This is a genomic window from Paenarthrobacter ureafaciens (assembly GCF_004028095.1).
GTDB lineage: Bacteria > Actinomycetota > Actinomycetes > Actinomycetales > Micrococcaceae > Arthrobacter > Arthrobacter ureafaciens.
The window spans coordinates 1,759,526-1,817,070 of the sequence record NZ_SBHM01000007.1 but is presented as its reverse complement, the minus strand read 5'-3'; the positions used below and the strand labels follow the sequence as shown (position 1 = coordinate 1,817,070).

Sequence of the window (57,545 nt, the reverse complement as noted above, 5' to 3'; positions counted from 1 at the left end):
ACGCGCTCCCTGGGCGTTGTGCTGGGCGAGGAAGCCGTTGTCATCATCCCGCGGGCCATTGACTCGGCTGACCTTGCCGCACTACTGGCAGAGACCGGAGCCGAAACCGTCATTGCCGCGGCCGGCGGCCCCGTGGCTTCGCTGGAGGAAGTCCGCCGATCCCACCGGCAGGCCCGGATCGCGCTCAGCGGAGTGCTGCGGGACCCCGCGAACTATGGCGACTGCGCTTCCTGGCAGGACCTCGGCGACGACCGGCTTCTTCTCCAGCTGCCCTTCGAGGAGATGGGTCCCGAGGACCTGCCCGACGCCCTGCGCCGGCTCCTGGCCACCCGCAACGCCCCGATGCTGATCGAAGCCCTCCGGGCGTACTTGGCCACGGGCGGCAACGCCGTGGAAGCATCCCGGCGCCTCCATCTGCACCGGAGCACCCTGTATTACAGACTTGAGCGCGTCGCGACATGCACAGGGCTGGACCTGGCGGACGGCAGCGTGCGGCAGGAGCTGCATGTTGCCCTGCGCGTGGCCACGCTCATGGGCGTCGGGAAGCAGGTGCAAGGTACTGCCGTGACGGAAGATTTCGCCCTCAGCGCGGTCCGGGCCTGAGTCCGTGTATGATCTTGGCACCTAGCGCATAAATGCGTTATCGCATGCAGAACCACAACGTCGCAGACTACGGCCAATCGCAAAGGGGCATACCGTGTCCAGCCAGGAACCAGTAGCACCACAGGGTCCGCCTCCCGGGCTTACGTGGGGAATCAAGCAAAGCTTCATGCGGTACCTCGGCGCCCTCGAGGACACGCAAGTAGAGCTCGATGGTGGAGCATCCATGCTGGACGTGGGCGCTTTCAACTTCCCCTTGGCGGTTGACGCCCTCGACTCCCCCGGCAGCTATGCGTTCCGGGGAACCGTGCAGTTGACGGCCCACGGCGGCCTGTTGGCGGTAACCCTGCGTGACCCGCAACTGGACATTCAAGAAGACACCGCCACGCTCAGCGTAGACAGCGGCACCGGACACCCGCTAGTGCTGTGCACTTTGGAGGGCGGCGCGTATGAAGCCCTCGGAGAAGACCTGGTCTGGTCCGCGGACAAGGTTTGCCTCACAGAAGCAGGCGTGCCGACGTTCGGCGGGCAGTACCAGCCCGGCCAAGCGCTGGACCCCGTCCTGCTGCGGATCCCCTTGAGCTGACCCCGTCCAAGCGGGGTACAGCAACCGCTCCTCCTTCAGTAGAACGCTTTCTGTCCCCCTGTTGGGATTAATCAGCTTGGGACTAAGCAGTCACCAACGCGGTGCCGTGGATCGGCCCCTGGACCATGCTCAGGGATGCGCCGCTGCGGCCGGGACCGAAAGCAATAATCTCCGCCATGATCGAGACGGCGGTCTCTTCCGGCGTCACGGCCCCCAGGTCAAGTCCCAGGGGGCTGTGCAAGCGTGCGATCTCTGAGGAACCCAGCCCCTCGGCCCGCAAGCGTTCGATCCTGTCGTGATGTGTACGGCGCGAGCCCATTGCGCCCACATAATTCCCCCACGGCAGGCGCAACGCCACGGACAGCACGGGAACGTCGAATTTCACGTCGTGGGTCAGCACGCACAGGGCAGACCGCCCGTCCAAGCGACCCGCTGCCGCCTCTGCGGCCAAGTACTCGTGCGGCTGGCCATGGACCAGTTCGTGAGCGTCCGGAAACCTTTCCGCAGTAAGGAACACCGGCCGCGCGTCGCACACCGTCACCCGGTACCCCACGAAGGCCCCCGCCCTGGCGAGGGCTGCCGCGAAGTCCACGGCTCCGAAAATAATGAGCCTCGGCTTGCCCGAGAACACCTGGACGAAGGCGCGGACTTCAGCTCCGGCCACACTGCCGGTCAGCAGGGCATGCCGGCGTTCACCGATCGCCCTCCGCGCTTCTTCAACTGCCCACGCATCCACGGACGGGGTGCCAAACGACCCCGCCACAGAGCCTCCCCGGACAAACACTTTGGCGCCGGGCAGGACGCGTGGCGCGTCCGAAGCGACCACGGTCACCACTGCTGCCGGCGGACCCCCGACGGCGGCCTCCGCCAGTTCTTCCAGCCACGGAAGGCTTTCCCTGTCCAGCAGTTCCGTGAATGTTTCCAGCGTGCCGCCGCACGTCAGCCCGATCTCCCACGCGTCATGGTCGCTGAAGCCAAACTCCTGCGTCAGCGGCCCTGCACCTTGAAGGCAAGCCATGTTGGCCTCGTAGACAGCCGATTCCACGCAGCCGCCGGACACCGAACCGAAAACCCGGCCGTCCGCCGTCGTCATCTGTGACGACCCCACAGGCAGCGGCGCGGAGTCCCGCGTACCGATGACCGTTGTCATCGCTACCGGTTCACCCGCACGCCACCTGGGCAGGAGGACGTCGAGGTTGTTCAGCATCCGTCACCCAGCTCATCGGTGATGGCCGCCCCGCTGTTGCGGACGTGTTCGTGCATCAGCCGGGATGCCAGCTCGGCGTCGCGGTCCAGGACGGCGTCGATGATGTGCACATGTTCGGTGTGCGAGGCCGCCACGGCCTTCTGCGACTTGAGGACGGAAAAACGACGCCGGTCGCTGACGTCCCAGAGCTGCTCCAGGATGTCCACCAGCCGGTTGTTGCCGCAGGCGCTGTAAATGGCCCGGTGCAGGTGGCGGCTGAAGTGGAAACGCTCCAGGCCGGTTGAGCGCGCCGGCGGGCCCGGCCTGAAGGAGGCGATATTCGCCAGCTGCTCATCGGTGGCCAGCGTTGTGGCAAGCCCCGCGGCGAGCGGATCGAGCGCGAGGCGGATTTGGTAGATCTCGTCCACGAACGCCTGGGTCACCGGCGCCACGACCGTTTCGCGGTGGGCCCGGCTGACCACGAGGTGTTCGGCCTCCAGCCTCCGCAGGGCCTCGCGGACGGGAGTGGTGGACACCCCGAGCTCCTTGGCCAGGGGTTCCTGGTCCAGGACGGTACCGGCGGTCAGTTCATTTTCGAGGATGCTGCGGCGCAGGCGTGCGTAGGCATACTCGGACTTCGTCAGCGCCTGCGGTGCGGAGCCTGCCCAGCTTCCGGCCAAGCGCTCGCCGAGCGACTCGGGAACATTCATCGCGCCTCCTACGCCCCGGTTTCCAATAGGGCACCAAATGTCTTATAAGACTGCAGACTATCAAACTTATGCGCTTCTAGGTAAGCTGGCTCACATTATTGACCCAGAGCGAAGGATCAACGGTTGTGATTGACCAACAACGGAGTACCGGGACCGCTGCCGGAAACGGCCAAATCCCGGGTCGGTTCGCCCCGATTTCCGACGGCGACACCGCCTGGGTGTGCGACACGGGAATCGCAGCGGAACAGCAAGGGACAGTGGTGTTTCTGCACTCGGCGGTAGGGAACCTCGGCACGTTCAAGCACCAACTAGACTGGTTCGCCCGGCGCGGATTCCGCGCGGTGGCCTATGACCGCCGGGGCCACGGCCGCACCCCCTCCGGACGGCACGGCTTGAAGTTCGCCACCCCGGACGGCGACCTCGCGGTGCTTTTGGACGGACTGGGAATCGGGGAACCGGTGCACCTGGTGGGGGCAGCAGCGGGAGGCCGCTTGGCGGTCGACTTTGCCCTTGCACGCCCGGATTGGGTGGCCTCCCTGACACTCGTGTGCTCCATGGCCGGCATCGCGGCGGACATCTACCCCGAGGGGACATCGGCGCTGTTGCCGCCCGAATTCCTGGCACTCCCGCCCTACCTGCGTGAACTGGGGCCCGCCTACCGGGGCGATAACCCGGCCGGAACCATGGAATGGCGTGCCCTGGTGGAGGACAACGTTCCGAAGGACATCGTTTCCGACCCCGCCAAATGGGTGGCAAAACCGACGTCGACGGCGGCAAGCAACCACCAGCCTGCCTCGCCCCGCCCGCGGGGCCTGCGCGGTTTGGAATGGTTGCTGGAGCCCGGCGGCGCAACAGACCGCGGGATCCCCCTCCACCTGATCACCGGTGACGCTGACCCCTACACCACGCCGTCGGCCTACGCCCGCTTGGCACAGGCACTCCCGGGTGCTGCCTTCGACGTCGTTACGGGTTCCGGCCACTCGCCCTACTGGGAGCGGCCCGATGTCTTCAACGCCATGGTGCTGCACAACATCTCTACCGCCGTGATCCAAGGGGCACCAGCATGAGTGTCATACCGGAAAGTCCGGCGAAAACCGGCGCGGAGGTCAAGGTGGACATCCGCGGGCTGAACGTTGAGTTCAAGCTGAGCGGCAGCACGTTCAAGGCTCTGGACGGCATCGACCTGAGCATTCGGCGCGGGGAGTTCCTGGTGATCGTGGGCCCGTCCGGATGTGGAAAGACGACGCTTCTCCGCGTTCTGGCCGGTCTGGAGGAAGCCTCCGGGGGTGACGTCCGGATTTTCGACGATGAGGGCGGACAGCGCCCCGAGAGCGCCATGGTGTTCCAGGAACACGGTGTCTTTCCCTGGATGACCGTCCGGGAAAACGTCGGCTTCGGCCTCAAGGCCAGCGGGCTGGGCAGGCAGGAGCGCCGGGGCATTGCCGATGAGTACATTGAACGCGTTGGGCTGGCACCCTTCGCCAAGGCCTATCCCCATCAGTTGTCCGGCGGCATGCGGCAACGGGTTTCGGTGGCCCGGGCTTTCGCAACCGACGCCCAGATGCTGCTGATGGACGAACCCTTTGCAGCACTCGATGAGCAAACAAAGCTGGTGCTCCAGGAACTGCTGCTCCGTATCTGGCAGGAAACGTCCAAGACTGTCCTCTACGTCACGCACTCCCTCGACGAGGCTTTGGTGCTCGGTGACCGCATTGTGGTGATGAGCGGACGACCGGGTGCTGTGAAGGACGTGATAGACGTAGCGTCCGTCTTCCAACGGCCGCGCAAGGTGGCCGACGTCAGGTCGGACCAAAGGTATGGATCCATGTTCGGCCGCATCTGGGGCCAACTGCGGCAGGAAGACGAGGCAACCGAATGAGCACGGCGCTGGAAAGCAACGGAACCCGGACCATCGAGGCGGGCCACGCACCCACCCTCAAGGTGCGCAGGCGTCCCCTGGGCAGGCGGGTCACCCTTGCCCTGAGCATCGCCTCGCCCGTCGTCCTTCTCCTGCTCTGGGAACTGGCCTCGCGCAGCGGGGCTGTGGATGACCGCTTCTTCCCGGCGCCCAGCGGGGTCTTCCTCGCTTTGGCCAAGGGGCTGCTGGGCACGGAGCTGTGGGGGCACATCGGCATCAGCCTTTCCAGGATCGTGATCGGGTTCCTCATTGGTGCGGTTCCGGCCGTGATCCTGGGCCTTGCCATGGGCCTGTCGGCCGTCATCCGCGCGATCGTGCAGCCCTTGGTGGATGCGACGTTCCCAGTGCCGAAGCTGGCCATCCTGCCGTTGTTCATCCTGATCTTCGGCCTGGGTGAAGGCTCCAAGTACATGGTGCTGGCCGTCGCGGTCTTCTTCATCGTCCTGGTGAATACGGCAGCGGGCGTCAAAGCGATCGACAACACCCAGCTGGAGGTTGGCGCCAGCTTCGGGGCCAGCCGGACCATGATGTTCTTTGACATCGCCCTTCCCGGAGCGCTCCCCTTCATCCTGTCCGGGCTCAAACTCGGCATGAACGTCGCCCTGCTGGTCATTGTCGCCGTGGAGTTCACGGGAGCCACCAGCGGCATCGGCTATCTCATTTGGAACAGCTGGCAAGTGTTCAAGGTGGAGCAAATGTATGTGGGCCTGGTGGTTACGGCCCTGTTCGGTTTCGGTTTCGCGGGGTTGTTCGCGGTACTGGAACGGATCACCATGCCGTGGAAGCGGCGCTGACGCCCCGGGCTCACAACGCGAAACCCGGCCCCCGCCACGCAGACGTGCGGGTAGGGCCGGGTTTCGTCGTTACTTGGCCGGTTGGCCGGTCGGGTACTACGAACGCTCGGGGAACGTGCCCTCTTCCGCGATCCGCTTGTTCAGTTCCTGCAGGAATTCGTCCTCATCGAAGTCGAGGGAAACTTCCTTGCCGGTCCAGCTGGAGAGGTGGATGGCGTTGGCCAGGCGGACGCCGTTGATGCCGTCGGAGCCGGGGGCAAGCAGCGGGGTCCCATCCAGTATGTTGGCTGCGAAATTCTCCAGGACGCCGGCGTGCTGGCCGCCCCAGACGGACTCGAACTCTATGACTTCCGTGGAGTAGAGCTCCTCCCGGTTCAACTGGCCCATGAAAAGCTTGCGGACATCGTCCATGCCCATGGAATCGCTGATCTCGCGCTCGGGCTTGACCAGTCGCGTCACCGTGGCCACCTTGCTGTCCTCCACCACGATCTTGCCTTGGTCGCCCAGGATTTCGAACCTGTCGGTTCCCACGATGTCGTGGGTGGCGGTCACGAAAACGCCCGTGGCGCCGTCGCCATAGTCAACGACGGCGGTGACCTCGTCTTCGACGGCGATGTCACGGCGGAAGCCGTACGCCACCTTCGAGTAGACGGACTTGGGGACGCCGCAGATCCACTGCCACAGGTCCAGCTGGTGCGGTGCCTGGTTGACGAGGACGCCGCCGCCTTCGCCGCCCCAGGTGGCGCGCCACTCGCTGGAGTTGTAGTAGCCCTGCGGACGCCACCAGTTGGTGATGATCCAGTTGGTGCGCCGGATGGTGCCTATTTCGCCGCCGTCGACGATTTCCTTGAGCTTCTTGTACAGCGGGTTGTTGCGCTGGTTGAACATGATGCCGAAGGTGAGCCCGGGTTTGGTGGCCGCGAAATCGTTCAGTTCCTTGACCTGCTTGGTGTAGACGCCCGCGGGCTTCTCCACCAGCGCGTGGATGTCACGTTTGAGGGTCTGGATGCCAATTTCGGGGTGCAGGTAGTGCGGAACACACGTCACCACAGCATCCACGGACCCGCTTTCCAGCATGGCGATGTAGTCGTCAAAGAACGGTGCCTCCGGGTACTGGGAAGCTGCGAGTTCCTTCTTGGCGGGGTCGACGTCGCAGATAGCGCCGATTTCCATGTTCGGCACCATGCCGTCCTTGATGAATTTGGCGTAGGCGCCGCCCTGCTGCCCAAGGCCGATGATGCCGAGGCGTACTTTCTTGCTCATGAAATCAATCTCCGTCAGTTGAAGAATCTAGAAAAGGTCGCTGTGGCCCATGGCCACGAGGTTGTCGTAGGAAGTCTGGAGGGCGTCCCACACCGTGCGGCCGTAAAGTTCGTCCTGCTCCACCAGGAGGTAGCGGGCACCGGCGTCGACGGCGGCCGGAACGATTGACGGGAAGTCCAGGTTGCCTTCGCCCACCTCCGCGAACTGCACGACGTTCTTGAACTCCGCCATGAAGCCGGCGAAATCACCGGATTCCAGGAAGCCGAAGGACGACTCCGGCATCTGGCCGATCCGGTAGTCCTTCAGGTGGACCATGGCCGTCTTGCCTGCGTACCTGGCAAGGGTCCGGACCGGGTCCAGGCCGCCGCGCTGAACCCAATGGACGTCGATTTCCATGCCCATGGCCGGAGAGTTTTCCGCAATGATGTCCAGCATGTACTTGCCGTCGAACTTCGCGAACTCCACGTGGTGGTTGTGGTAGTAGAGGCTGATGCCGTGTTCCTGCAACCGCTCCGCGTATCCGTTGGCCTGCTTGGCGAAGTCCACTACCGCCTCCAACGACTTCATGGCCGGGAACGGCAGCATTCCGATGCGGAGAAGGCTGCTGTCCAGGCGTTTGGCATCATCGACGATCTTGTCGAAGTTGTCGGCCAGCGACTCCACCGGCATGCCTTTGCGGCCCTCGACATTGACGGACAACGCGGCGATGTCCATGCCCAGTTCAGTGCGTGCACGGTCCAGTTCACCCACGTTCTCCGGGGTCATGGGGATCTGCGAGATCTCCACTGCGTTGTAGCCGATCGCGCTGACTTTCCGCAGGGTCTCGAATGCTCCAATGTCGGCGAAGCTCTCCTTGAGCATCATCGCCTGTACGCCTATCTTGGCCACTTTTTCCTCCGTGGTTTCCGGCCCGTGAAGGCCACTTGGTGCAGCTGGTCCGGGCTGCTAGGCCGCGGCGCCAGCCTGTTCGGTCTGTTGGCGCTGCTGTTCCAGCAGCCGGTGGCGGTCCGCACGGCGCTGTTCCTGGCGGTCCGGATCGGGTACCGGGGACGCCAGCAAGAGCCGCTGCGTATAGGGGTGCCCGGGTTCCCGCGTGACGATGTCGGCCGGCCCCTGCTCCACGATCCCGCCGCGGTACATGACCGCCACGCGGTGGCTGATGTGCCGGACGACGTCGAGGTCGTGCGAGACAAAGAGGTAGGAAACCCCGGTATCGCGTTGGATCTGCAGGAACAGGTCCAGCACGCGGGCTTGCGTTGAGAGGTCCAGCGCGCTGACGGGTTCGTCGCAGACGATCAGTTTGGGAGACAGTGCCAGCGCGCGGGCGATCGCCACGCGTTGCCGCTGGCCGCCGCTGAACTCGCGGGGCAACCGGTGGATGGCATCCGATGGCAGGCCCACTTGGTCCAGCAGTTCCTTGACCCGCTTCTTTGCGGCCCCCTTCGCCATGCCCTGGACGCCCAGGGGCTCGGCGAGGATGTCACCGATTTCCAAGGCAGGGTTGAGGGATGTGTAGGGATCCTGGAAAACCACCTGCAGGTCCCGGCTGAGGGTCCTGCGCTCCTTGCGGGAGGCGTTGCTGATGTCGTTTCCTTCGAAGACCACCTTGCCCTGGGTGACAGGAGCCAAGCCCAGGACGGCCCTGCCGAGGGTGGTTTTTCCGGAGCCGGACTCCCCCACCAGGCCCAGGGTCTCGCCCTGTCCAATGGTGATGTTGATGTCCGCCAGCGCCCGGAACGGCTTGGCCCGGAACCTTTTGCTCGGGTATTCAACCACCAGGTTTTCAACGGAAAGCAGGGGTGCGTCCGGACGAGTAACGGTGCTCATGCCACAGGCTCCTTTTCTGCTACGCGGCCCGAACCGGAATCAGTGTGGGAAACGGGACCTTCAGGCGGGGAAACGAGCATGGTCATGGGCTCCTTACCTTCAAGCATGGACCCCAGGAGGGTCTGCGTGTACTGCTCTTTGGGGTTGCGGAGGATCTCGCGCACGGTGCCTTCCTCCACCAGCCGGCCGTTCTGCATGACGGCTACGCGGTCGCAGAGGTCGGCCACCACGCCGAAGTTGTGCGTCACGAGGATCACGCCGATGTTCAAGCGCTGCTGCAGTTCGCGGAGCAGGTCCAGTACGTCGGCCTGGACGGTGACGTCCAATGCGGTGGTGGGTTCGTCTGCGATCACCAGGTCCGGTTCGCAGCTGATGGCACCGGCAATCAGCACGCGTTGCGCCATGCCGCCGGAGACTTCATGCGGGTAGGCGTTGAAGGTACGTTCCGGATTGACGATCCCGACGTCGGTCAGCAGTTTGAGTGCCCGGGTGCGGGCTTCTGCCTTGCTGATGCCGAGGACGCGGACCATGGGCGTGACCAGCTGGTAGCCGATGGTGAATGCGGGGTCCAGGTTGCTCATGGGTTCCTGCGGGATGTAGGAGATCCGCTTGCCGCGCAGTTTGGACAACCGTTCCTGGTTGACCCGGTCCTCACCCGGCGCCACCGTGTAGTTGCCGTCGAACTGGATGGAACCTGCAACGATCCGTGCGTTGTCCGGCAGCAATCCCAGGATGGAGAACGCGGTCTGGGACTTGCCCGAGCCCGACTCCCCCACGATTCCCAGGATCTCGCCGCGGTCCACGTGGAAGGAGACGTCGTCCACTACCTTCTTGATGGAACCGTCCGCCTGCGGGTAGCCGACTCCAAGGTTGGTCACCTTGACCAAGTGGTGTTCGGTTCCACGCTCGACGGCGGCAACAGCCTTCCGTGACTGGCGCGCCTTGGCGGGTTCCGCCGTCGTGCGTTCTGCCCCGGTGGCTGTTGCCATGGCAGCGGCCTTTGCTGAAGCGGGGGTGCGCTTCTTGCGGTGCTTGATCTTTTCGCCGTCTTCCAAGGCATCGCGGATCGCGTTGCCCAGCAGGACCAGTCCGCCGATTGTCAGCGCCATGGCCAGTGCCGGCCAGAGGAGCAGGGTTGGCGTCATGTAGACGTTCTTGAAGCCTTCGGAGAGCATGACGCCCCACGTGGCCTTGGTGGGATCGCCGAGGCCCAGGAATTCGAGTCCGGACTGGATGGCGATTGCCACGCCGGCAATGGCCGCGGTCTGGATGATGATGGGTGCGCGGACCACGGAGAAGATGTGCCGGGCCACGATGCTGAGGTCCGAGAGTCCGGAGACACGGGCGGCGTCCACGTACAGTTCGTTGCGGACGGACTGTACCGCGGCCCGAGTGAGCCTGAAGTAGGACGGGCTGATGAGGATGCCGAAAGCGATCATGCTGATCCACACCGAGGGGCCGAAGGCCGCGCGGATGGTGAGCAGGACGATCAGGCCCGGAAGGCTCATGAGGATGCTGACCACCCAGTTGGATACGGCCTCGAACTTGCCCGCGTAGTATCCGGCGATGAGGCCGGCAGGGAGGCCGATGGCGATCGCGACGCCGGCACACAGCAGTGCCGACAGGAGCGTCAGCTGGGCACCGAAGAGCAGGCGGCTCCAGTTGTCACGGCCCGCACTGTCAGTGCCCAGGATGTTCGTGGAGTCGGGCGCCGCGAGGGTCTTGGAGATGTTCGCGAAGTTCTCCTCGAAAGGAGCAATCACGGGCGCAAAGATGGCCAACAGGGCTATGGTTCCCAGGATGACGATCGAGGCGATGCCCAGGGGGTTCTTGAAGAGCCGCCGCATGACGGTGGAACGGACCACAGTGCCGCTTTGGCCTTCGCCGGCCACGTCGGCGGCTGCTGTTGCTGTTGCTGAATTCATGGAGTCGCTCATGACACACGTACCTTCGGGTTGAGCCAACCATTGACGATGTCCACCAGGAGGTTCACCACGATGACCACCACCACGGTGTACATCACGACGCCCATGACCACCGGGAGGTCGGTCTGGCTGGTGGCTGCGACAGCGAGCGGACCCATGCCGGGAAGGGCGAAGATCTGCTCGATAATCACGACGCCGCCCAGCATGCCGATCAACTGGAGGCTCAAGACGGTGAGGCCTGCCGGTGCTGCGCTGCGGAGAACGTGCTTGAAGAGAATCTCCCGTTCTCCAATACCGCGGCTGCGGAGAGTGCGGACGTAGTCGCGTTCGAGTTGCTTGATCACGGCGCTGCGGATCTGTTGGGCTCCGCCGGTAACGCCGTTGATCAGCAGTGCGATGACGGGGAGCGTCATCGAGATGACCCAGGCCTCGGGTCCCACCTCGGGCGAGATGGTGCTGGTGGCCGGGAAGAGGCCCAGCTGGATGGCCAGGAAGGTCACAAGGAAGACACCGATCACGTACCCCGGGATGGAGTCACCGATGATGGCGCCAATCTGGACCACCCTGTCCACCCAGCCGCGCTTGACGGCTGCCGCAACACCGATCAGTGCTGCGCAGATGGCGATCAGGATCATTGCGGCGAAAACCATGGTCATGGTCACGGGAATCCGGGTGGCCAGGGAGTTGGCCACCGGCTCGGAAGTGAACCATGAGGCTCCAAGGTTTCCGGCCAGGGCATCGCCCAGCCAGGCGAAGTAGCGGACGAACAAGGGCTGGTCGAGCCCAAGCTCCTGCTCTTTCAAGGCAACTTGTTCAGGGGTGGCCTGGTCACCCAGGATGTTCCGGGCAATGCTCCCGCTTGAGGTGTACAGCAGGGTGAAGGTGAGTACCGAGACGACGAACAGCACCACCACCCCGCTGCCCAGCCTCTTGGCAATGAACTTGATCATGGCGTCCTACTTGGCAGGCGAGTAGTTGTAGATGGAAGGAACGGCCTGCTGTGCTTGCGGGACTACGTTCACTTTGTCGTTGTGGTAGTACATCTGGTTCACGCGGAACAGTGGTGCGAACCAAGCCTGCTCAACCACGTACTTGTTCACTTCCTGTGCCTTGGTTCCTGCGTCTTCACCGGCGGTCCGCACTGCCTGGATCTTTTCCTCGAGCTCAGGCGTGGTGGTCTTGAACGGGTTGTACAGGGCCTTGGTGGAGACAATCTGGTCGATGGCCACCGTGGGCTCACCCTGGAACAGGTTGAAGAAGAGTGCGTGGTACTTCTGGGCTGCCACGTCCGCTGTAAAGGTGTTGGTGATCGCCGCACCCGGGTTCAGGGTAATTCCGACGTCGGCAAGCTGCTGCTTGAGCACCGAGATCAGGGTTTCCGCACCGGGAAGGGTGGGAACGTCGATGCTGACCTTGCCTTCAAAGCCGGATTCCTTCAGGAGTTGCCGGGCCTTGTTCGGATCGTAGGTGTAGTAGTTCTCCAGCTCTTCAGTCCACGCACCGCTGTCCTTGCCGAACGGCTGCGAGGTGGGGGTTCCCTGACCAAGCATCACCTGGTCCAGGATGGTCTTCCGGTCGAAGGCGTAGTTGATGGCCTGACGGACCTTGACGTTGGCCAGGGCCGGGTTCTTGGTTCCTTCCCGGTCCAGCAGGAGCAGTCCAGACCAGTCAACCTGGTTGGCCTCGAGCTTCATCTTGGCGCCCTCAGCCTGCTTGCCGTTCTTCGGGTCCAGAAGAGTGGCGTCGATCTGGCCGGAAACCAAGGCGTTGGTGCGGGCCGTCGGATCCAGGAGGACCTTCAGGGTGATCTTCTTGTACTTCTGGAGGTCCTTGTTCCAGTAGCCTTCGCGGGCGTTGAAGACGCTCTGCGAGTCCTTGACCGAAGCGGCCTTGTCCATGACGTACGGGCCCGAGCCGACCGGTTCGGTCTTGATGGCGTCCGTACCCAGGGCCTTGGGGCTTCCCATCAGGCCGGCAGCCTGGCTGAGGAAGTACTCCAGTGCGGGTTCGGGGGCCGTCAGGTTGATGTCGATGGTGTCCGCGTCCACCACGGCAATGTCGGACACGGAGCTGAGCTGGGCCATCTGCGGTCCGTTTGCCTTCTTGAAGTGGTCCATGTTGGCCTTGGCAGCTTCAGCGTCGAACTTCGCACCGTCGCTGAACGTCACATCCGTGCGCAGGTCCATGGTCAGCTTGGTGCGGGCTTCGTTGTACTTCCACTCCGTGGCCAGCATGGGGCTCAGCTTGCCGTCCGGCTCGCGGAGAATCAGGGAGTCGTAGGCCACCTGGTAAGGCTGGAGGGCGTGGCCGACGTGGGCCTGGGCGGGATCCCACGAGGTAAGGTCGCGGAGGGTTCCCAACGTGAGCGCCGTGACGGTCTTTCCACCGCCTGCGTTCGAGCCGGCTCCTGCGCCTGCGCCTCCGCCGCAGGCCGTAAGTGCCAGTGAGGCGCTCAGGACGATGGCAGCTGCTGCCGCCTTGGGACCTAACTTCATTGTCGGCTCCTAATGAGTCTTTGCCTGATGCGAACAGGATCCGGATCAGAACTGAGGAGTGTGGCATAGGCCACATGTTTCTGGGTGTGGGATTCACAGTACGGACTTTGTCGCTTCTTGGCAACCGATTGTCAAAAGTTTCTGGAATTGTTGCCAGAGCGTTTTCCAGCCCCTGCCCACGCACCCAACTGGGTCGCATTAGTGCACGTTTAGAACGCTCAAAACGCGCACAAATGCGACCTACTTGGGGCAGGGCGGGGCGGGCGCTTCCAGGGTGGGGAGGAAACGGGTCAGGCGACGAGGTCCGCGAGGTCCGGGTAGCTCTGCGCGTAGATGTCCTTAACGATCCGCAACGACTTCGACGCTTCGGCGGGGTTGATCCAGAACGGCCCGGGGGCCTCCAGCTTTGCGTAGAAATCCTTGATCAGGAGTTCATGGGACGCCCCCCAATACGAACGCCCCCCGGTTTCCTGCAGCTGCTCCTTGATGACCTCCACGGAGCCGTCCGCGTATGTCACGGTGAGGTCGCCGCGGAGGCTGAGGGTGGCGTTCTCCGTGACGACGTCCAGCGTTACCGGCGCGTTGACGGCATTGGCCAGCGTCGCATAGAAAACACTCCGGGCACCGTTCTCATGCTCCGCCACGAACTCCGCGGTGTCTTCCACCTCGATGACCCCTGCTAAAGCACGGGTGGCGGCACGGCCTTCCACCTTCGCCACATCCCCCACCAGCCACTGCAGGAGATCCACGGTATGGATGGCCTGGTTCATCATCAAGCCGCCGCCACCCTCGGCCCACGTTCCACGCCACGGCCGGTCGCGGTAGTAGTCACCCGAACGGTGCCACATCACGGTTGCGGAGGCGCCCAGCACCTGCCCCAGCGAACCGCCGTCCAGCAGTTCGCGCATGGCTTGCGATGTCGCGTTGTAGCGGTTCTGGAAACAGACACCGATCTTCGCCGGGCTCCGTTCGGCCACGTCCACCAGGCGGCGGCCTTCTTCGAGCGTGTGCGCGAGCGGCTTCTCCACGATCACGTTCACGCCCGCCTCAAGGAAGTCCGCTGCCAGCGACGCGTGGAGGTGGTGCGGCGTGCAGATATGTACGACGTCGGGCCTCGCCTTCGCCAGTAAGTCCAGATGGCTCGCGTACCCCGGTACCCCGTGGGCGGCTACGGCCGCAGCCAGCCTGTCCGGATCGGCGTCGCAGACCGCCACCAATTCGACGTCGGGGGTTCCGGCCAGTGCCGCGAAGTGGACGCTGGAGACGTCTCCGCAACCGATGATTGCTGCTGTGGGCATGTTCCTGCTCCTTTGAAGGATCCCTTGCTTGGTGTAGTGCTCTTGGCTGTGCCGTGCCTGGTCAGGCCAGGCGGACGCCGTTCTTTGCGGCCAAGCCTGCGAAGGCCCGGGCAGCCACGCCAAAAGCGACCGGCCCGGAAAAGCCGCCCAGCTCGTGCGCCGCGGCCAGGTGCGGCTCAAGCGAAGCGAAGCCTGCGTAGCCGTCTGCGGCAAGCGCGGCGATGGTTTCATCCAGCTCGCCGTCTCCTTCACCGGAGGGGACAACCTCTCCCGTGGTGGCCAGCGCATCCTTGACTTGGAAGTACTCAAGGTAGGGGCGCAGGAGCGTGTAGCCCTGTGTATATGGCTTGACGCCCACCTGCACGAAGTTTGCGTTGTCCCACGCGACGCGAAGAGCCGGCGAACCAACCGCCTCCATGATGTCCAGGACGCGCTCCGGGGTATCTCCGTAGATGCCCTTTTCGTTCTCATGGAGCAGGATGATCCCGTTCGCCTCGGCTTCGGCAGCCAGGGCGCCCATCCGCTCGATCACTGCGTCGCGGATGTCTTCCTGGCTCTGCCCCTCGGCCCTGTAGAAGGAGAAGATCCGCACATACTTGGTATCCAAGGCCTTGGCCACGGAAATGATCTGCCGGAGGCGTCCGAGTTCGTGCTCCACCGGAAGGCTGACATCCACTTTGCCGATGGGGCTCGCGACAGCGGAGACTTTGAGACCCTTGTCGTCGAGGATCGCCTTGAGGCGTTCGACGTCGGCCGGTTCCAGTTCCGAGACGTTGGTCCCCCAGGCGCTGCGGACTTCAATGTGGCTGGCGCCCAACGCCAGGAGGACGGCTGCCTGGATAGCGGGGTCGGGGTCTACTTCGTCGCCGAAACCGGACAGGCTCCACACGGCGCTGGGTTGAGTCACGTATATCTCCTTGGTGGTACCGGTGAATCTGTTGGCGTTGCCGGCGGTTGAGTCGGCTCAGCCAGCACCGGAGGCGGTTGCGGTTGCTCGCCCGTGCGGAACCGCGGGGCCGCGGCCCAGCAGGAGTGATGGGGTTCACAGGGCTTGCTTCCCGACTGAGTCTAGCGAGTCTGGCACACCGTTGACAACCGATTGCCATTTGCTGCCAACTATGGCAATCTTGACCAACGGTGTGGCAGTGGTCACAACCGTTTCGACGTTCAGAGAGGAACGCCCATGGCGACGCAACCCGTGGCAGCAGAGCGCCCTGCCACCATCCATGACATTGCCGCCTTGTGCGGCGTTGCGGCGTCAACAGTCTCACGTGCCCTGACCAATCCCGAGCGCGTGAATATCCGCACCCGCGAGCGGATCCGGGCTGCCGCCGTCGAACTTAACTACACGCCCAACTCCCAAGCAAAAGCCCTGAGCTCCGGCAAAACGGGCGCTGTTGGCGTCCTTGTCCCGGATATCACCAACCCCTTCTACTTCGACCTGATCCGTGGCACCCAACTGCAACTGAAGGCCGCCGGCTACACCCAGCTCCTGGTGGATACCGAGGAGTCTGATGAGGTGGAGGCCAGCACGCTGGATCAGCTGCGCAAGAGCGCGGACGGGGTAATTGTGGCAGCCTCCCGCCTGAACGACGCCGCCCTCGCGGAAGCTGCGACGCGGATGCCCATGGTCACCGTCAACCGCGATGTAGTGGGTGTACCGGCTGTCATCATTGACACCCCCTCGGCCATGACGCAGGCACTTGACCACCTCATCTCCCTGGGACATACCTCGGTGGCCTACGTTTCCGGGCCTGTCGTGTCCCAATCGGGTTCCCGACGCTGGGCGGTACTGTCAGCCGCTGCCGAGGACCGTGGGATCGAGGTCCGGCTGCTGGGTCCGTTTGTTCCGAAGACCCAGTCAGGCGCTGCCGCAGCCGATGCCGCCGTACACAGCGGGGTGAGCGCATGCATCGTGTTCAATGACCTCATAGCGATCGGCATGCTGCAAAGGCTGCGGGAACGGGGCATCCGCGTCCCTGAGGACATGAGCATCGTAGGCTGCGACGACATTTTCGGGGCGGACTTTTGCAACCCTCCCCTCACCACGCTGAGCTCTCCCATTGAACAGGCCGGGCGGATGGCCGTGTCCATGCTGCTGGCCCAGCTGAACCCCCTGGCCGGCGGCGGAAGCCGGAGCCGCTCCGTCATGCCCACGCACCTCACGGTCCGCGGCTCCACCGGCCCGGCACCCAAGTAGGTAGCAGCAGAGCGCGTTTAGCGGGCTCAGAACGCGCACAACTGCGACTTACTTGGGCACGCCGCTTCATGATGGTTGAGGCTTTGCGATCCCGCTGACTAGTGTTGAACCCATGCGCGAACTCCAGGCCACAATCATTGAGGAAATGGGCGTACAGCCCCGGATCGATCCCGCGGGGGAGGTCCGCAAACGGGTTGAATTCCTGAAGGAGTATGTGAAGGCGACCGGTACCAAGGGGTTCGTCCTGGGCATCTCCGGCGGGCTCGACTCCACTCTGGCGGGCAGGCTCGCCCAGTTGGCGGTGGAAGAACTCCAGTCAGAAGGCGTGGACGCGAACTTTGTGGCCGTGCGGCTCCCCTACGGCGTGCAGCACGACGAAGATGATGCCCAGGCAGCCATGGACTTCATCAACGCCAAGACCGAGTGGACCTTTAACATCGCCGCCGCCGTGGACGGCTTCGAGGACGAGTTCCAAAAGACCACGGGCGCGGAGATCTCAGACTTCCACAAGGGCAACACCAAGGCCCGCGCACGCATGATCGCGCAGTACGCCCTTGCGGGCGAACACAACTATCTGGTGATCGGCACCGACCATGGCGCCGAATCCGTCACGGGCTTCTTCACGAAATACGGCGACGGCGGTGCGGACATCCTGCCGCTGTTTGGACTGAACAAACGCCAGAACCGTGCAGTGCTGGCCGAACTCGGCGCACCCGCGCGCCTGTGGCAGAAGGTTCCCACGGCAGACCTGCTGGATGACAAGCCGGGCCGGACCGACGAGGACGAACTGGGCATCACCTACGACCAGATCGATGACTACCTCGAAGGCCGCGACGTACCCGAGGGCGTCGCCGAAATCATTGAGCAGAAGTACTTGCGGACCCGCCACAAGCGGACTGTCCCGGTCACCATTTTCGACACGTGGTGGAAATAGCCCACCGGGCCTGACCAGCGTCACCGCACCCTAGGCAGACAGCCTCTAGTACGACGGCGGGTGCCGGCTTCCATACGGAAGTCGGCACCCGCCGTCGTTCTTTAACCCTCTATCACGCCCCACCCCCGACAGCCGATCGCTCTATCACATCCCACCCCCGACAGCCGATCGCTCTATCACCTCCCGTTGACGACTCGATCTTTTACCGATATATCGTTAAGTATCGCCGATAATCCTTCGGCGACCTTTACAACCGAAAGGAAGATGCTGCGATGAAAGGCATCCACGAACACGACAACAACGCATTTCCAGAGCACGGCAATGGGCACCCTGAGCACGGGGGCGGCCGCGGCCGCTTCAACCGCGGCAGGGGACGCCGTGGCCCTGGTGGTCATGGCGGTGGATTCGGTCCAGGCTTTGGTCCGGGTTTCGGCCCGGGCGGTTTTGGGCCCCGAGGCTTCGGACCGGGCGGCCCGCGCCGCAACCGCGGCGACGTCCGGGCAGCCATCCTCTCGCTGCTGGCCGAAACTCCTTCCAACGGATACGGCCTGATCAAGACCATCGCGGAGAAGACCTCCGGCGCATGGCGGCCAAGCCCGGGATCCGTTTACCCGACCCTGCAGCAACTGGTGGACGAAGGCCTCATTGCTGCTGTGGGCGAAGGCAAGCGCACGGAATTCACGCTCACCGATGAAGGCCGTGCCTACGTCGCCGAGCACGAAGAGGAATTGGCCAACGCCTGGAACACCGAAGCCGACGCCAGCGGCGCCGCCTTCCACCAGAGCGTGGGCAAGCTGATGGGAGTCATCCACCAGTTCCGCTCGGGAGTCTCCGATGAACAGCGGCAGGCAGCCATCGCGAAGCTCGACGAAACCCGTCGGGCGCTTTACCTGATCCTCGCTGACTAACAGTGATCCATCCCTTGACCTTGAGATGTTGACCTTGACGTAACGTCAACGCCTACTGTCGAAGAACAGGCACAGGATGGAGGACGGATGGACTGGTCGATCCAGGAAATCGCCAAGATGGCCGGAACCACCAGCAGGACGCTGCGGCACTACGACGATATCGGGCTGCTCAAACCAAGCCGGACCGGACATAACGGTTACCGCTACTACGACGGTCCGGCCTTGGTTCAGCTCCAGCGCATCCTGTTGCTCCGGGAGCTCGGGCTTGGCCTTCCCGCAATCGCGGAAGTGCTGGCTCGGGAGACAGACACCGTCAAGGCCCTCAGCAGCCATATGGAGTGGCTCGGCCAAGAGCGGGATCGACTGGCCCGGCAGATGGCCTCCGTTCAGCAAACCATCAAGACATTGAAAGGGGATGGAAACTACATGGCACAGGACATGTTTGACGGCTTCGACCACACTCAATACAAAGACGAGGTGGAGGAGCGATGGGGCAAGGACGCCTACGCCAAGAGCGACTCTTGGTGGCGTGGCATGAGCCCCGAGGAAAAGCAGGACTGGAAGGGCCGGGCCGGGAAACTGGGGAGCGACTGGATAGCGGCGGCCTCCGCCGGCATATCGCCGGAGAGCCCGGAAGCGCAGGACCTCGCGCAGCGGCATGTTGAATGGCTTCGCGGCATTCCGGGAACACCATCCGCCACCCCGGGCGGAGATGTGAAGGGCTACGTTATCGGCCTCGGCGAGATGTATGTGGCAGACCCCCGGTTCGCCGCGAACTACGGCGGAGAAGCAGGGGCGGCGTTTGTCCGCGACTCACTGCGGATATACGCGGAGGCCAATCTCTGAGCAGCGCCCGTTCGGGACGGCAAGCGCCCCAATCCCAGGTTATGGCGGGCCATGACGGCCCGCCTGCACTTCGGCCGGCGTCATAATCCGGCCGGAATCACAAACCTGTAATTCGAATACTAGAATCCCCGAGGGCGTTCAGCCACAAGCGCTCTCATCATCGGCCGATGACTCACGGTTCGATATCGAAATGGGGATTTCTTCGTGTCCAATCACATCCCGCCCGGGACGGGTTCATTCCGGCTGCCCACGTCAACAATTTGCATGGGCATCATCGCTGTTCTCTTGCTGATAATCAGCGCCTTCGCATCCGGACTCGGCGGCATGCTGATCATGCTTGGCCTGCTGGCCTTGCTGACCGGAATCTACGTGGTAGCCACAGGCCGGCGTTCCTGGGCGTTGTTGCCCGGCGGTCGCCGCGCCGGAGCAATCGTCCTGACCGGCGCCCTGGTCTTCTTCGTTGCCGGCGGCGCGTTGAGCCCTGCTCAACCGAGGGAAAGGCTGGAGGCTTCCAAAGCTGCTGCCGAGGCGCAGAAGCTGGTGGACGCTTCCGCTTCGCCGTCGGCATCAGCCACGCCAACGCCAACGTCCAGCGCGTCCGACGCCGGAGCTCCCTTGGATCCCGAGGTCACCAAGGCTCTCGCCGCCGGAGCGTCGTACGAAGCTCCGCATGCACAGCCGGCGTACGCCTCAAAGGCGCTGGATATCCTGGCCACACTGCCCATCAAGGGCCGCGCCCCGAAAACCGGCTACGACCGCGATGAGTTCGGGCAAGCTTGGGCCGACGTCGACCGCAACGGATGCGACACCCGCAACGACATCCTCAAGCGCGACCTCACACAGATCGCGTACGCCAACAGCGTTCCCTGCAAGGTCCAAAGCGGCACTCTCGCGGATCCCTACACGGCCAAGATCATTGGATTCGTGCGCGGTACCACCACCAGCGCTGCCGTTCAGACCGACCACGTTGTTGCCCTGAGTGACGCTTGGCAGAAAGGTGCCCAGCAGCTGAGCCTCGGACAACGCACCGCTTTGGCTAATGATCCGCTGAACCTGCAGGCCACCGACGGGCCTACCAACCAGCAAAAGGGCGACGGCGACGCAGCGACCTGGTTGCCACCAAACAAGTCATTCCGGTGCGAGTACGTCGCCCGTCAGATTTCTGTGAAAGCCACCTACAGCCTCTGGGTGACACAGGCGGAGCACGACGCCATGGTCGGTATCCTGACGGGTTGCCCGGGACAGCTTGCGCCCACGAATGAGAAGGCCCCGGTTGAGACACCGGCTCCGGCATCACCCGCAGCTGTTGAGCCGGCTCCGGCAGCGCCTGCTCCCCCGGCTGTTGTTGCGCCTGCGCCTGCCGCCCCGGCACCTGCGCCCGCTGTCGCGCCCCCTGCCCCGGCTGTTGTACCCCCAGCCCCGGCACCTGCACCTGCACCTGCACCTGCCCCTGCTGTCGTGCCCCCGGCACCCGCGCCCGCGTATTACGCCAACTGCGCGGCGGCCAGGGCTGCCGGTGCCGCACCCTTGTACGCCGGACAGCCCGGCTACAGGGCGGGATTGGACGGAGATAAAGACGGAGTGGCCTGCGAAAAGTAAGCCTTCGACGAAACATCCTGCCTCCGGTACACAACCCTTCGGGGTTTCTGACCGGGGGCAGGACTCTTTTGCGCACCCCTATCCGCAGTTTTTCGACTGGCTTTTCCACATACGGGATGGGGGCTGGTTACAGGGTTTGGGTGGGGTGGAAGGCTTGGTTTATGGGTTTGAGCGGGCAGGTTGTGGTGGAACGGGCGGGTGCGCCCGGTACTGCGGCTGCCAACGGCGGTGGACCTCCCGGCGCCGGTGACCTTCCCAGCAAATACCCTTCCGGCGGCGGTGGGGTCGTTGAGGATGTGATGGAGGCGTTGGAGGACGGGGCGGCGGTGTTGGAGACTGCGCGTGCCCTGGCGTTACCGGCAGGACGGGTGTTCGATGTTCAGGAAGCAGCAGACTTCGCTGCCCGGGTCGAGGACCTCTCCCGAAGCATCGGCTACCTGCAGATCATCGCAGCCCACGCGGTCGAACGCACCCGCACCGAAGCCAAACACAACCCCGCACAGACCGCCCCGGGCTGGCGGACCGGCTGGACCGAAACCCCACACACCGCCCACGCGCACACACCCGGCACCACTGCCGTACCGGCCCCCGGTGTTACCGCACCCGACACCCGGGCGGGGTCCGGTAGTGTCCTGTCGTCCGGGGCGGGGACGGAAGCATGTGCCCGGGCTGGTCGTCCCGTCTCCAGTGCCGGTGCCGGTGCCGGTGCTGTGGTTGGGGCCGTTGTGGGGTCCGGTGCTGTTCGGTCTTCTGTGGCGGGGGCGGGTTCGGTGCTTGATGACGGGTACCGCAACGCCGCCGAGTTCCTGCGCGCCAGGCTCCGGATCGATATCCGCGAAGCCCGCCGCCGCCTGACCCAAGCCGCGCTCCTGCTGCCCGGAACCTCCCTCACCGGAGAAACCACCTCCCCACGGCACGAACACCTCGCCACCGCGTTCGCCGCCACCGACGTGCCCTCCCGCTCAGCGACCATCATCACCACAGCCCTCGAACGCGTCGCCTTCATCGCCCACCCCGACACCCTCACCACCATGGAACACGCCCTGACCCGCACCGCCACCCACAACGACCCCGACTTCCTGGCCAAAACCGCCCAACACTGGATCAACCGCATCGACCACGACGGACCCGAACCCACCGAAGAAGAACTCCGCACCATCCAAGGGGCCTTCATCCGCAAACCCCGCCGCGGACTCCACCACATCGAAATCTTCGCCACCGACGAACAATACGAAACCCTCATCACCACCATGAACACCGCCACCAACCCACGCCTGACCCCACACAGCCACCCCAACACCCCCAACACCGCCGGCCACAACACCCCCAACACCACCAACAGCCCGGGCACTACTGCCAGCCCCAGCGCCGCCACCAGCAGCGTCAGCAACACCAGCAGCGTGAACAGCGTCAGTGTCGCGAGGGTCACCGGGCACAGCACACCAGGGCCCGAACTGGACCGCCGCTCCCGCGCCCAGAAACTCCTCGACGGTCTCATCACCGGCTGCACCTGCGCCCTGCGCACCGGCAAACTCCCCGCCAACGGAGGCCTCAAACCCCAACTCACCGTCACCATCAACGCCAACGACCTCTACCCCCAACTCCAAAACCCACCGCACCACCCCGGCCAACCACCCCAGCCCGGCACCCCATCACCACAACCAGCCCACCCAACCCAGGGTGGCTCCTCAGTACGGCCGGGCAGCGCAGTACGGCCGGGCAGCGCAACAGCGACCTTCACCGGCCCCATCCACGCCAGCACCATCCGCAAAATCGCCTGCGACGCCGACATCCTGCCCGTCCTCCTCGGAACCAACGGACAAGTCCTCGACATCGGCCGCACCACCCGGATCTTCCCACCCCACATCCGCAAAGCCATCGCCGCAAGAGACCAAGGCTGCACCTTCCCCGACTGCACCATCCCCGCACCCTGGTGCGAAGCCCACCACATCACCTACTGGTCACAAGGAGGCACCACCAGCACCAACAACGGCACCCTCCTGTGCTCCCACCACCACCACCTCATCCACAAAGAACAATGGAAAATCACCACCCACCAAGGCATCCCATGGTTCACACCACCACCCCACATCGACCCCACCCAAACACCCCAACGAAACCACCACCACACACCCCACCGAACATGACACCCTGCCCCAAAACAGGAAACACCCACGGCCGCCCGGCACACCCCGGTCACTTGGCGCGCCCCCAGCCACCCCTCCGCGCCTCCAGCAACCCCTCCGCGCCCCCAGCCAGGGAGCCTGGGCGCCTTGGGACAACAAAACAACAGGACCCTCCGCAATCACGAAGGATCCTGTCACTCAGAACCGATATCAGTAACGGTGCTTGACTACACCCACGTGCCCCTACACGAACGCCGACTTCCCGGTGACCGCCCGGGCAACAATGAGGGAGTTGATCTCGTAGCTGCCCTCGTAGGTGTAGAGGATCTCGGCGTCACCGAAGAGTTTCCCCATCTCGTAATCCGTGGTGATGCCGTTACCGCCCAGCAGGGACCGGCCCATCGCCACGGAAGACCGGGCAAGACGCGTCGTTGTGGCCTTTGCCATGGCGGCCTGCACCATTTCCAGTTTTCCCGCCTGTTGTATGCGGGCCAGCTCAACCATCAGGGACAAAGATGCGTGGGCGTTGCCCAGGATGTCAGCGAGTTGCTGCTGAACCAGCTGGAATCTGGCAAGTTCCTTGCCGAACTGCAGGCGTTCAAGAGCGTAGGAACGCGCGATGTCGAACGCCGCCAGTTGAATACCCGCAGCCTGCCAGCCCACCCACGCCCGGGAATCCCGCAACAGTTCATTGGCCCGGGAGAACTCGGTGGCGCCTGGAAGGAGATTCGAAGCGGGAACCCGTACTTCGTCCAGGGTGATGTCCGCGTTTTGCATGATGCGGAGACCGATTTTGTTCGAGATCTTGGTAGCGGCATATCCGGCGCGGTCAGTCTCCACGATGAACCCCTTGATGTGGCCGTCAGCCTCATCCCGGGCCCACACCAAGGCGAAGTCTGCGATGGTTCCGGCCCCGATCCAGCGCTTGGCACCGTTGATGACCCATTCCCCGCCGTCGCGCCGCGCTGTCGTCGAAAGTCCTCCGGCGATGTCCGAGCCATGGTCGGGTTCTGTCAGGGCGAAGGCTCCCAACACGGAAAAAGCCTCAAGCCCGGGAAGCCAGCGTTGCTTCTGCTCGGGCGAACCCAGCTCATGGATCATGCCGACGATGAGCTCGTTATGGATCCCGACCAGTGCCGACAGGGAGACGTCGGCCCGCGCAATCTCGGTGTACATGAGCCCTTTGAACAGCGTGGAGGAGCCATCGGTCTGCAGTCCTCCGAGCCCGAATTTCGCCATGTCGGCCAGCAGCCCGAACGGGAATTCCTCCCGGTTCCAGTAATCGATGCTGGCAGCCCTGACGCTTGCTTGAAGGAACTCCCGGACCTCCCGGTAGCGGGCCCGCTCCTCATCGGGAAGCAGGTCTACTACGTGCATCAGGTCCGCCTCCGGGTAGGGAGGGAGGGCGTTAGCGGGAGCGGCTCCACTTGTGGTGGATGCGGCTTTCTCGTCGAGCATGTGACCCCTTCGTCATGTCCGGCGCGGGCTCTTCCAAACCCTTGGATGTCCTAGTATATTGCAAGGTGATGTGGATCACTAGGTAGCAGAAATGCCTCTACCAGACGCGGGCACACTGCCCCACGAAAGGCGGACTATGACAGTCACCGATGACTTCCGCGCGGCCCGGAACCGCCTTCTCGAGCTCCGCGAGGACTACAAACAAGCGCACAGCGAGTTCCAGTGGCCCCGGTTCGAACACTTCAATTTCGCCCTGGATTGGTTCGACCAACTCGCTCAGGACCCGGCACGCCAGGACCAGCCCGCACTGGTGATCGTCGAACAGGACGGCAGCTCCACCCGCCGTACCTACCGGGAACTTTCACAGCGCTCCAACCAGCTCGCCAACTGGCTGCGAAGCCAAGGCGTCCGGCGCGGTGACCACATGATCATCATGCTCGGCAACCAGGTGGAACTCTGGGAACTCATGCTGGCCGGCATCAAGCTCGGCATCGTCATGATCCCCACCACCACGCTCATGGGTCCCCGCGACTTGCAGGACCGCGTGGAGCGTGGCGGAGCCGCCTGGGTTGCGGTCGGCAGCGCCAACATCGGCAAGTTTGCCGCCGTCGAGGGTAACTACGCGCTTATCGAAATCGGCGCGCAACGCACCACTGCGGACGGCAGGCAGTATGCGGATTCGTACGACGCCGGTACGGACTTCACGCCCGACGCCCCCACCCGTGGGGACGAGACGCTGCTGCTGTACTTCACCTCCGGCACCACCTCCCGCGCCAAGCTCGTGGAGCACACCCACACTTCCTACCCGGTGGGCCACCTGTCCACCATGTATTGGATCGGCGTCGAGCCTGGAGACGTGCACCTCAATGTCGCCTCACCGGGCTGGGCCAAGCACGCCTGGTCCAACGTCTTCACGCCGTGGATCGCGGAGGCGTGCGTCTTCATCTACAACTACGAACGCTTCGACGCCTCGGCCCTCATGGCACAAATGGACCGCGAGGGCGTCACCAGCTTCTGCGCCCCTCCCACCGTGTGGCGGATGCTGATCCAGGCCGACCTCAAGCAGCTCAAAAACCCGCCAGGCAAGGTGGTATCGGCGGGCGAGCCGCTCAATGCCGAGGTCATCGGCCAGGTGGAGGAAGCCTGGGGTGTCACCATCCGGGACGGCTTCGGCCAGACCGAATCTACGGTCCAGATCGCCAACACCCCGGCCCAGCCCGTGAAGATCGGCTCCATGGGGCGTCCGCTGCCCGGGTATGACGTCGTTCTGGTGGACCCGTTCACAGGGCAGGAAGCCAACGACGGCGAGCTCTGCTTGCGTTTGGACCCCCGGCCCGTGGGGCTCATGAAGGGCTACTTCGGCGACGAAGCAAAAACCGCGGAGGCCTTCCGGGACGGTTATTACCACACCGGCGACATGGCCAGCCGGGACGAGGCCGGCGTCATCACCTACGTCGGCAGGGACGACGATGTCTTCAAGTCCTCGGACTACCGGCTTTCACCCTTCGAGCTTGAAAGCGTCCTGATCGAGCACCCCGCAGTGGCGGAGGCCGCCGTCGTTCCGTCCCCTGACGCGGTCAAGCTGTCTGTCCCCAAAGCGTTCGTGGTCCTTGCCGCGGGCTACCAGCCGGGACCGGAGATCGCCGAAGATATCCTTCGGTACTGCCGCGAACACCTGGCACCGTTCAAGCGCATCCGGCGGCTTGAATTCGGCGAGCTGCCAAAAACCATCTCCGGCAAGATCCGCCGCGTGGAGTTGCGCGGCACGGAGGTGGCCAGGCACAGTGACGGTCCGCTCCCGGCAGGTCTTGGGGTTGAATACACGGAGGAAGAATTCCCGAACCTGAAAGATTAGCCTCTCAGAGCTTGAAGGAGGACCATGGGCAATCCACTCCCCCGCGATCCCATCGCCGACGCCCAACGCAACTGGGAACGGCACGGCTGGGGCGACGTCGCGGCGCCCATGGCAGCCATCACCGCCATCATGCGGACCCAGCAGATACTGCTCGCACGCATCGAGACGGTCCTCAAGCCCTTCGGCCTGACCTTCGCGCGGTACGAGCTACTGGCACTCCTCAGCTTCGCCCGCAGCGGCGCGCTGCCCATGAACAAAGCGAGCGCGCTGCTGCAGGTGCATCCCACGTCGGTGACAAACGCCGTCGACCGTTTGGAGAAGGCCGCGCTCGTGGCGCGGTCGCCGCATCCCACCGACGGCCGCACCACGCTGATTGAACTCACCGCAGAAGGCCGGACGCTGGCGAAAAGGGCGACGGCGGCACTGAACGCCGAGGTCTTCGGCAAGTCGGGCTTTACCGACGACGACGTCGATCACCTCATCCGCGTACTGGGAACCTTCCGCAGGGACGCCGGGGATTTCACGGACGGGTAAGTCCTAGCCGGCGTTCCGCCGCGACACCAGGACCGGGCCGGGAGCATGATGCAGGACTGCGTGTGCAGTGGAGCCGATGGTCCCCTTGATGAGGCCGCGCCCTTTGGTGCCAACCACCACTATCCGGGCATCCGGCGCCGCTTGCAGGATGGCCCGGGGAACTGAGTGGTTAACCTGCAGTTCTCCGGTCACAGTGGTTTGGGGTGCCAGTTCACGTGCCTTGCGGACGGCGGAATCCACGACGGCCTCGGCCGCCGGGTAGGCGTCGATCGGGTCGCGCAACCGCCGCAAGCCAGCAGGCTCGGGAACCACATGGACTACCTTTAGGTCCGCTCCTGTCACTGATGCCATGGTGCATGCGTCCTCGAGCGCTTCGGGCGAGCCGGCGTCGTCGATAGCCACCACAACGGGGCCATCCGGGTGGTCAACGGACCTGATCACGGCCACCGGACAGGACGCGGTGGCCGCCATCTCCAGGCTGACAGAACCCACAAGCAAGCCAAGGAACCCGCCGAGTCCGCGGCTCCCCAGCACCAGCATCTCCGCGCCCACGGACAGTTTGCCCATGTGGTCCCGAGGCATGCCGTGAAGGAGGGTGGTGGTCACATCCACGGAAGGTTCGGCTTCTTTCACCACCGCCAGGCCCTCTTCAAGGACTCGTTCGGCGGCCCGTTCCAGCCCGCTGTCAGCGACGCCGGGAACCGGGCCAAGGTCGGAGGTCACAAGGATCCAGAGCGAGCAGTGGATCAGGTGAAGATGGCACCCGCGCAGCACGGCCTGGCGGGCAGCCCACGTTACGGCCTGCTTCGCTTCCGTGGAACCGTCATAGCCAACCACTATTTGTTTGGAGTCCGTCATGGCCAGAGCATACGACGGAATCCGGAGTGCGGGCCAGCGAAGGGCCTAGGGATTCCGGAGTTCGTCCATCGTCAGGTCCAGAATTTGGAGGTCGGTGTTGGCCACAGTCATGAGTCCGCGCACAAAGGCCTCGAATTCCTCGAGGCCTGCCATCCCTCCCCGGGCGAAGAACTCAATCCACAACTCGGTAAGCGACACGTCTCCGGCGGCGAGGACACTTGATGCCTCGCGCCGGATTACTTCCTGATCGATCACTTCCGGAACCTTCCGCTCTGCCATACCGCCACCCCCATTGGCTAGCTTTGCTTCTTTCTCCGTCACGGCACGACCATATTATCAGCATGCTTAGTAATCAACCACTTCTCGTCCACACATGCTTCGGGGACCTCCGAAAAGCCGGTCCAATGCCATTCTTTGGGGCAGGCAAAATTGTCACAGAACTGCCAGGACACAGCCGTCCTTCTTCCAGTCGTCGGGATAATCCGTCTATGAAGAAGGGTTCGGCGGCAATTCGTGTCGCCGCAGTGGCCGGAAAGTTAGCGCGTGAGCGTATAGATCAGCGCCGAAACGAGCGAAAGGGCGGCAATTCCGTAGCCGATCACCAATGCAGAAACCGCGAGCGCCCGCCCGCGTTCTTGCCGCTGCCCAATCTGGTTCAGGGCCACGTGCCCGGCGCCAACGGCGAAGACGGCGATGATGGCCATGCCGGCAAGGAACAGCCCAACCACGGCAAGGGCTGCAATACCGGCTGACACAATAGCCAGGGTATTCACCGGTGTCCCCGCTTCGGATGACTCAGCAGGGTCCACCGATTCGGCGCGAACGTTCTCCGTTGACATGTTCTCTCCCCATGTGGTCTGTTGCAGGCCCTCTTGTGAACAGGAGTCTATCCGGGCGCCCCACCTATTCCGCGCTGCGGGCCCGGGCCTGCGCGCCCCGCACCCGAAAATGACGCCGGCCCCACGCGATCGGACCAGGGCCCCACACGATCGGACCAGGGCCCCACACGATCGAATCAGGCGTCACACGATCGAATCAGGCCTTTAGCGGTGTTTGAATTCCGGTTCCCGCTTTTCCGTGAAGGCTGCCATGCCTTCCTTTTGGTCCTCTGTGGCAAACAGGGAGTGGAACACCCGCCGTTCAAAGAGCACGCCCTGGGCCAACCCCATTTCGAACGCCGCGTTGACTGCTTCCTTGGCCACCATGGCGGCCGGCTTCGACTTCGATGCAATGGTCTCGGCGGCTTTTAGTGCCTCCTCAACGACCTCCGCAGCGGGAACCACCCGGGAAACGAGCCCGGAGCGTTCGGCTTCCTCCGCGTCCATGAAACGCCCTGTGAGCACCATGTCCATGGCTTTGGCCTTGCCCACTGCGCGGGTAAGCCTCTGGGAACCGCCCATCCCCGGGATAACACCGAGGTTGATTTCCGGTTGCCCGAACTTGGCGTTGTCCCCGGCGATGATGAAGTCAGCCATCATCGCCAGCTCACACCCGCCGCCGAGCGCGAACCCGGACACGGCGGCGATGACCGGGATCCGCAAGCGCGTGAGGTCCTCCCAATGCCGGAACCAATCCGCCGCGTACATGTCCATGTAGGTGTTGGCGGACATTTCTTTGATGTCCGCCCCCGCTGCGAAGGCTTTGGCGGAACCGGTGATGACCACTGCCCCCACCCCGGGATCGCGGTCCATGTCAGTCACGGCTTCAACGAGTTCGTTCATCAAGGCCGTGTTCAGCGCGTTCAACGCCGAAGGCCGGTTCAGCGTTACCAGGCCAACGCGGCCACGGCGCTCCACCATGATGTTCCGGTACTGGGCTACGTCCTGGTGGTGCTGGGTCACTCCGCGTCCTTCTTCCGTAGTTTCCGTAGTCGTCGTAGTTTCCGTAGTAGTCGTCATGCCACCCTATTCCCCCGCCGTACCGTCGCCGCCGGCAGCACCCGGGGATTGCGACTTCTCCCGGATATCCGTGATGATCCCGGAGAAGTCCCGGGCAGCACCCTCCCCGGCGGCAAAGGCGTCGTAAATCCTGGAGGCCAGTGGCCCCATTTCGGCAGCAACGCCCGTACTTTCCAGGGCATTCACCGCCAGCCGGAGATCCTTTGCCATCAATGCCCCCGCGAACCCGGGCTGGTAATCGCGGTTGGCAGGGCTGGTGGGAACAGGACCCGGAACAGGACAGTTGGTTGTGAGGGCCCAGCATTGGCCGGACGCGTTGGACGCGACGTCGAACAACGCCTGGTGTGTCAGTCCCAGCTTCTCGCCGAGGACGAAAGCCTCGGCCACGGCGATCATGGAGACTCCCAGGATCATGTTGTTGCACACCTTCGCAGCCTGGCCGGCGCCGTGATCACCGCAATGCACAATCCGCTTGCCCATGAGCTCCAGGATCGGCTTCACGGTCTCGAAGTCCCCGGGCAGTGCGCCCACCATGAACGTCAGCGTCCCGGCTTCGGCACCCACCACGCCTCCGGACACCGGCGCGTCCACGCTTCGGTGTCCTGCAGCCACGGCCAGGGCCGCAGCTTCCCTGGCCTCGTCAACGTTGATGGTGGAGCAATCCAGGAACAGCGTGTCCGGTGGCGCCACGCTGAGCAGCCCCGGCCCTCCCACGCCCCGGTAGGCGTCCAGGACGTGCTTCCCGCTGGGCAGCATGGTCAGGACCACGGCAGCCCCCCGCACGGCGTCGGCTGCCGTGTCAGCCATGGGGATGCCATGTGCCACCGCAGCCTCCACTGCTGCTGGAACGGGGTCGTATCCCACCACCTCATGCCCGGCCTTGATCAGGTTGGCAGCCATGGGGCCGCCCATATGCCCAAGGCCCAGGAAGGCGATGAGTCCCGTTGCCGATGCTGCATTTTCTGTCATGATCGTCTCCTCCAACTGGACGGCAGTAGCCTCAACGTGATCGGCCCGGCTTTTCAACCCGACTGGACCGGCGTCGCGGAAAGCCCCAACTCATGCTCGCCGAGCGAGGCAAAGTAGCCTTCGACGTCGGACTCGTGGACGTCGGCGAGGGTGGCCGGCTTCCACTGTGGATTCCGGTCCTTGTCCACCACTTGCGCCCGGATGCCCTCGCGGAAATCGGGGCCGGAGAGGCAGCGGAGACCGACGCGGTATTCCTGGTCCAGCGCCTCTTCCAGGGACAGCCCCCGCACCCGCCGCAGGGACGCCAAGGTGACCTTCACCGACGTCGGCGACTTTACCGTGATGGTGTCCGCGGCGTCGGCGGCCTCACCTCCGGCCTCTCGCAGGCGGTGCACGATCTCTTCCGCGTCCTCTGCTGCGTAGCAGGAATCGATCCACTCCCGCTGCGCCGCGAGAGCCGAGTCCGGCGCGGCTTGGGCAATGCGCACGACGGCGTCTTCCGGCGTCGAGCCTTCCAGCGCTTCAGTGAGTGCCGGGAGGCTTTCGGACGGGACGAAGTAGTCCGCGAGTCCCAGGAACAGGGCGTCCGCCCCGGACAGGTGCGCGCCCGTGAGCGCGGCGTGGGTCCCGGTTTCCCCGGGGGCGCGGGAGAGCAGCAGGGTTCCGCCGACGTCGGGCACGAACCCGATGGTTGTTTCCGGCATCCCCGTGCGCGTCCGTTCGGTGACGATGCGAACAGAGCCGTGCGCGGAAACACCTACGCCACCGCCCAGCACCAGCCCGTCCATGAAAGCGACGTACGGCTTGGGATAGTTGGCGATGAGGGCGTTGAGGCGGTACTCGTCAGCCCAGAAATCAGCGGTTTCCGAGCCCCCGTGCAGCATGTCCTTGTAGATGGCCACGATATCTCCCCCGGCGCAGAGGCCCCGATCGCCGGCGCCGCGCACCAACACCGCAGCAACCGATTCGTCGTCAGCCCAGGCAGCCAGCTGCTGCAACATGGCTTTCACCATGCCGGCATTGAGGGCGTTGACTGCCCGGGGCCGGTTGAGCGTCACGATGCCGAGGTGGCCGCGCCGCTCGAAAAGAACTTCTTCCTGCTGCACTTCTTCGATGATCTGCTCTCCCATCAGCTGCCTGCCGGCATCACGAAGCTGGCGCCCTGGCGGATACCGGAGGGCCACCGCGAGGTGACGGTCTTGGTCTTGGTGTAGAAGCGGAAGGCATCCGCGCCATGCTGGTTGAGGTCGCCGAACCCGGACGCCTTCCACCCGCCGAACGTGTAGTAGGCAATCGGCACGGGGATGGGAACATTGATGCCCACCATGCCCACTTCCACGCGGCTGGCGAAGTCGCGGGCGGAGTCGCCGTCGCGGGTAAAGATTGCGACGCCGTTCCCGAACTCGTGCTCGCTGCAGAGCCTGAGCGCTTCGTCGTAGTCGGCCGCCCGGAGGACGCTCAGGACAGGACCGAAAATCTCCTCCTTGTAGATCTTCATATCCTTGGTGACGTTGTCGAAGAGGGTGGGGCCTACCCAGAAGCCGCCGTCGTATCCCTCAACGGTGAGGCCGCGGCCGTCTGCCACCAAGGTGGCGCCCTCGTCCACGCCGGACTGGATGTAGCCCTCGATCCGTTCCTTCGCAGACGCCGCGACCACCGGCCCGAAGTCCGCGTCCTTGTCCAGGCTGTGCCCGACCCGGAGTTCCTTAACCCTCTCGGTGAGCTTGGCAACAAGGGCGTCCGCTGTTTCCTGGCCCACCGGGACGGCTACGGAGATAGCCATGCACCGCTCTCCAGCGGAACCGTACCCGGCACCAATCAGGGCGTCCGCGGCCATGTCCAGGTCGGCGTCGGGCATGATCACCATGTGGTTCTTCGCCCCGCCGAAGCACTGTGCGCGCTTCCCATGCGCGGCGGCCGTGGCGTAGATGTACTGGGCGATCGGCGTGGAACCGACAAAGCCGATTGCCTTGACCCTCGGGTCCTCAAGAAGGGCGTCCACGGCTTCCTTGTCCCCGTTGATGACGTTGAAGACGCCGTCCGGAACGCCGGCTTCGCTGTAGAGCTCGGCGAGCCGCAGCGGCACGGAGGGGTCCCGCTCGGACGGTTTGAGGATGAAGGAGTTGCCGGCAGCGAGCGCCGGTCCCGACTTCCACAACGGAATCATGGCAGGGAAGTTGAAGGGCGTAATGCCGGCAACAACACCCAGCGGCTGCCTCAGGGAGTGGACATCGATCCCCTGGCCTGCGCTGTCCGAGAATTCGCCTTTGAGCAGATGCGGCGCCCCGGCGGAGAACTCCACCACTTCGATGCCCCGCTGGATATCACCCTTGGCGTCCGCGAACGTCTTCCCGTGTTCGGAGGACAGCAGCTTGGCCAGCTCGTCCATGTTGTCATTGACGAGGTCCACGAACTTCAGCAGGATGCGACCCCGCCGCTGCGGATTCATGGCAGCCCATTCGAGTTGGCCCTTCTCGGCGTTCGCGACGGCGTTGCGCACCTCCTCGGCGCTGGCCAGCGGCAGGCGGGCCTGGACTTCGCCGGTGCAGGGATCGTAGACATCGCTGAACCGGCCGGACGTGCCGTCGATCCTTTGGCCGCCTACGTAGTGTGAAAGCTCGCGCACCATAGTGGAAATGCTCCTTTGCATCATTAGTGACTGCCGTGCCGATCAATACCGCACAACACGTCCGGAACACGTGCATGCATGTGATCCAGATCATCTCTGCAGCCGAATATACTCGGACTTCCTACTAATTTCCAGAGGGCCGCTGCGGAAGGAACGCGGGAGGCTGACGCTGGCTTGAAGGCCGCCTAATGCACCTCGCGCAGCTCCTTGTAGGCATCCAGTGCGTCCTGCCTTGACGCTTTCAAGTCCACGATTTCCGCCGGGTAATCCGGGGTGCCGAACTCCGGAATCCACTGCGCGATGTACTTGCCCTGCGGGTCGAACCGCACGCGCTGGGCCTCCGGGTTGAAGATGCGGAAGAAGGGCGAGGCGTCAGCCCCCGAGCCTGCCACCCACTGCCAGTTGGCAGGGTTGGACGCCGGATCCGCATCCACCAGCGTGTCCCAGAACCATTGCTCGCCCAGCTGCCAATGGATCCCCAGGTTCTTCACGAGGAAGCTCGCGGCCACCATGCGCACCCGGTTGTGCATCCAGCCCGTTTCCCACAGTTGCCGCTGTCCCGCATCCACCAGGGGGAACCCCGTTCGCCCCTTTTGCCATGCCCGGAGCTCTTCCGGGGCCGACTCGTGCCCGGGGTGCCGACCGTCGTCGCCGGCAGAAGCGCCGGCAGACGCTCCGACAGAAGCGCCGGGCCAGGCCCACGGGAACCTGTCGAATTCGCTGCGCAGGTTGGCCGTGGCCAAGGTGGGGTTGTGGAAGTACTGGTGCCAGCAGAATTCGCGCCAGCCCAACTCCGACGCGAAGATCGTGGCACTTTCCGACCTCTTGGAAGATATTGCCTGCCACACCTCGAAGGGGCTGAGTTCACCCCAGCGCAGGTACGGCGACAGGGAGCTGCTGCCATCGGTGTCCGGACGGTTCCGCCCTTCACTGTAGGAATCCAACCCGTTGCCCACGAACTCCTTCAAGCGGGCATGGCCGGCTGCGGACCCGGGAGTCCACCGGGCGGCCAACCCTCCGGACCAATCCGGTTTGGTGGGCAGCAACTGCCAACTCTCCAGGGAGTCGTACCGCGGAAGCGTGCCGGTGAACCCATGGCCACGAGCGGGAAGCGGCAGTGGTTCGCGGAATTCCTGAGCAGACACCGCCTTCCAGAACGGGGTGAACACCTTGTACTGGGTGCCGGTCTTGGTGCTGACCTTCCAGGGCTCGTGGAGCAGGGTGGCTTGGAAACTCTCCACGTGCAGCCCGGCCTCAACCGCCCAGCCCTTGATCCCGGCGTCGATGGTCCGTTCCACCTCGCCGTACCGCCGGTTCCAGAACAGCGCGCCCGAACCCACCGCCGTCGTGGTTTTCTGCACCACCTCAGCAGCGGGCCCGCGGCGCAAGAGCAGGGGTATTCCCAACGCGTCCAGGTCCTCCCGGAGGGCGAGGAGGGAATGGTGCAGCCACCACTTTGCTGCCCCTCCGTGCGGCCGGATGCCCGGCGACTCCTCGTCCAGGACGTAGAGCGCCACTGCCGCTCCATCGTTGACGGCGGCCCGCAAGGCCGGGTTGTCCCTGACCCGGAGGTCGTCGCGGAACCAGACGATGGATGGTTTCACTTGCGCCCCTTACCGCCGGTACACCGGCTGCTTAAATGGCTGATGCCCTTAGGAACGAATCCTAAGGGCATCAGCTGAAGATAAACCTAGACGGCCTTTGCAGGCAGGACGACGTCCCCGCCATCCTCGACTTCCGTCACGGGAATCGGCGGAACGACTACTTCCACTACTTCGTCCGGGATGCTGTTGAGTACGTAGTCGCGGGCGGCGTCGCCAATCATCCGGAGCCCCGGGTAATACCGCACGCCATCGCGCTTCTCGTGTTTTACTCCGCTGGTGCGCACGGACGTGAGGAATGCACTGTCCGGAACGGGAACCTTGTTTCCAAGGACGCACCAACTGATGTAGAGGCCGTACAAGGCCTCGAAGTCCAAGCCTTCTTCGCTGTCTTCTTCGTATATAACGCATTCGCGAAGGAACGCGCCGATCTGGGTGTCCGTCATTACAGAGTCCTCCGGCGTACTTCTTTACAACCGCCGGTCTGCATCAGCGAATACTGCAACTCTCATTGTAACCGCCATTCGCTTCGGATAAGAGGGTTCACGGTGAACTCCGGGTTTACTTCGGGTGCCTGACGGGCATCAGGGTGGATGCCGCAACCGGCGCCGGACATCCCAGGCTCTGGTGTCCCACAGCCCTCCGGCGTACCGTCAACTACATCCCGGCCCACGCTGTTCGAAGGACAATCCCATGACCGGTTGGAATACGGAAACGGCTGCCGGACCGCTGGGCGCCGGGACCATCACGCTCGTGGAAGGCTCGTCCTTCTGCATCTCCGGACCCAACGGGGACATCCACCCGGACCTACCCCAAGGCGTCTTCCACCTGGACACCCGGATCCTTTCCCGCTGGCAGCTCCGCATCAACGACCAACCGTTGGAGCCGCTGGCGGCCGAACTGAAGGAACCGTACCGCGCCCTCTTCGCCTGCCGGGTTCCCCGTCCCGACGGTTACGCAGACAGCCCGCTCCTGGTGGAACGGATGCGCGAAGTGGGGGCGGGGATCCTGGAAGAAATCACCGTCCGGAACTACTCGAGGCAAGCTGCCCGCTGCACCATCACCCTCACCGCAGAGGCGGACTTCGCAGACCTCTTCGAAGTCAAGGAAGCCCGTATTACCCGCGTATGGAAGGAAACCCGGCGGGTGGAGAACGACTCCTTGGAGATCAGGGGTCAGTGGGAAGGATTCCGGAAGTCGGTGATCATTCGGGGCGAAGGCGCCGGGGCCGGTTCCAAGGCCCTCGGCTTCAGGGTCACCATCCCGGCGTTCGGGCAATGGAACACCCGGGTCAGCGTACTCCCGGCGGCAGAGGGCAAACCTTTCAGCCATCCGTCACGGGGTGAGTTGTCACCCAGCGACCGGCGCCGGCAGGAATGGGTGGCCAAGATTCCCGTCCTGCAGATCGGCAACCGTTCCATCCAGCGCACCCTGCGCCGGAGCTATGAAGACCTCGGAGCCCTGCGCATCCAGGACCCGGACCACCCGGAAAGGGTGGTGGTGGCCGCGGGAGCTCCGTGGTTCATGACGTTGTTCGGCAGGGACTCCTTGTGGGCCTCGGAGATGGCGTTGCCGGTGGATCCTTCCCTCGCCCTGGGCACGCTCCGCACGTTGGCCGACCGGCAGGGAAAAGAAGTAAATACAGACACCGAAGAGGAACCCGGGAAGATCCTCCACGAGGTCCGCCTGGACGTCAGCAGCGGCCAGGCCTTGCGGGGCAGTTCCGCCTACTACGGCAGCGTCGACGCCACTCCCCTCTTCATGGTTGCGGTGGGGTCCGTGAGCCGCTGGGGCTTCGCCAAGGACACCATCGCCGAACTCCTGCCCAACGCCGACCGCGCCCTCGACTGGATCCGCCACTACGGCGACCGGGACGGCGACGGGTATGTGGAGTACGGCCGCCCCAACCAGCACGGCCTCATCAACCAGGGGTGGAAAGACTCCTGGGACGGCATCAACTTCGCTGACGGTACCCTCGCCGAGGCGCCTATCGCCTTGGCCGAGGTACAGGCGTACGTGCACGGCGCCTACGTGGCGCGCGCCTGGATGGCTTACGACGACGGCGACCTCGCCTTGGCCTCGGAGCTGCGGGAACGCGCTGACCGGCTCAAACAGAAATTCAATGAGGACTTCTGGATGCCGGACAAGGGCTACTACGCTGTTGCCCTCGATAAGGACAAGCGCCAAGTGGATGCCTGCGCATCGAACATGGGCCATTGCCTGTGGTTCGGGCTCATGGACGAGGACAAGGTTCCCTCGGTCGTGGAGCACCTGATGTCTCCGAAGATGTTCAGCGGTTGGGGCGTGCGGACCCTGGCCACGGACATGGCCGCCTATAACCCGGCCAGCTACCACAACGGCTCAGTGTGGCCGCACGACAATGCGATCATCATGTCCGGGCTCCTGCGCTACGGCTACATCGAAGAAGCACAGAGGATCGGCACGGCACTCCTGGAAGCCGCGGAGTATTCGGACGGCAGGCTTCCCGAGCTCTTCTGCGGCTTCGACCGGGCCAGGTTCACCGAGCCGGTGCCCTACCCCACCGCCTGTTCACCCCAAGCCTGGGCCGCGACCACGCCCATCCACGTAGTGACCAGCCTGATGCGGTACGACACCCACATTTCGCTGGGCGGCATATGGCTGGATCCGGTCCTGCCACCCGACTTCGGGGATGTCCACATCAGCAACGCCCCCATGGGGGATGCGCGGATCACGATCGATGCTTCAGGCACCGACGCCACGGTCCGCGGCATCCCCGAGGGCCTCACTGTCTACCGCGGACAACGCCCCTGGATGTCCGAGTTGGTTGAACAGCCGCAACTGTGGCGGCCGGACACGCTGCATCGCCCCGGTGATGCGGCAAACCGGGGCGATGCACCCGCCTAGCTTGAGGAGACAAGCCCTCTAAGCGTCGATCACCATATCCGTCTTGGCCGTGGAACAGCAGGGCAGGAACTTGCCCGCATCGATTTCGCGTTTCCGGATCCCGCCCTGGTGGTTCATGTCGATGTCGCCCGACAACTTGACCACCTTGCAGGAACCGCACATTCCTTCCTTGCAGTTGGCGCCGATCCTGACACCCGCACGCTGGGCCACCTCGAGGATGGGCTCCGTGGGGTCGATCCGCACGTTGATGCCGGTGCGCATGAAGGACAACGTGAGGCTCCCGGTCCCCACCGTGTTGAAGCTCGAAGCATCGGGAGTCTCCGCTTCAGCCTCCGGCGAGGTGCCCGAACCGCCGTCGTTGGCTTCCGCACCGGACGTCGCGTCGGCGTCGACCGCTTCGAGCGGCAGGCCCGTGGCTTCCAAGGTGCCGTCTGCGTCGTACCTCGGCTCGTAGAGACCGAAAGCCGCAGGCTGGCTCTCGAAGTAATCCTCGGCGGAGTCGGCGATTTCCTCGGCAATTTCTTCTGCGATGTCCGTGGCGAGGGCCACTTCGGCCGCATATTCAAGGAGCGTCTGGCGGTCACCGGAGAAAAACTCCATGTAGATGGAGGTGTCGTCGACGCCGACCTTCTTCAGGAGCTCCGTGGCGTTGTTCAGGTAGCCCTCGGGACCACAGGCGTAGACCTGGCGTCCGTTGGCGTCAGGGGCCACCTCGTCAATCATGGCCGAGGTCAGCCGTCCGGTGAGGCCGTCCCAACCATCGGGCTTGCTGCGGTCACCCAGGGAGTAGAAGACCCGGATCCGCGAGTCCACGGAAGCGATGTAGGCGAGCTCCCGGTGGAAGGCGAAGCCGCCCGCTTCCGCACCGTGGTAGAGCACCACGACATCCGCGTGTCCCGGCAGGGAATGGATGGTCCGCACCATGGACATGATGGGCGTGATGCCGGCCCCGGCTGCGAGCAGCAGGTAACGGGCGCGCCGGTCCGCATCCGGCAAGTGGAAGGCGCCGACCGGCCCGAGCATCTCCAGCACAGTGCCCGGCTTGACGTTCTCATGCACCCACGGAGAGACCAGGCCGCCGGCGTCGCGCTTGACGCTGATGCTGAAGGTCCACGGCTCGGTAGGCGAACTGGACAGCGAATAGCTGCGGTCCACAGGCTCGTGTTCCCCGCCGTTCACGGGGAACGCGATGTTGACGTACTGCCCGGCACGGAACGCAAGGGGTGCGCCGTCGCAGCGTCGGAACACGAACGTCATGAGGCCGCCCGCTTCCGGGATGGTCTCCACGCATTCGGCCGTGAACTCCTGGGGGTGCCAGGGACCCAAGGCGCGGGCTGCCCGGGCGGGGGTGTCGCTGCGGCCCATCACCCTGTTCCACGGCATCTCGAGTCCGCGGATGCGCTGTGGCTCCTGGACGGCCGTTTCGGTGAGGAGTTCCGTCATGCCAAGTGCTCCTGGACGCGCTGCACGTACCAGTTGATGAAGGCCTCAACCTGGTACTCGCTCTTCATGTACGGGCCGGGTTCGTAGGCGGGGCTGCCTGCACCCGTCTGGCACAGCTCAACGAAGGCCTTGTCCTGGAGGTTGGTCTGCTTCCAGGTGTAGGTGAGCTTGTCCAGATCGTAGTCCACGCCTTCCACGGCGTCGTCGGCAACCAGCCACGTGGTGCGGACCAGGGACTGGTGTTCGTTGATGGGGAAGACGCCGAAGGTGATGACGTGGTCGCCCAGGAAGTGGAACCAGCTGTTGGGCTGCAGGTGCATCGAGCAACGGCCCAGGCGGAAGTCGGGCAGGTCGCCGAGCAGCTTCTTGGAAAGGCGGCGTCCGTCGGCCGAGAACGATTCGCCTTCGCCGTCGAGGGATTCGCGGGAGATGCGGATACCTGCAATGCGGGTGTCCAGCTCTTCCACCACCTCATAGGGCAGGCCGTAGCGGCGGCAACGCTCTTCGAGGGAGGCCTGGGCTTCCTTGTTGCGGTCCCAGACGTCTTCGAGGTGGGTGGGGATAAGGCCCTCGGTCAGGCCCCAGGTGGGGAACAGGGAGCAGGCAAGTTCCGGGTGGCCGTCACAGTGGTAGCACTCACGGTTGTTCTCCATGACGAGCTTCCAGTTGCCCTCTTCGATGATGTTCTGCTGGTAGGCAATCTTCGTCTTGGACAGATCGTGCGGCCCCAGGTAGGGCTCAAAGATCTTGGAGGTCTCATCAAAGTCTGTTGGCGGCTCGTCGGCGATGCAGACGAAGATGAGTCCGGCAACCTCGCGGCTGTGGGCGCGCTTAAGCGCGAAGCAGTTCTTGTCGAACTTGGCCTCGCCGGGAGCGGAAGCGTGGATCAGGTTGCCCTCGGGCGAATAGGTCCAGGAGTGGTAGCCGCAGACCAGGTTTCCGGTGGAACCAGCCGACTCCGTCAGGACGCGCGCACCGCGGTGGCGGCACACGTTGTGCAGGACGTTGACTTCGCCGTCATCGTTGCGGAGAACGATCAACGAGTAGGGTCCGTAGTCCACGGTGATGTAGTCGCCCGGCTCGGGCAGTTCGGCAACGCTGCCCGCGTAGATCCAGTGCTGGCCGAAGATGGCCTCCATGTCCACCTTGAAGATGGTCGGATCCGTGTAGAACGGGGCATCAAGGGAATAGCCCGTGCGCCGGAACTCAAACAACGCGCTGATTTCAGCCAGCTGATCGGCAGGCAATGATGAAACGATCTTTCCGCGTGATGCAGGAGCGACGTTCACTGGAGCAGTCATGGGTTTCCTCCCGGGAGGCTGGGTCATTAAGTAGTTCATGGGGACCGCGGTGCGTCATCGCAACCGCCTATGTCGAAGTCTTCGTAGTACGAGATTAGGGACGATTGAACTGCAACAAAAGCGCAATATTTAGGAGATAACCGTGCACTATCTGTGCATGATTGATTCATGATCGATCCGCGCCTCCACACCCTTCGCGTCTTTGCCCGCTGCGGCACCGTGGGGGCTACTGCCGAACTCACCGGCTACTCCCCTTCCGCCGTCTCCGCACAGCTGCGGGAGCTCCAGCGCGTACTGGGAATGCAGCTCCTAACGAAGGACGGCCGCGGAGTGCGCCTCACCGCCACAGGCCGCTTCCTGGTTGCCGGTTCGGATGGCCTGGTTGCCGAGTGGGAAAGCCTGCGTGCCGCCGCCATGGCCGCCGGCGACCAGGTCCAGTCCCATTTTGGGCTCGGGGGGTTTTCGACGGCGGCAGCCCAGCTGCTGGCGCCCCTCGCCGCGACATTGCGCTCGACGCGGCCGCTGTTGGAAGTCCAGGTACTCGAGGCAGACCCGTCGCGTTGCTTCGATTTGCTCGTGGCCGAACGGATCGACCTGGCCGTGATCGTCGCCATGCAATCCGATAGCTACGGGGAGGACGATCCGCGCTTCGAGCAAACGTTCCTGTTGGACGACCCCTTGGACGTCATCATTCCGGGCGACCATCCGTTGGCCTCCCGGGAAACAGTCACACTGGAAGAACTGGCATCGGAGCCGTGGATCACCGAAACCGCCGGCTCCACCTACCATGCACTTTTTACCGCCGCCTTCACCGCGGTGGGAGTCACACCACGGATAGCCCATGAGGCCGTTGAATGGGAGACGCAGATCGCTTTTGTGGGGGCCGGTCTGGGCGTCGGCCTGCTTCCGCGGCTGGCACCCCTGCACAACGCGGAGAACGTCGTTCGACTGCGCATCACGGGCAAGGGAAAACCGGCCCGCCGGATTGTGGCAGCTGTGCGACGGGGCAGCATCGGCTCGCCCTTGATCAAGGAATCCTTGGAGATCCTCCAAGGCACGGCGCAACGGCTCCTTAAGACCAGGTTGGAAGACGAATCCTGAGGATCTTGGGCCAGTGGGCGCGCCAGGCCCACACTGGGTAGCCGCTGCCCGGCCACGCAAAATTCCTAGTCCGCAAGCACATCACCGTAGCTTGCCTCAATGACACGCATGCGCTCTTCCGCCGATGCCCCCAGCTTGCTGTGGACCGCGGCAATGAGAGCCTCGGCCAGCGCAGTTGCCGGAACAATACTGTCGAACGATCCTGCGGCTTCAACCCTTGCCGGCAAAACGACGTCTGCCGAGAAGGAGACGGGTGAGAGCCATGGATCGGTAATCAGCACCACCTTGGCATCGCGCGCACTTGCAGCCTCGGCGAGGTCAACAGTGTTCTTTTGATAACGGCGGAAATCAAAGAAGACACAGACGTCGCGGCGGCCGAGGTTGGCGATGAAAATGGCATCGTCGTCCGGATGTTGGCTATGCACGGACGTGTTCGGACGCATCAGGCGGAGGTGCAGGTCGAGGTACGAGGCAAGGACATGGGAAAACCTGCCGCCAATCATGGTGATACGCAGCGACGGATTGCACAGCAGCGCAACCGCACGGTCAAACTCGTGTTCCGGGAGCGACGACACCGTACTGTTAATCCCTCCAATGGCCGTTTCGGCCACGGAATGCGCTATTTCCGGAGCCCTGGAATCGCCACGTATCCGGCCTTGAAGCGTCAGGGGTGAAGCCCGTCGCGCTTGGACCTCACCCCTCAGGGCATCTTGGAAGTCTCTGTATTTACTGAAGCCCAACCGGCTGACGAACCGGAGCACAGTCGGGGCGCTGACGTTGCCTTTTTTGGCAAAGGACACCGTGGACTCCAGCCCGGCCGTCGGGTAATTGGCAAGGAACACGCGTGAGAGCTTGAGTTCGGCCGGCGAAAGCGAGCCCTGAATCTGCCGGATTCGATCCGCCAAGGTCAGTCCTGATGTGTGGTTGTCCAATGATTCCATCGGTTCGAACTGTGACACAGCGGTCCTTTCTTGAGGAAGCGCTGCATATTTCATTGGCCGTCGTGCGTCTGCGCTTTCCTCATCCATATTCAATCAGGAAATCCGACTTCGATGCCCCGGCCCGCTCGTACTCAGCAAAGCGAGGGAGGCACCCAAGTAGCCGGCCAGCAGAGCAAAGGCTACGTCCTGGACGTGATCATCCCCGGGGACAAAAGTCGTTGCATGGAGCCGTTCTCCCACGCCGTTGGTTCCCACGAACATCATGAGCGAGGGCATCACTTCCGAAAAATAGGAAAAGTCATCGGACCCCGCCGATCTAAGGTTCCCGTCCACCTCCAACTCCAGGAAACGGAGCACTGGAACAGTTGCTTTGACGATCTCCGGGTCATTTTCGAGGACAGGCTCGCCCTCCGTTATCGAGACTTCCCCGGCGCACCCGTGGGCCGCCGCCACGAGACGGACTGTCTCCGCGAGGCGACGCAAGACCTCCTCCCGGACTGGAGTGGCCATGGCACGGACAGTTCCCCTGGCAGCGGCGGTGCCGGGTATGACATTTGCCGCGGTGCCCGCTTGGAGGGTAGCTATGGTCACCACGGCGGAGTCCATGGGATCGACGTTCCGGCTCACGATGTTTTGCAACGCGATGACGACATGCGCAAGTGCAACAACCGGATCTGCCGTGATGTGGGGGTACGCTGCATGCCCTCCCCTGCCGCGGATGTTGATGGTGAATTCGTCCGACGAAGCATTAACCGGACCCGGCGTGCACGCCACCGTCCCTCCGGGCAGCTGCGGCTGCACATGGGCAGCGACAGTGGCCAGCACTTCTTCGTCCGCCAAAATTCCTGACTGGCAGATGTCCTTGGCCCCGGACGGGTAGGTTTCTTCCCGAGGTTGAAGTACCAGGACGATCGGACCGGCGCCGGGGGTTGCGTGAACCGCCTTGGCCAAAGCAACGGCAGCGGCCATGTGAACATCATGCCCACAGGCGTGCATTACTCCTGGTCGTTGGGATGCCCAGGCAAGTCCCGAGTCCTCCAGAGCGGGCAGGGCGTCGAGCTCGGCCCGGATGGCGATCGCTTTGCCTGGCCCGCCGATGCGCAGCACTGCACCGGTCTCGGCCACCCGCCTGACGTGTTTGAACCCAGGCATGGATTTGAGGACCAGGTCCAGGGTTGGCCCCTCGGAGCCGGAAAGATTCGGTTCGCTATGGAGCCTGTGGCGCAGTTCTATTGCCTCCGGTAATTCCTGAACAATTCGTCTCTTGAGTGCCTCAAAAAGCTCCGTGTTCATACTCCCCCCAAGTTGTAGACGCGTTGGGCGTTCTCTCTTCCGACCATTCGAACCACCCGAATGGCGTCTTGCTCAGACCAATCCCCGTCGCGTACCCACGTTCCAAGCACCTTTCGCATCCCTTCGCGCCAAAGCCGCGCCCCCAGGTAGTGAAGTTCCGGCGGCCCCCATGCGTCGGTGGAAAACAGGATTTTGGAGAATGGCGCCAGTTCCAATGACTCCTTGATCAGTGCCATTGATTGAACACCGGTGTAGTTGATGCCAAGCCCGACGTCGAAATAGATGTGTGGGAACACTTGGGCCAAATATCCGGCGTGCCTCTGATACGGATAGCAGTGCAGAAGAACAACATCGACGCCAAACGGTTCGATCAGCTTGATCCACGGCACCAGTAGCAGGGGATCGCAACGGTCCAGGCTCAAGTCCGGATCCCCGTATCCTGTGTGCAGTTGGATCGGCAGGCCTCTGTCGACTCCCGACCAGAGAAGGAAGCGCAACAGCACGGGATCCGAGATCCGAAGCGAATATCCGGCTGTCACCATCCGCAGCCATGAACCCGCAGCCTTGGCCACCTCCTCCCGGGACGGCCTGACGGGGTCAAAGTCGAAGCCGAGCCGGTAAGCAATGATGCTCTTGACTCCCACGGCGTTCTCGGTCGCCACGCTGAGCCGGGCTATGTACCTATCGGCAAAATCATCCGCTGACACCCCTTCGGCAGCCAAAGATTCCGCAACGGATTCGAGCCGAACCACCTCGCTGACCTTGGCTTTACTGAGGCTTTCCATCCCGGACAATCCGTGGATTTGGTCACCGCGATATCCCGTTTCGATGAGGAAATGTCCTATCCCCGCTGACGTCAGAAGGCGCGAAGTTACCTCAGTAGTGCCCAATTCCATGCGTCGTTGGAAGAAGGCATCGGCCTCTGCGTGCCGCGAAAGCCCCAACAGCGGTGCGCACCAACGACGAATCGCAAAACCCAGTTGCGAATCGAACTGGGTCATCCACGGTGGAATGGGCCTGTCAGACTCTGTCAACAGCTCTTCCAGCGACGTCCGGTCTACTTCGTCCTTCAACGCTCCATGGACGTGATGGTCCACCAACGGGATTTCCTCGATCGCGGCCTGCAGGTTGTCTATGGAATTAGTAGACATCAGCAACTGCCTTAATGCGGGCCGCGTCGTTGAGGGAGGCCAACTGCGCCACTTCGTACCTCTTGACAGCCAGGAATGTGGTCAGGAGATCGGGATGGAACCAGGATCTCGCCGTCTGGTCTTTTTCCAACGCCAGCAACGCATCGTCCAGTGTCCTGGGCAGCAGTGGCACGTCCATCAGCTCAGCGGGGCCGGCGTCTTCCGGAATGATCTCAGGTGCGGGGTACTCGTCTCCTCCAACGATTCCGGCGAGTCCGGCGCGGAGCAGCACTCCGAGCGTGAGCCAGGGGTTTGCTGTTGCGTCGGCGGCCCTGTACTCAAGATTGAATTGATGATCCGGCGCAGATCCACCCGCCGAACTGGTGGGACAAATGCGCAAGAGAGCCTCCCTGTTGCGCTCAGCAAGGAAAATGCCTCCCACGCTCCAGCGGTTGGGGGACAGTCTGAGGAAGGAAACCGGACTCGGTGCCGTCCAAGCAGTCAGTGCTTCGGCATGACGCAAGATCCCGGCGCCGAACCTGGACCCTACTTCGGAAAGTCGACCGGGACGGGAGGCGTCGAACATGACCGGGTTGCCGCCGTCGTCCACCAAACTGATGTGAACGTGAACGCCGGTGCCTGTCCCGTTTGGTTCCTGCAGCGGCGCAAACGACGCCCTCAGTCCGCGTCGGATAGCCAAATCACGGACCAATTCCCTCAAGAGCACCGCTCTGTCCGCGGCTGTGAGCGGGTCGCTCGGTTCCACGGTGATTTCAAACTGGTTTGCCCCGAATTCCGGCAGCCAATTCTCCGGCGCAAGGCCACAGTTTGTCAGCAGGCGGAGCAAATCCGTCCCGAAGGGGTCGGCGTCCCGATGCCTGCGCAGGGAAAAGGGCGCAGAGGGAGGGAGTCCCTCCAGCACGAACTCGTGTTCGAAGGTGGCAATAATGCGCAGTCCCGTCTGTTCCCGGAAGTCATTGACCGCCTTGCGCAGGAAGGTCCGCGGACAACAGTCCCATTCGCTTCCATCCGGCTGGGCCTGATCCGCCAGCAGAAGCTTAAGTCCGGTGCCGTAGGAATCACTGGGAATGGTGATTTCCGTAGCTTCGTCCGGGATCAAGCGCAGGTCGCCTGTCGAGCCGAAGGCACTGCCTGGCGGTATGCCGCCGAATGCCGAAATGCCAAGGTTGGCCGGTACCCACCCAAGGCCTGAGCGCAGGACGGAGTCATAGGCTTCGTACGGAGCCCCACGGCCCCTGACCTGTCCTGCCAGATCGCAGGTGGCAACGAAAATATCAGGGGTATTCACTGTGGCCTCCGGCCGGTCGAAACTGAGATGTTAGGGGATTCCATGCCGGCGATGCCGCAGAAGTCCATGGCGGACAGCGCGTACGCCTTGACGGCAGTGATGATCTGATGGATGGGAACATACTCGTTCTCCGCGTGGGCGGTGCGGCCGACCCCCGGGCCGTACACGAGCCCTTTGATGCCCCGGGCGTCCATCCAAGTGAGATCGCAGACCCCAAGGAAGCCCTCATGCTGCGGGGGCGCAGTGACGTCAAACCCGCCAATGGAATCGCTGTGCGCCCTCATGACCGCTGGAATGAGATCATGGTTGGCAGGTGCCGTGTATGGCGGCCACAGCAGCTTCCAGTCGAATTCGGGTCGGTGCGCGCTCAGCCACGGATCGTTGGCACAAGCCTGACGAACGGTTCGCTCAATCTCTTCGATGACTTCCTCGTTGCTCCGCTCGGGGTGGTGGTAGACGCAGTATTCGACCGTGAGCGTATCGGCGAGGAAGAACGGCACCAGGACGCCTTCCGGGTTTGCACGGATCACCCCGGGCAGGAGGTTGAAGTAGCCCGGGCGGAACAGGGGGTGCCGGTCGCGTTGTGCCCACGTATCCTCCAATTGCCGGAGGGCGTGATAGATAATCCAGAATTTGTCGATGGTGTTGACGCCGAGGGACTCGCCTTCCAATGTGGGGTGGACCGTGAGCCCGCGCAGACCTGAGTGTGCAGCCTTACCAATGAGCGACAGCGAAAACCACAGCAAACCGGGAGTCGTGGGAATCAGGTTCGGCGCCGCGTCCGTGAAGTTCGATGGTTCACTCACGATCGCGGCGTCCGCACCGTACCCCGCCTCCAATGCAGCAGTTGTACCGGAAAGATGATCGCCAACCTCTTCCCCAACCACTGCCTGCAGAACCAGGTCTCCCTTGAGCCGGATTCCCGCATTGGCCAAGGCAATCGCCGCGTAGGCCGTGGCGACTGTTCCGGCCTTGTTATCTGTCGCGCCCCGGCCATGAACAGCCTGGTCAGTGATCAGCCCGGAGAAGGGCGCGCGGTCCCACAGCCCTTCCCGGTTGGGCGGGACGACGTCGACGTGGCCGTTGAGGAGCAGCGAGCGGCCGCCCCCGGTGCCGGCGATACGTCCGCAAGCGTTGTCCCGCCCCTTTTCAACAGTCACAAGTTCCGTGGCCGCACCTGCTTCGCGATGCAGGTGGTTCATGAGGGCACTGACCTCGCCTTCCCCACCCACGAGCTTTTTGTAATCCTGGCCGGGGTACTTCGGGTTGACGCTGGGGATCCTGACTGCTTCGGCAACGGACTCCACGATCCTGGGGGCCAGCCGGTCCACGGCATCCAGGACTGCCTTGCGCTGGCTCTGCTCCGTTCCGGAGTTGGCATCAACGGACATGGCTGGCCTCCTTAAGTTCCGGGCTGTTCATTTTGTCGCCAAGACGGCTCTGCTTCTTCGGCAGCAGCCTTCGCGCCCTGTTCCAGACGTCCTCCAACAATCCAGAGATGCCGTTTGGAAGGAAGATGAGGACCAGCAGGGTCCCGACGCCGATAATGATCGCGCGCATTGGGCCCAAGTCCGTGAGTTGGCGGTCGATGACAGTCACGATCAGTGCCCCCAGCACGGGGCCCCAGATGTGGCTGGTGCCGCCGAGGAAGATCATGCTCAAGCCGAGCGTGACAAACCCGAAACTGAAGAGCGTTACGTCGGCAACCCGGAAATAGGCAACGTACAGCGCGCCTGTGACGCCTGCGATCGCCCCGCTCAGGATGAACGCCAGAAGGTGCTGCCTGACGCGGTTCATGCCCCTGCTGACGGCAAGATGTTCGTTGTCGCGCAAGGCTATGAGGCTTTTCCCGAAGGGGCTTCGCAGGGTGGCCTTCAGCAGGAGCAACAGCAGGACCACTGCGCCACCGAGCAGCCACAAGTAGCCCAACCCGGAGTACTTTGCGAAGGAAAAATCTCCGAGGGTCAGCGCCGGGACGCCTGTCAGCCCGCTGGAACCCCCGGTGATTCCGGGAATCGCCAGAACCAGGTAGTAGCACAGCTGTACGAAAACGAAGGTGATCAGCGCGATATAGATGCCGCGCATGCGGATCACGGGAAGGTAGGCCAGGGCTCCGGCGAGACCTCCCGCTACGGATCCGAGCAGGAGCCCCAACCACGGGTTGAAGTGCCACGTCACGGTGGAGACGGCCATGGCGTAGCCACCTACACCGAAGAAGCCAACGTGGGCGAAGTTGAAGATCCCGCCGATGCCCAAGGTCAAATTCCAGCTGGCGGCCAGAAGCGCATAAATGAGCGCCGTAACAGCCAGCAGGCGGGCAGAGCCACTGACCACCACATAGGGCAACAGGGCGGCGGCAACTGCCAACAGCGGCCACGTGCCGAGGCGCTTGAGCGAGCCAAGCCTGTTCATGAGGATCGTCCTTTCACAAGGCCCTGGGGCCGTATCAGCATGATGAGGACCAAGACAAGGAAGACGGCAACCGGGCTCCACTGCAGGCCGAGCCAGTATGTTGTGCCGGCCTCAAGCAAGCCAATGGTGAAGGCGCCCACCAACGTGCCCCACAAGGTCGCCGAACCGCCGAAGACCAGGACCACAAAAGCGGTCAGCAAAGGTTCAAAGCCCTTGGTGGGGGTAATGGTGGTGGTGGTTCCGTAGACGAAGGCAGCAGCGCAAGCGAGCACTGCAGCTACTGCAAACACGGTGCCGTAGACCCGCGCTGGCCGGATGCCAACAAGCATTGCCATGTCCCGGTTTTGTTCCACTGCCCGGACAGCCATTCCCCACTCTGTTTTGCGCAGCAGGGTCATCAGTCCTATGACCAGGACGAGTGCGAGGCCCAGGGAAATAAGCGTGGACCCGACTATTTTCACGTCGCCCAAAGAAAGGGTTGCAGTGGTCACGGCGTCGATCTGACGGTTTTGCGGCCCCCAGATCATTTGCGCCGCGCCTTCAACAGCATTGGCAATGGCGAGCGTGGAGACCATCACCAAGAGCGTTCCATTTGGTCTGCTGATGAACGGACGCACGGCCACCAAGTCCAGCAGAATGCCCAGCAACGCCAACAAAGGAATGGCAGCGGCAAACGCCAACAGTACCGGGAGTCCGGCCTTTTCCGAGAACGTCCAGATGAAATAGGCGCCAAGGAGCAGGAGTGCGCCATGAGCGTAGTTGAAGACGCCCAAAGTGGACCAAATGAGGGACAACCCGCTGGCCATCAGTGAGTACAACGAGCCGAGCACGATTGCCGAAACGAGGATGGAGACGATTGCGTCAGACATGCTTGACTCCTTCATCCTGGCTGTTTTCAACGGTTGGGTGGGTCGACGCACCGATGTACATGTCCATGACCTCCTCGTGGCTGGGCTTCACGTCCGTGGTTCCGCCCGCCACAATCCTGCCGAGTTCAACAAGATTCCAGCGGTCCGTGAGTTCGAACAGGAAGTCGACGTCGCCGTCGGCAACGATCAGTGACAGGCCCAGTGCACGAATCTCGTGCAGGGTTTCCAGGATTTCGTACCTCACCTTCGGGGCGAGGCCGAGGGTGGGTTCGTCGAGTACCAGGAGCTTGGGTTTGGCCATCAGCCCCATCCCGATCGCCACCATTTGGCGTTCGCCGCCGGACAGCGTTCCCACCAATTGCTCCCGCCGTTGGAGCAGCTTGGGGAACAATTCGTGGACCATTTCCAGCGTCTGTGTCCGGCCGTTCCTGGCACGCGGTATTCTGCCCGCCAACAGCAGGTTTTCCCTGATGCTGAGCCGCGGAAAGAGCTGGTTGCCTTGCGGCACATGCATCATTCCGTGGTCCACCACCGTGTACGCGGGCATCCCTGTGATGTTGCGGCCTTCGAGAGTAACTTCTCCTGAAGACGTTTTCCCAAGGCCCGCCACGGCGCGCAGTGCGGTGGTTTTGCCGTGACCGTTGGGGCCAAGGAGCGCCACAGCTTCACCAGGTGCCACGTCCATGGAGAACGAACGAACAACGGGCAGGCGTCCGTAACCTGCTTCCAGGTTCCGGACCCGAAGCAGCGGGTTAGCGCTCTGTTGATCAGGATTCATGCTGCTGCCTTTCCCAGGTACGCTTCCAGCACGCGCGGATCCGAAAGGACGGTGTCCGGTGTGCCTTCTACCAGAAGCTCGCCGGATGACAGGATGATCATCCGGTTGGCGAGCTCACGCAAGAGGCTGAGCACGTGCTCAATGATGAGCAGCGTCAGTCCATCCTTTTGAAGTTCTGCCAAGAGCTGGATGAGGTCGGCTTGGTCTTCGCTGTTCAGGCCACCGGCAGGTTCGTCCAACATGAGCAGCCGGGGCCGCGCCACCAGGGCGCTGGCTATCATGAGCTTCTTCTTCGCGAGCAGCGGGATATCCCCGGCGCGCTCATCGCGGTACTTGGTGATCCCCACGGTCTCCAGTGCCGTAGCCGCTGCTGTCTTGGCCGAACGTCCGCGCCTGCCCAAGTAATGGGAGGCCACGGCAATGTTGTCCGACACGCTGAGCGAGGGAAACAGTTGTTCCGCCTGGAAAGTTCGCCGCAGACCCAAGCGTGCGATCTTGTGGGCTGGCAACCGGTCGATCTGCCGGCCTTCGAACAGGACTTCGCCCGCGCTCGGACCGAATGGCACGCCCGAAATCAGGTTGAAAAGCGTACTCTTTCCGGCACCGTTGGGACCGGCAATGCCCAGGATCTCTCCCTTGTCCACACGCAAGCTGACGTTGTCGACCGCGAGGAATCCTCCGAACCGGCGGCTGACTCCTCGGACTTCCAGGAGGTGCTCGGCGAATCGGCCGGAGGCACCCTTCATGGCGGGCGTCATTTGATCCACTCGGGTCTCTGGAACTTGCCGTCCGCGAATTCCTCAGGGGCGATGTTCAATCGCGTGCCGTTTTGGATCTGGTAGTACGTCATGGGAATTCCGTCCTTGCCGGCGACGGCCAGGTGGGTTGCCGGGTCAAAGTGGACCCGGCCCAGGGTGGTCTGTTTGTCGAGCTTGCCCAGCGCCGCCCCAACTTCCTCGCGCTTGCCAGGATCACCCACCTGCTTGACGGCATCGGCCCACAGGTAGACCTGCTCATAGAGGCCAAAGCTGTAGAGGCTCGGTTCCGTGTTGTACTTTCCGGTCAGTTTCCGCGTGAGTTCCTTGGTTTCGGACAAGGCCGGCAGCGGGGCGAACGGGAGGTTGTACAGCACTCCGTCGGCATTCTTGCCTGCCAGCTCGGTGAACTCCGGAACGCTGGGGGCGTACTGGGAAAAGACCAGTGATTGGGTAGGGTTCTGACGGAACTGGGTCAGAAACTTCGACGCGTTGGCCGTCAGGTAGTCGAGATTGATGATCACTGCTGGATCAACCTGCCGGATTTTGGTGATTTGCGTGGTCCAATCATCCACTTCGCCGAAAGGTACAGTGTCCGGACCTGTGATTTCCCATCCTTTCGCTTTGAGGTTGGTCACCAGACCCGAGGCGATGCCGTTGGAGTAGGCATTGTCGCTGGAAATGATGTAGGCCTTGCGGTTCCTGAGCGGGAACGTGCCATCGGAATTCCAGGCGTCCAGTTGTTCCGGAACGCCGGTGCTGTATCCCTCGTACGACGGCGCAAGCGACCACACGCCCGGATATTTGCCGGGATTCTTGGCGATGATGTCCTTCGTTTGTCCGCTGTTGCCGCTAAGCAGGTAGGGAATACCAGCTTCGGCCAGCTGATCGATTTCAAAGTTGGTTGTGCTCGCGTAGCCGGTCAGTACTGCTGCGACATTGGGGTTTGACGTCAATTGCGTAACCGCAGCGGAAACGGCGTCGGACTTTTGGTCACGTACGTCCAAAGACTTCAGCTCGATCTTGCGGCCACCAATGCCGCCCTTGGCATTGATTTCGTCGACGGCGAGTTGGGCGCCCTGCTCCATGAGCTTGCCGTCGGCTGCGGCGACGCCGGTGAGCGGAGCCAAGAGGCCCAGCGTGATGTTTCCTTCGGTGGATCCGGAATCGTTGCTCTCGCCGGTGGGAACAGTGCAGCTCACCATGGAGAACGCCAATAGCGCTGTTGTGGAAAGTAGGAGGGACGTGCGTAGGCGGGGTTTGACTGAGGCGAACATTGCGCTCCGTAGAAGTTGGGGACCTTCATCCCGGTGAATACGAATCATGGCTTGAATGCTGCTAGTGGGGAATATGCTGCGATGCGTTTGGAGTCACCTATCCAACCGGTGACAGTGCACCGACAAGACCGAACAGGTCCTTGGGATCTTCCGGGTTGGCCACGAGATCTATTTCCTTGAAGAAGTCGGAACCGGCTACCGAGTCCCGCAGGTACCGCAAAGCCGAGAAATCCTCGACGGCGAACCCCACCGAATCGAAAACAGTGATCTGTTGCCCTGATACGCGGCCCGGTGCAGCTCCGAGCAGTACCTTCCAGAACTCGGTTACAGCGAAGTCTGCGGGCATTTGCTGGATTTCGCCTTCGATCCGGGTCTGGTCCTCGTACTCAACAAAGACCTCGCCACGCTCCAGAATGGCCGGATCCAGTTCGGTCTTGCCCGGGCAATCTCCACCGATTGCGTTGATATGGACGCCAGGCGCCAGGTGTTCGACGCCGAGGATAGTCGCCTGTGTTTTGTCTGCCGTGCAGGTGGTGATGACGTCGACGCCCTGCACTGCCTCCAACGCTGACGAGGCAACGAAGATGTCGAAACCAAGGGGCACCATGTTGCGAACAAACTTGCTCACCGCGGCGGGATCCGTGTCCCACACTTGCAGCTTGGCGATACCCAGGGCTCGGCGCATTCCGAGTGCTTGGAATTCGGCTTGGCTCCCGGTGCCGATCATGGCCATGACGGTCGAATCGGGTCGGGCCAGCGCCTTGGCCACCATGGCCGAGGTGGCAGCTGTTCGCAGCGCGGTCAAAATTGTCATCTCTGCAAGGAATGTTGGATAGCCGTTGTGAACATCCGCAAGAACGCCGAACGCCGTCACCGTCTGGTACCCGCGGGCCGGGTTTGAGGGGTGCCCGTTCACGTACTTGAAGGCGTAGGTTTCATGGTCGCTGGTCGGCATGAGTTCTATGACGCCAAACGGAGTGTGGCTGGCCACGCGGGGGGTCTTGTCGAACTGCGGCCAGCGACGGAAGTCATCCTCCAGATACTGGATCAGTTCATTAATGATCGTTTCGGGTCCCTGCGACCTGACCCAGCGGATCATGTTGTGTACATCTACAAAGCGCGTCATAAGCACTCCTTCTCTTCCTGATGCCGCTCGCGCCATCGGGACCGGCTGCTATCAATGATGCGTTATAAACATTCCGAAGTCATCAGTTTTCTTAAATTTGTTACAATAATTTCAGGCAGCAACGGCCATGAGTCGTCGCTACCGACTCCATCCGCTGATGGATTTCAATCGCTCCCGGTAGCCAGCGGCTCCGGCGCAGAATGAGCTGGCCGGCAGCGTGGCTTGGACTTGCCAATGCTCAAGGCCCAACGACATTGCAAACTGCGCCTCGACGAGATCACCCTCCGCGATGGTCATGGAAGGTCCGAATCGGCTTCGACCCACTGCGGGTATCAGGCCGAACTGGTTCGAAGGGCACGCTCGGGGCCCCATCAAACCCTCCAAAGTGCCGGCATGCTCCTTCCGGGCTGGAAAAACTACGCGAGCTGGACCGGTTCGTCACTACAGTCGAGGAGCACGGCCGAACCTCCACAAAAAGCGGACCGTTGATCTCCGTCCGCTAGGCGATGACTAAGTTGTTGTACTTCGATTGGTCGCAAGGCGAACACCAGACCCGCGCCAGGCAGCCGCATCACGGTCTCGCATACGGTAGAAGGAGAGCAAGGGGACTTGCAGCAGGCAGCGCTGGGATGTCCACACGCGTGGCCATTGCCCCAGGAGGATGCGGAGGGGTTGGTGTCAGTCCGCCCGAAAGGGCCGTCTCAGCCGGCACACTCGGCACACTCGGCACTCGACGCGCCTCCGCAGCCTGCCGCGTCATCAACGTGCCGGGCTGGTACGACTTCAGCTACGCACGCATGGCTTCGGCGATGTGCCGCGGTGTTTCACCCTGCGCTATTTGGTGGACGCCGCGCTTTAAGCCCTGGATTTGGCTGGAGTGGGAAACTGTGGGCATGTGCAGTGACCAGTGGTGGCCAAAGCTCCACACGGCAATGGTTGGTGGACAACAACGGGGATGCTATTCCCGGTGGCATTCTTTCGGAAATTATCGAGGGCGGCCGCCCACCATTAGGGGATACATGACGGGGTGAAAGCAAGGAGGCTGAGGGGCTGGTCTGTCCGGAGCCCTCCCGGACGACGCGTTGCAGGTGCGGTCGGTCGTCGACCACCCGCACGCCGGCTGGCCGCCCGTAGAGTGTCTCGGCGCTGAACCTCCGCGTCGGAAAACAGTGGGCGCTTTGCCCCTAGGCTGCGAACAACGCCTCACGCACCGCCTGCTCGAATTCACTCACGTGCGTCCGCGCCAACTCTGCCGCCTTGTGCTCGTCGCCGTCGATCACTGCCTGCAGCAGATCCACATGCTCATGCACGTGCCGCTCAAGGTTGGGCAGCCGGTCCAGCACCATGCACCAAATCCGTGTGGCCAGGTTGTCGTAGCGGATCAGGACGTCTTCCAGATGCGGATTGGCTGCCGCAGCGTAGATGCCCTGGTGCACGCGGGCATCCAGCTTCAAGGTCTCCACCACGGAGGCAGCCTTGATGTCGAAGGCTTCAACTTCCCGGACAACCTGTCGCAGGTAATCCCTGCTCCCGGGGGTAGCCACGCGGGCCGCCCGCGCTGCGGCGACCGGCTCCAACTGCACCCGGATCTCGGAAATGAACGCAAGGTCAGTCACTTCCACCCGGGTGGCGAAAGTGCCGCGTCGCGGGTACGTCACCACCAGGCGATCAAGCTCCAGCCGCTTCAGGGCCTCGCGCACCGGCGTGCGCCCGATGCCGAGCTCCTTGGCCAGCTGATCATCATTGAGGAGGTCGCCCGGCTTGATGTCCAGCGTCAGGAGCCGGTCGCGCACGCTTTCGTAAGCGATGTCCGCAAGCGACTTCCTGCCTGCGTCTTCTACAGTCGCCAAGGTTTGAATTGCCACAGTGCCGAGCTCCTTCCACAGTTCCGAAAAAACCTATTGACCTCGTTCCAAGGTCCAGTATACGCTGATTCCAATCCTAATATATCAGTACGTAATTCAGGAATATATCTAGGGAATTACCTAAGGAGGACATATGACCCTCGTGGCTTCAGACTCTCACCTCAGCACCCTTCCGGCGGAACGCGGGCAGCTCAAGGACGAGCAAGCGCAGAAGTTCGTACTCACACTGTCGTGCGTCGAACAGCCCGGAATCGTGAATGCGGTCACCACGTTCCTGTTCGAGCGCGGCTTCAACATCGAAGAGCACCAGCAGTTCGATGACAGCCTTCGCCAGACGCTGCACTTGCGCACTGCGTTCTCCGGCCCGCAGAGCTACTCACCGGAGCAGCTTGAAGAAGAGTTCCGCTCCATCGCAGAGCGCTTCGACATGAAGTTCAGCTTCCATGACCAGACCAAACAGCGCGTCCTGGTGATGGTCTCCAAGTTCGGCCACTGCCTGAACGACCTCATCTTCCGTTGGCGCGGAGGCAGCCTCGGCGGCGAGCTGGTGGCTGTTGTTTCCAACCACGAGACCCACCGTGCCATGGCGGAGGCAGCCGGCCTGCCCTTCATCCACGTTCCGGTCACCCCGGACACCAAGGCCGAGGCCGAGGCGCGGCTGCTGGAACTGGTGGAGGAATACGAGGCTGACCTCGTGGTCCTTGCCCGCTACATGCAGGTCCTGTCAGATGACTTGTGCCGCAAGCTGGAAGGCCGTGCGATCAACATCCACCACTCCTTCCTCCCCGGCTTCAAGGGTGCTCGCCCCTACCACCAGGCCTACGACCGTGGCGTGAAGCAGGTAGGCGCTACGGCACACTACGTCACCGCGGACCTGGACGAGGGCCCGATCATCGAGCAGGAAGTCATCCGGGTGGATCACAGCTACGGCCCCACGGCACTTTCCACCGTGGGCCAGGACGCGGAAGCGCTCGCACTGTCCCGCGCCGTCCGCTGGCACTGCGAACACCGCGTGCTTCTGGACCGGACCAGCACGGTCGTCTTCCGCTAACCAGCCCGCCCACGCCCGAATTACAGCAGGAGAAAACTTTCATGGCATCGACGCCCCGCATTGTCATCATCGGAGCCGGCATCGTCGGCACCAACCTCGCCGACGAACTCGTTCAACGCGGCTGGAACAACATCACGGTCCTGGACCAGGGTCCGCTCAACATGCCCGGAGGCTCCACCTCGCATGCTCCGGGCCTGGTCTTCCAGACCAACCCGTCAAAGAGCATGGCACTCTTCGCCAAATACACGGTGGAGAAACTGCTGTCCCTGACCGAAGATGGCCAGAGCTGCTTCAACCAGGTAGGCGGCCTTGAAGTAGCCACCACGGAAACCCGTCTTGCGGACCTCAAGCGCAAGCTTGGCTACGCGCAGTCCTGGGGCATTGAGGGCCGCATCCTCTCCCCGGAGGAATGCAAGGAGCTCTACCCGCTGATCAACCAGGACGACATCCTGGGCGGCCTCCACGTTCCCTCCGATGGCCTCGCACTGGCTGCCCGTGCCGTCCAGTTGCTCATCAAGCGCACCGAAGCTGCCGGCGTGAAGTACCTCGGCAACACGGAAGTGACCGGCATTGAACAGTCCGGCCACCGCGTCACAGGCGTCCAGACCGCCGACGGCGTGATCCCGGCCGACATCGTCGTCTCCTGCGCAGGCTTCTGGGGTGCCAAGATCGGCGAGATGATCGGCATGGCAGTTCCGCTGCTCCCCCTGGCCCACCAGTACGTCAAGACCACCCCGGTTCCCGCCCAGAAGGGCAAGAACGAACTGCCCAACGGTGCACAGCTGCCGATCCTCCGTCATCAGGACCAGGACCTCTACTACCGCGAGCACGGCGAGCGCTACGGCATCGGTTCCTACGCCCACAAGCCCATGCCCGTGGACCTGGACGAACTCGGCAAGTACGAGCCCTCCAGCATCAGCGAACACAACATGCCTTCCCGCCTCGACTTCACCCTTGAGGACTTCCTGCCGGCGTGGGAAGCAACCAAGCA

The 57,545-nt window shown here is 63.2% G+C and carries 51 protein-coding genes (2 of these 51 running past the window's edge); 17 read left to right on the top strand and 34 right to left on the bottom strand.

The genetic code is table 11. The features are described from left to right. Together AUR_RS12840 and AUR_RS12835 are read left to right on the top strand one after the other, a co-directional pair. A protein-coding gene (locus tag AUR_RS12840; RefSeq protein ID WP_062094924.1) for a PucR family transcriptional regulator crosses the window boundary here: on the top strand, positions 1-603 show its 3' end. Its footprint begins 624 nt before the window's first position; only the last 603 of its 1,227 coding nucleotides appear in the window; its start codon lies beyond the left edge, outside the window; it ends in the stop codon at positions 601-603. 94 nt (positions 604-697) lie between these two features. Then, positions 698-1,186, top strand: a complete 489-nt coding sequence (locus AUR_RS12835) for an HtaA domain-containing protein (protein ID WP_277749645.1) — start codon at positions 698-700, stop codon at positions 1,184-1,186. 82 nt (positions 1,187-1,268) lie between these two features. On the opposite strand, the gene AUR_RS12830 is transcribed toward AUR_RS12835, so the two are convergent. After that, entirely contained in the window at positions 1,269-2,393 is a 1,125-nt protein-coding gene (locus AUR_RS12830) for an XdhC family protein (RefSeq protein ID WP_062094919.1), read from the bottom strand. Next, positions 2,387-3,082 (bottom strand): GntR family transcriptional regulator, encoded by a 696-nt coding sequence (locus AUR_RS12825; protein WP_062094917.1) that lies wholly within the window; start codon positions 3,080-3,082, stop codon positions 2,387-2,389. The genes AUR_RS12830 and AUR_RS12825 overlap by 7 nt, the downstream gene beginning before the upstream one ends. 125 nt (positions 3,083-3,207) lie before the next feature. Here AUR_RS12825 and AUR_RS12820 point away from each other — a divergent pair, with 125 nt between their 5' ends. Genes AUR_RS12820 through AUR_RS12810 form a run of 3 tightly spaced genes read left to right on the top strand, consistent with a single transcriptional unit; the run spans position 3,208 to position 5,794 of the window. Beyond that, positions 3,208-4,149, top strand: coding sequence for an alpha/beta fold hydrolase (locus tag AUR_RS12820; protein WP_062094915.1), 942 nt, complete (start codon positions 3,208-3,210; stop codon positions 4,147-4,149). After that, positions 4,146-4,961: an ABC transporter ATP-binding protein gene (locus tag AUR_RS12815; protein ID WP_062094913.1), complete on the top strand. Its 816-nt coding sequence runs from the start codon at positions 4,146-4,148 to the stop codon at positions 4,959-4,961. Before AUR_RS12820 ends, AUR_RS12815 begins: the two co-directional genes overlap by 4 nt. After that, a complete protein-coding gene (locus tag AUR_RS12810; RefSeq protein ID WP_082694496.1) occupies positions 4,958-5,794 on the top strand; it encodes an ABC transporter permease in 837 nt (278 codons plus the stop codon). The genes AUR_RS12815 and AUR_RS12810 overlap by 4 nt, the downstream gene beginning before the upstream one ends. 96 nt (positions 5,795-5,890) lie before the next feature. On the opposite strand, the gene AUR_RS12805 is transcribed toward AUR_RS12810, so the two are convergent. The 8 genes from AUR_RS12805 to AUR_RS12770 form a co-directional block, all read right to left on the bottom strand. After that, positions 5,891-7,057, bottom strand: coding sequence for a Gfo/Idh/MocA family protein (locus AUR_RS12805; RefSeq protein WP_128397168.1), 1,167 nt, complete (start codon positions 7,055-7,057; stop codon positions 5,891-5,893). A 27-nt stretch (positions 7,058-7,084) separates the two neighbouring features. After that, positions 7,085-7,945 (bottom strand): sugar phosphate isomerase/epimerase family protein, encoded by an 861-nt coding sequence (locus AUR_RS12800; protein ID WP_225740062.1) that lies wholly within the window; start codon positions 7,943-7,945, stop codon positions 7,085-7,087. A 57-nt stretch (positions 7,946-8,002) separates the two neighbouring features. Then, positions 8,003-8,884, bottom strand: a complete 882-nt coding sequence (locus AUR_RS12795) for an ATP-binding cassette domain-containing protein (protein WP_021471740.1) — start codon at positions 8,882-8,884, stop codon at positions 8,003-8,005. Then, complete coding sequence (locus AUR_RS12790) at positions 8,881-10,821, bottom strand: dipeptide/oligopeptide/nickel ABC transporter permease/ATP-binding protein (RefSeq protein WP_021471741.1); 1,941 nt, start codon at positions 10,819-10,821, stop codon at positions 8,881-8,883. Before AUR_RS12790 ends, AUR_RS12795 begins: the two co-directional genes overlap by 4 nt. Beyond that, positions 10,818-11,759: an ABC transporter permease gene (locus AUR_RS12785; protein ID WP_021471742.1), complete on the bottom strand. Its 942-nt coding sequence runs from the start codon at positions 11,757-11,759 to the stop codon at positions 10,818-10,820. The genes AUR_RS12790 and AUR_RS12785 overlap by 4 nt, the downstream gene beginning before the upstream one ends. Positions 11,760-11,765: 6 nt before the next feature. Beyond that, on the bottom strand, positions 11,766-13,304 hold the full coding sequence (locus tag AUR_RS12780) for an ABC transporter substrate-binding protein (protein WP_021471743.1): 1,539 nt from the start codon (positions 13,302-13,304) through the stop codon (positions 11,766-11,768). Positions 13,305-13,594: 290 nt separating this feature from the next. After that, complete coding sequence (locus AUR_RS12775; protein WP_062094908.1) at positions 13,595-14,602, bottom strand: Gfo/Idh/MocA family protein; 1,008 nt, start codon at positions 14,600-14,602, stop codon at positions 13,595-13,597. Positions 14,603-14,663: 61 nt separating this feature from the next. Then, positions 14,664-15,509: a sugar phosphate isomerase/epimerase family protein gene (locus AUR_RS12770; protein ID WP_062094906.1), complete on the bottom strand. Its 846-nt coding sequence runs from the start codon at positions 15,507-15,509 to the stop codon at positions 14,664-14,666. A gap of 276 nt (positions 15,510-15,785) precedes the next feature. On the opposite strand from AUR_RS12770, the gene AUR_RS12765 reads away from it, so the two are divergent. From AUR_RS12765 to AUR_RS12740, 6 genes are all read left to right on the top strand, one after another. Beyond that, positions 15,786-16,802 carry a LacI family DNA-binding transcriptional regulator gene (locus AUR_RS12765; protein ID WP_062094903.1) on the top strand — a complete coding sequence of 339 codons (1,017 nt, stop codon included), beginning with the start codon at positions 15,786-15,788 and terminating at the stop codon, positions 16,800-16,802. Positions 16,803-16,914: 112 nt separating this feature from the next. Beyond that, the gene (gene nadE / locus AUR_RS12760) at positions 16,915-17,736 is read left to right on the top strand and encodes an ammonia-dependent NAD(+) synthetase (protein ID WP_021471747.1); all 822 of its coding nucleotides are present in this window, start codon (positions 16,915-16,917) and stop codon (positions 17,734-17,736) included. Positions 17,737-18,008: 272 nt separating this feature from the next. Beyond that, complete coding sequence (locus AUR_RS12755; RefSeq protein WP_062094901.1) at positions 18,009-18,644, top strand: PadR family transcriptional regulator; 636 nt, start codon at positions 18,009-18,011, stop codon at positions 18,642-18,644. 87 nt (positions 18,645-18,731) lie between these two features. Next, positions 18,732-19,490, top strand: a complete 759-nt coding sequence (locus AUR_RS12750; protein ID WP_062094899.1) for a MerR family transcriptional regulator — start codon at positions 18,732-18,734, stop codon at positions 19,488-19,490. A 264-nt stretch (positions 19,491-19,754) separates the two neighbouring features. After that, positions 19,755-21,089 carry a GmrSD restriction endonuclease domain-containing protein gene (locus AUR_RS12745; RefSeq protein WP_082694497.1) on the top strand — a complete coding sequence of 445 codons (1,335 nt, stop codon included), beginning with the start codon at positions 19,755-19,757 and terminating at the stop codon, positions 21,087-21,089. 161 nt (positions 21,090-21,250) lie between these two features. After that, complete coding sequence (locus tag AUR_RS12740; RefSeq protein ID WP_241650920.1) at positions 21,251-23,236, top strand: HNH endonuclease signature motif containing protein; 1,986 nt, start codon at positions 21,251-21,253, stop codon at positions 23,234-23,236. A gap of 222 nt (positions 23,237-23,458) precedes the next feature. Here AUR_RS12740 and AUR_RS12735 read toward each other — a convergent pair whose 3' ends face one another. Continuing rightward, a complete protein-coding gene (locus tag AUR_RS12735) occupies positions 23,459-24,673 on the bottom strand; it encodes an acyl-CoA dehydrogenase family protein (RefSeq protein ID WP_062094894.1) in 1,215 nt (404 codons plus the stop codon). A gap of 136 nt (positions 24,674-24,809) precedes the next feature. On the opposite strand from AUR_RS12735, the gene AUR_RS12730 reads away from it, so the two are divergent. Continuing rightward, a complete protein-coding gene (locus AUR_RS12730; RefSeq protein WP_062094892.1) occupies positions 24,810-26,528 on the top strand; it encodes an AMP-binding protein in 1,719 nt (572 codons plus the stop codon). A 24-nt stretch (positions 26,529-26,552) separates the two neighbouring features. Then, a complete protein-coding gene (locus tag AUR_RS12725) occupies positions 26,553-27,062 on the top strand; it encodes a MarR family winged helix-turn-helix transcriptional regulator (RefSeq protein WP_021471053.1) in 510 nt (169 codons plus the stop codon). Positions 27,063-27,065: 3 nt separating this feature from the next. Here AUR_RS12725 and AUR_RS12720 read toward each other — a convergent pair whose 3' ends face one another. The 9 genes from AUR_RS12720 to AUR_RS12675 form a co-directional block, all read right to left on the bottom strand. Beyond that, a complete protein-coding gene (locus AUR_RS12720; RefSeq protein WP_021471054.1) occupies positions 27,066-27,920 on the bottom strand; it encodes a universal stress protein in 855 nt (284 codons plus the stop codon). A gap of 45 nt (positions 27,921-27,965) precedes the next feature. Continuing rightward, positions 27,966-28,241, bottom strand: a complete 276-nt coding sequence (locus tag AUR_RS12715; protein WP_128397167.1) for a hypothetical protein — start codon at positions 28,239-28,241, stop codon at positions 27,966-27,968. A gap of 215 nt (positions 28,242-28,456) precedes the next feature. Next, on the bottom strand, positions 28,457-28,759 hold the full coding sequence (locus tag AUR_RS12710; RefSeq protein WP_021471056.1) for a DUF4190 domain-containing protein: 303 nt from the start codon (positions 28,757-28,759) through the stop codon (positions 28,457-28,459). A gap of 204 nt (positions 28,760-28,963) precedes the next feature. Next, the gene (locus AUR_RS12700; RefSeq protein ID WP_021471057.1) at positions 28,964-29,761 is read right to left on the bottom strand and encodes an enoyl-CoA hydratase; all 798 of its coding nucleotides are present in this window, start codon (positions 29,759-29,761) and stop codon (positions 28,964-28,966) included. Between the two features lie 63 nt (positions 29,762-29,824). Next, complete coding sequence (gene mmsB, locus AUR_RS12695) at positions 29,825-30,787, bottom strand: 3-hydroxyisobutyrate dehydrogenase (protein ID WP_062098968.1); 963 nt, start codon at positions 30,785-30,787, stop codon at positions 29,825-29,827. Between the two features lie 53 nt (positions 30,788-30,840). Continuing rightward, positions 30,841-31,917, bottom strand: coding sequence for an enoyl-CoA hydratase/isomerase family protein (locus AUR_RS12690; protein WP_062094891.1), 1,077 nt, complete (start codon positions 31,915-31,917; stop codon positions 30,841-30,843). After that, positions 31,917-33,416 (bottom strand): CoA-acylating methylmalonate-semialdehyde dehydrogenase, encoded by a 1,500-nt coding sequence (locus AUR_RS12685; RefSeq protein ID WP_021471060.1) that lies wholly within the window; start codon positions 33,414-33,416, stop codon positions 31,917-31,919. Before AUR_RS12685 ends, AUR_RS12690 begins: the two co-directional genes overlap by 1 nt. Positions 33,417-33,601: 185 nt before the next feature. After that, on the bottom strand, positions 33,602-35,020 hold the full coding sequence (locus tag AUR_RS12680) for a cryptochrome/photolyase family protein (RefSeq protein ID WP_062094890.1): 1,419 nt from the start codon (positions 35,018-35,020) through the stop codon (positions 33,602-33,604). Between the two features lie 86 nt (positions 35,021-35,106). Further along, positions 35,107-35,463, bottom strand: a complete 357-nt coding sequence (locus AUR_RS12675; protein WP_062094885.1) for a hypothetical protein — start codon at positions 35,461-35,463, stop codon at positions 35,107-35,109. Between the two features lie 247 nt (positions 35,464-35,710). Between AUR_RS12675 and AUR_RS12670 the strand changes: the two genes are divergently transcribed. Further along, positions 35,711-37,903: an amylo-alpha-1,6-glucosidase gene (locus AUR_RS12670; protein ID WP_128397166.1), complete on the top strand. Its 2,193-nt coding sequence runs from the start codon at positions 35,711-35,713 to the stop codon at positions 37,901-37,903. A gap of 18 nt (positions 37,904-37,921) precedes the next feature. On the opposite strand, the gene AUR_RS12665 is transcribed toward AUR_RS12670, so the two are convergent. Further along, positions 37,922-39,346, bottom strand: coding sequence for a ferredoxin reductase (locus tag AUR_RS12665; protein ID WP_062094881.1), 1,425 nt, complete (start codon positions 39,344-39,346; stop codon positions 37,922-37,924). Continuing rightward, positions 39,343-40,647: an aromatic ring-hydroxylating oxygenase subunit alpha gene (locus AUR_RS12660; protein WP_062094879.1), complete on the bottom strand. Its 1,305-nt coding sequence runs from the start codon at positions 40,645-40,647 to the stop codon at positions 39,343-39,345. Before AUR_RS12660 ends, AUR_RS12665 begins: the two co-directional genes overlap by 4 nt. 168 nt (positions 40,648-40,815) lie before the next feature. Between AUR_RS12660 and AUR_RS12655 the strand changes: the two genes are divergently transcribed. Beyond that, positions 40,816-41,748, top strand: coding sequence for a LysR family transcriptional regulator (locus tag AUR_RS12655; RefSeq protein WP_021471066.1), 933 nt, complete (start codon positions 40,816-40,818; stop codon positions 41,746-41,748). 65 nt (positions 41,749-41,813) lie between these two features. On the opposite strand, the gene AUR_RS12650 is transcribed toward AUR_RS12655, so the two are convergent. The 12 genes from AUR_RS12650 to AUR_RS12595 all read right to left on the bottom strand — a co-directional run bounded on the left by AUR_RS12650 (position 41,814) and on the right by AUR_RS12595 (position 55,503). Further along, positions 41,814-42,707, bottom strand: coding sequence for a MurR/RpiR family transcriptional regulator (locus AUR_RS12650; protein ID WP_197521501.1), 894 nt, complete (start codon positions 42,705-42,707; stop codon positions 41,814-41,816). A gap of 75 nt (positions 42,708-42,782) precedes the next feature. Further along, on the bottom strand, positions 42,783-43,982 hold the full coding sequence (locus tag AUR_RS12645; RefSeq protein ID WP_062094877.1) for a M20 metallopeptidase family protein: 1,200 nt from the start codon (positions 43,980-43,982) through the stop codon (positions 42,783-42,785). Next, positions 43,979-45,133 (bottom strand): amidohydrolase family protein, encoded by a 1,155-nt coding sequence (locus tag AUR_RS12640; protein ID WP_062094875.1) that lies wholly within the window; start codon positions 45,131-45,133, stop codon positions 43,979-43,981. The genes AUR_RS12645 and AUR_RS12640 overlap by 4 nt, the downstream gene beginning before the upstream one ends. Next, complete coding sequence (locus AUR_RS12635) at positions 45,123-46,421, bottom strand: type I glutamate--ammonia ligase (RefSeq protein WP_021471070.1); 1,299 nt, start codon at positions 46,419-46,421, stop codon at positions 45,123-45,125. The genes AUR_RS12640 and AUR_RS12635 overlap by 11 nt, the downstream gene beginning before the upstream one ends. Further along, positions 46,418-47,812 (bottom strand): M20/M25/M40 family metallo-hydrolase, encoded by a 1,395-nt coding sequence (locus tag AUR_RS12630; protein WP_062094873.1) that lies wholly within the window; start codon positions 47,810-47,812, stop codon positions 46,418-46,420. Before AUR_RS12630 ends, AUR_RS12635 begins: the two co-directional genes overlap by 4 nt. Further along, positions 47,802-48,833 (bottom strand): branched-chain amino acid ABC transporter permease, encoded by a 1,032-nt coding sequence (locus tag AUR_RS12625; RefSeq protein ID WP_062094870.1) that lies wholly within the window; start codon positions 48,831-48,833, stop codon positions 47,802-47,804. Before AUR_RS12625 ends, AUR_RS12630 begins: the two co-directional genes overlap by 11 nt. Next, positions 48,830-49,702, bottom strand: coding sequence for a branched-chain amino acid ABC transporter permease (locus AUR_RS12620; RefSeq protein WP_062094868.1), 873 nt, complete (start codon positions 49,700-49,702; stop codon positions 48,830-48,832). The genes AUR_RS12625 and AUR_RS12620 overlap by 4 nt, the downstream gene beginning before the upstream one ends. After that, entirely contained in the window at positions 49,695-50,480 is a 786-nt protein-coding gene (locus AUR_RS12615; RefSeq protein ID WP_062094866.1) for an ABC transporter ATP-binding protein, read from the bottom strand. The genes AUR_RS12620 and AUR_RS12615 overlap by 8 nt, the downstream gene beginning before the upstream one ends. Continuing rightward, the gene (locus tag AUR_RS12610) at positions 50,477-51,238 is read right to left on the bottom strand and encodes an ABC transporter ATP-binding protein (protein WP_062159927.1); all 762 of its coding nucleotides are present in this window, start codon (positions 51,236-51,238) and stop codon (positions 50,477-50,479) included. The genes AUR_RS12615 and AUR_RS12610 overlap by 4 nt, the downstream gene beginning before the upstream one ends. Continuing rightward, a complete protein-coding gene (locus tag AUR_RS12605; protein WP_062094859.1) occupies positions 51,235-52,440 on the bottom strand; it encodes an ABC transporter substrate-binding protein in 1,206 nt (401 codons plus the stop codon). Before AUR_RS12605 ends, AUR_RS12610 begins: the two co-directional genes overlap by 4 nt. A 169-nt stretch (positions 52,441-52,609) precedes the next feature. Further along, positions 52,610-53,638, bottom strand: coding sequence for an ornithine cyclodeaminase (locus AUR_RS12600; protein WP_062094857.1), 1,029 nt, complete (start codon positions 53,636-53,638; stop codon positions 52,610-52,612). Between the two features lie 1,184 nt (positions 53,639-54,822). Further along, positions 54,823-55,503: a GntR family transcriptional regulator gene (locus AUR_RS12595; protein WP_021471078.1), complete on the bottom strand. Its 681-nt coding sequence runs from the start codon at positions 55,501-55,503 to the stop codon at positions 54,823-54,825. 133 nt (positions 55,504-55,636) lie between these two features. Between AUR_RS12595 and purU the strand changes: the two genes are divergently transcribed. Further along, entirely contained in the window at positions 55,637-56,554 is a 918-nt protein-coding gene (gene purU, locus AUR_RS12590; protein ID WP_062094855.1) for a formyltetrahydrofolate deformylase, read from the top strand. A gap of 41 nt (positions 56,555-56,595) precedes the next feature. Then, a protein-coding gene (locus tag AUR_RS12585; RefSeq protein WP_021471080.1) for a GcvT family protein crosses the window boundary here: on the top strand, positions 56,596-57,545 show its 5' portion. The gene runs 1,543 nt beyond the window's last position; the window shows 950 of its 2,493 coding nt (coding positions 1-950); its start codon is at positions 56,596-56,598; the stop codon falls past the right edge of the window.

What these genes read in the sequence shown, in the direction of transcription:
- AUR_RS12805 (WP_128397168.1), bottom strand. Translation starts at nt 7,057, where the DNA reads ATGAGCAAGAAAGTACGCCTCGGCATCATCGGCCTTGGGCAGCAGGGC.
- AUR_RS12630 (WP_062094873.1), bottom strand. Translation starts at nt 47,812, where the DNA reads ATGTCCGTTGATGCCAACTCCGGAACGGAGCAGAGCCAGCGCAAGGCA.
- AUR_RS12640 (WP_062094875.1), bottom strand. Translation starts at nt 45,133, where the DNA reads ATGTCTACTAATTCCATAGACAACCTGCAGGCCGCGATCGAGGAAATC.
- AUR_RS12745 (WP_082694497.1), top strand. Translation starts at nt 19,755, where the DNA reads ATGGGCATCATCGCTGTTCTCTTGCTGATAATCAGCGCCTTCGCATCC.
- AUR_RS12685 (WP_021471060.1), bottom strand. Translation starts at nt 33,416, where the DNA reads ATGGTGCGCGAGCTTTCACACTACGTAGGCGGCCAAAGGATCGACGGC.
- AUR_RS12670 (WP_128397166.1), top strand. Translation starts at nt 35,711, where the DNA reads ATGACCGGTTGGAATACGGAAACGGCTGCCGGACCGCTGGGCGCCGGG.
- AUR_RS12790 (WP_021471741.1), bottom strand. Translation starts at nt 10,821, where the DNA reads ATGAGCGACTCCATGAATTCAGCAACAGCAACAGCAGCCGCCGACGTG.
- AUR_RS12710 (WP_021471056.1), bottom strand. Translation starts at nt 28,759, where the DNA reads ATGTCAACGGAGAACGTTCGCGCCGAATCGGTGGACCCTGCTGAGTCA.
- AUR_RS12660 (WP_062094879.1), bottom strand. Translation starts at nt 40,647, where the DNA reads ATGACTGCTCCAGTGAACGTCGCTCCTGCATCACGCGGAAAGATCGTT.
- AUR_RS12600 (WP_062094857.1), bottom strand. Translation starts at nt 53,638, where the DNA reads ATGACGCGCTTTGTAGATGTACACAACATGATCCGCTGGGTCAGGTCG.
- AUR_RS12755 (WP_062094901.1), top strand. Translation starts at nt 18,009, where the DNA reads ATGAAAGGCATCCACGAACACGACAACAACGCATTTCCAGAGCACGGC.
- AUR_RS12645 (WP_062094877.1), bottom strand. Translation starts at nt 43,982, where the DNA reads ATGAACACGGAGCTTTTTGAGGCACTCAAGAGACGAATTGTTCAGGAA.
- AUR_RS12775 (WP_062094908.1), bottom strand. Translation starts at nt 14,602, where the DNA reads ATGCCCACAGCAGCAATCATCGGTTGCGGAGACGTCTCCAGCGTCCAC.
- AUR_RS12765 (WP_062094903.1), top strand. Translation starts at nt 15,786, where the DNA reads ATGGCGACGCAACCCGTGGCAGCAGAGCGCCCTGCCACCATCCATGAC.
- AUR_RS12810 (WP_082694496.1), top strand. Translation starts at nt 4,958, where the DNA reads ATGAGCACGGCGCTGGAAAGCAACGGAACCCGGACCATCGAGGCGGGC.
- AUR_RS12750 (WP_062094899.1), top strand. Translation starts at nt 18,732, where the DNA reads ATGGACTGGTCGATCCAGGAAATCGCCAAGATGGCCGGAACCACCAGC.
- AUR_RS12720 (WP_021471054.1), bottom strand. Translation starts at nt 27,920, where the DNA reads ATGACGGACTCCAAACAAATAGTGGTTGGCTATGACGGTTCCACGGAA.
- AUR_RS12675 (WP_062094885.1), bottom strand. Translation starts at nt 35,463, where the DNA reads ATGACGGACACCCAGATCGGCGCGTTCCTTCGCGAATGCGTTATATAC.
- AUR_RS12735 (WP_062094894.1), bottom strand. Translation starts at nt 24,673, where the DNA reads ATGCTCGACGAGAAAGCCGCATCCACCACAAGTGGAGCCGCTCCCGCT.
- AUR_RS12610 (WP_062159927.1), bottom strand. Translation starts at nt 51,238, where the DNA reads ATGACGCCCGCCATGAAGGGTGCCTCCGGCCGATTCGCCGAGCACCTC.
- AUR_RS12740 (WP_241650920.1), top strand. Translation starts at nt 21,251, where the DNA reads ATGGGTTTGAGCGGGCAGGTTGTGGTGGAACGGGCGGGTGCGCCCGGT.
- mmsB (WP_062098968.1), bottom strand. Translation starts at nt 30,787, where the DNA reads ATGACAGAAAATGCAGCATCGGCAACGGGACTCATCGCCTTCCTGGGC.
- AUR_RS12830 (WP_062094919.1), bottom strand. Translation starts at nt 2,393, where the DNA reads ATGCTGAACAACCTCGACGTCCTCCTGCCCAGGTGGCGTGCGGGTGAA.
- AUR_RS12615 (WP_062094866.1), bottom strand. Translation starts at nt 50,480, where the DNA reads ATGAATCCTGATCAACAGAGCGCTAACCCGCTGCTTCGGGTCCGGAAC.
- purU (WP_062094855.1), top strand. Translation starts at nt 55,637, where the DNA reads ATGACCCTCGTGGCTTCAGACTCTCACCTCAGCACCCTTCCGGCGGAA.
- AUR_RS12780 (WP_021471743.1), bottom strand. Translation starts at nt 13,304, where the DNA reads ATGAAGTTAGGTCCCAAGGCGGCAGCAGCTGCCATCGTCCTGAGCGCC.
- AUR_RS12690 (WP_062094891.1), bottom strand. Translation starts at nt 31,917, where the DNA reads ATGGGAGAGCAGATCATCGAAGAAGTGCAGCAGGAAGAAGTTCTTTTC.
- nadE (WP_021471747.1), top strand. Translation starts at nt 16,915, where the DNA reads ATGCGCGAACTCCAGGCCACAATCATTGAGGAAATGGGCGTACAGCCC.
- AUR_RS12815 (WP_062094913.1), top strand. Translation starts at nt 4,146, where the DNA reads ATGAGTGTCATACCGGAAAGTCCGGCGAAAACCGGCGCGGAGGTCAAG.
- AUR_RS12795 (WP_021471740.1), bottom strand. Translation starts at nt 8,884, where the DNA reads ATGAGCACCGTTACTCGTCCGGACGCACCCCTGCTTTCCGTTGAAAAC.
- AUR_RS12655 (WP_021471066.1), top strand. Translation starts at nt 40,816, where the DNA reads ATGATCGATCCGCGCCTCCACACCCTTCGCGTCTTTGCCCGCTGCGGC.
- AUR_RS12625 (WP_062094870.1), bottom strand. Translation starts at nt 48,833, where the DNA reads ATGAACAGGCTTGGCTCGCTCAAGCGCCTCGGCACGTGGCCGCTGTTG.
- AUR_RS12620 (WP_062094868.1), bottom strand. Translation starts at nt 49,702, where the DNA reads ATGTCTGACGCAATCGTCTCCATCCTCGTTTCGGCAATCGTGCTCGGC.
- AUR_RS12725 (WP_021471053.1), top strand. Translation starts at nt 26,553, where the DNA reads ATGGGCAATCCACTCCCCCGCGATCCCATCGCCGACGCCCAACGCAAC.
- AUR_RS12730 (WP_062094892.1), top strand. Translation starts at nt 24,810, where the DNA reads ATGACAGTCACCGATGACTTCCGCGCGGCCCGGAACCGCCTTCTCGAG.
- AUR_RS12605 (WP_062094859.1), bottom strand. Translation starts at nt 52,440, where the DNA reads ATGGTGAGCTGCACTGTTCCCACCGGCGAGAGCAACGATTCCGGATCC.
- AUR_RS12785 (WP_021471742.1), bottom strand. Translation starts at nt 11,759, where the DNA reads ATGATCAAGTTCATTGCCAAGAGGCTGGGCAGCGGGGTGGTGGTGCTG.
- AUR_RS12825 (WP_062094917.1), bottom strand. Translation starts at nt 3,082, where the DNA reads ATGAATGTTCCCGAGTCGCTCGGCGAGCGCTTGGCCGGAAGCTGGGCA.
- AUR_RS12665 (WP_062094881.1), bottom strand. Translation starts at nt 39,346, where the DNA reads ATGACGGAACTCCTCACCGAAACGGCCGTCCAGGAGCCACAGCGCATC.